Source organism: Nostoc sp. (assembly GCF_036918015.1).
Lineage (GTDB): Bacteria > Cyanobacteriota > Cyanobacteriia > Cyanobacteriales > Nostocaceae > Nostoc.
In genome coordinates, this window is the sequence record NZ_JBALEO010000009.1 from 1 (window position 1) to 57,671 (window position 57,671).

General features: G+C 42.3%; 39 protein-coding genes (1 of these 39 running past the window's edge). 16 read left to right on the forward strand and 23 right to left on the reverse strand.

The features are described from left to right. From V7K61_RS01585 to V7K61_RS01605, 5 genes are all read right to left on the reverse strand, one after another. Positions 1 to 615 (reverse strand): HEAT repeat domain-containing protein (locus V7K61_RS01585; RefSeq protein WP_335050340.1); only part of this gene is annotated, 615 nt, incomplete at its 3' end. A gap of 101 nt (positions 616 to 716) precedes the next feature. Next, a complete protein-coding gene (locus tag V7K61_RS01590) occupies positions 717 to 917 on the reverse strand; it encodes a hypothetical protein (protein WP_335050342.1) in 201 nt (66 codons plus the stop codon). A 249-nt stretch (positions 918 to 1,166) separates the two neighbouring features. After that, positions 1,167 to 1,643, reverse strand: a complete 477-nt coding sequence (locus V7K61_RS01595) for a hypothetical protein (protein WP_334954601.1) — start codon at positions 1,641 to 1,643, stop codon at positions 1,167 to 1,169. Between the two features lie 352 nt (positions 1,644 to 1,995). Beyond that, positions 1,996 to 5,190 (reverse strand): efflux RND transporter permease subunit, encoded by a 3,195-nt coding sequence (locus V7K61_RS01600; protein ID WP_335050344.1) that lies wholly within the window; start codon positions 5,188 to 5,190, stop codon positions 1,996 to 1,998. 115 nt (positions 5,191 to 5,305) lie between these two features. Next, positions 5,306 to 6,763 (reverse strand): efflux RND transporter periplasmic adaptor subunit, encoded by a 1,458-nt coding sequence (locus V7K61_RS01605; protein WP_335050346.1) that lies wholly within the window; start codon positions 6,761 to 6,763, stop codon positions 5,306 to 5,308. Between the two features lie 604 nt (positions 6,764 to 7,367). Here V7K61_RS01605 and V7K61_RS01610 point away from each other — a divergent pair. Beyond that, the gene (locus tag V7K61_RS01610; RefSeq protein ID WP_335050348.1) at positions 7,368 to 8,249 is read left to right on the forward strand and encodes an Npun_R2479 family HD domain-containing metalloprotein; all 882 of its coding nucleotides are present in this window, start codon (positions 7,368 to 7,370) and stop codon (positions 8,247 to 8,249) included. Between the two features lie 121 nt (positions 8,250 to 8,370). Then, the gene (locus V7K61_RS01615; RefSeq protein ID WP_335050350.1) at positions 8,371 to 9,486 is read left to right on the forward strand and encodes an ABC transporter permease; all 1,116 of its coding nucleotides are present in this window, start codon (positions 8,371 to 8,373) and stop codon (positions 9,484 to 9,486) included. A gap of 264 nt (positions 9,487 to 9,750) precedes the next feature. Here the strand turns inward: V7K61_RS01615 and V7K61_RS01620 are convergent, their stop codons facing one another. After that, positions 9,751 to 12,432, reverse strand: a complete 2,682-nt coding sequence (locus V7K61_RS01620) for an ATP-binding protein (RefSeq protein WP_335050352.1) — start codon at positions 12,430 to 12,432, stop codon at positions 9,751 to 9,753. Beyond that, positions 12,429 to 13,511: an ATP-binding protein gene (locus V7K61_RS01625; RefSeq protein WP_335050354.1), complete on the reverse strand. Its 1,083-nt coding sequence runs from the start codon at positions 13,509 to 13,511 to the stop codon at positions 12,429 to 12,431. Before V7K61_RS01625 ends, V7K61_RS01620 begins: the two co-directional genes overlap by 4 nt. Before the next feature lie 228 nt (positions 13,512 to 13,739). Between V7K61_RS01625 and V7K61_RS01630 the strand changes: the two genes are divergently transcribed. After that, the gene (locus V7K61_RS01630) at positions 13,740 to 14,279 is read left to right on the forward strand and encodes a hypothetical protein (protein WP_335050356.1); all 540 of its coding nucleotides are present in this window, start codon (positions 13,740 to 13,742) and stop codon (positions 14,277 to 14,279) included. Between the two features lie 15 nt (positions 14,280 to 14,294). Here the strand turns inward: V7K61_RS01630 and V7K61_RS01635 are convergent, their stop codons facing one another. Beyond that, entirely contained in the window at positions 14,295 to 15,320 is a 1,026-nt protein-coding gene (locus tag V7K61_RS01635; RefSeq protein ID WP_099103585.1) for an ABC transporter permease, read from the reverse strand. Positions 15,321 to 15,631: 311 nt separating this feature from the next. After that, positions 15,632 to 17,284 carry an ABC transporter substrate-binding protein gene (locus V7K61_RS01640; RefSeq protein ID WP_335050359.1) on the reverse strand — a complete coding sequence of 551 codons (1,653 nt, stop codon included), beginning with the start codon at positions 17,282 to 17,284 and terminating at the stop codon, positions 15,632 to 15,634. A gap of 854 nt (positions 17,285 to 18,138) precedes the next feature. Here V7K61_RS01640 and V7K61_RS01645 point away from each other — a divergent pair. The 5 genes from V7K61_RS01645 to V7K61_RS01665 all read left to right on the forward strand — a co-directional run bounded on the left by V7K61_RS01645 (position 18,139) and on the right by V7K61_RS01665 (position 23,007). Further along, complete coding sequence (locus V7K61_RS01645; protein ID WP_289795423.1) at positions 18,139 to 18,465, forward strand: hypothetical protein; 327 nt, start codon at positions 18,139 to 18,141, stop codon at positions 18,463 to 18,465. A 495-nt stretch (positions 18,466 to 18,960) separates the two neighbouring features. Continuing rightward, the gene (gene psbB / locus V7K61_RS01650; RefSeq protein ID WP_335050362.1) at positions 18,961 to 20,490 is read left to right on the forward strand and encodes a photosystem II chlorophyll-binding protein CP47; all 1,530 of its coding nucleotides are present in this window, start codon (positions 18,961 to 18,963) and stop codon (positions 20,488 to 20,490) included. Positions 20,491 to 20,606: 116 nt separating this feature from the next. Next, positions 20,607 to 20,714 (forward strand): photosystem II reaction center protein T, encoded by a 108-nt coding sequence (locus V7K61_RS01655; RefSeq protein ID WP_084227385.1) that lies wholly within the window; start codon positions 20,607 to 20,609, stop codon positions 20,712 to 20,714. A 294-nt stretch (positions 20,715 to 21,008) separates the two neighbouring features. Then, on the forward strand, positions 21,009 to 22,142 hold the full coding sequence (locus V7K61_RS01660; RefSeq protein WP_335050364.1) for a 30S ribosomal protein S1: 1,134 nt from the start codon (positions 21,009 to 21,011) through the stop codon (positions 22,140 to 22,142). 130 nt (positions 22,143 to 22,272) lie between these two features. Beyond that, on the forward strand, positions 22,273 to 23,007 hold the full coding sequence (locus tag V7K61_RS01665) for an HAD family hydrolase (RefSeq protein WP_335050366.1): 735 nt from the start codon (positions 22,273 to 22,275) through the stop codon (positions 23,005 to 23,007). 525 nt (positions 23,008 to 23,532) lie between these two features. Here the strand turns inward: V7K61_RS01665 and V7K61_RS01670 are convergent. The 3 genes from V7K61_RS01670 to V7K61_RS01680 form a co-directional block, all read right to left on the reverse strand. Next, complete coding sequence (locus V7K61_RS01670) at positions 23,533 to 24,636, reverse strand: AI-2E family transporter (RefSeq protein ID WP_335050368.1); 1,104 nt, start codon at positions 24,634 to 24,636, stop codon at positions 23,533 to 23,535. Positions 24,637 to 24,789: 153 nt separating this feature from the next. Further along, positions 24,790 to 25,224, reverse strand: a complete 435-nt coding sequence (locus tag V7K61_RS01675) for an NUDIX hydrolase (protein ID WP_335050370.1) — start codon at positions 25,222 to 25,224, stop codon at positions 24,790 to 24,792. Positions 25,225 to 25,241: 17 nt separating this feature from the next. After that, positions 25,242 to 25,658: a hypothetical protein gene (locus V7K61_RS01680; protein WP_335050372.1), complete on the reverse strand. Its 417-nt coding sequence runs from the start codon at positions 25,656 to 25,658 to the stop codon at positions 25,242 to 25,244. 413 nt (positions 25,659 to 26,071) lie between these two features. Here V7K61_RS01680 and folD point away from each other — a divergent pair, with 413 nt between their 5' ends. The 3 genes from folD (at position 26,072) to V7K61_RS01695 (ending at position 28,737) form a co-directional block, all read left to right on the forward strand. Then, entirely contained in the window at positions 26,072 to 26,959 is an 888-nt protein-coding gene (folD, locus tag V7K61_RS01685) for a bifunctional methylenetetrahydrofolate dehydrogenase/methenyltetrahydrofolate cyclohydrolase FolD (RefSeq protein WP_335050374.1), read from the forward strand. Between the two features lie 156 nt (positions 26,960 to 27,115). Next, positions 27,116 to 28,048: a geranylgeranyl diphosphate synthase CrtE gene (crtE, locus tag V7K61_RS01690; protein WP_335050376.1), complete on the forward strand. Its 933-nt coding sequence runs from the start codon at positions 27,116 to 27,118 to the stop codon at positions 28,046 to 28,048. 233 nt (positions 28,049 to 28,281) lie between these two features. Beyond that, on the forward strand, positions 28,282 to 28,737 hold the full coding sequence (locus V7K61_RS01695; protein ID WP_335050378.1) for a divergent PAP2 family protein: 456 nt from the start codon (positions 28,282 to 28,284) through the stop codon (positions 28,735 to 28,737). Positions 28,738 to 29,007: 270 nt separating this feature from the next. Here V7K61_RS01695 and V7K61_RS01700 read toward each other — a convergent pair whose 3' ends face one another. From V7K61_RS01700 to V7K61_RS01715, 4 genes are all read right to left on the reverse strand, one after another. Beyond that, positions 29,008 to 29,673, reverse strand: coding sequence for a hypothetical protein (locus V7K61_RS01700; RefSeq protein ID WP_335050380.1), 666 nt, complete (start codon positions 29,671 to 29,673; stop codon positions 29,008 to 29,010). 281 nt (positions 29,674 to 29,954) lie between these two features. Further along, positions 29,955 to 30,284 (reverse strand): MgPME-cyclase complex family protein, encoded by a 330-nt coding sequence (locus V7K61_RS01705; RefSeq protein WP_334938244.1) that lies wholly within the window; start codon positions 30,282 to 30,284, stop codon positions 29,955 to 29,957. A gap of 64 nt (positions 30,285 to 30,348) precedes the next feature. Beyond that, positions 30,349 to 31,068, reverse strand: coding sequence for a SnoaL-like polyketide cyclase (locus tag V7K61_RS01710; protein WP_335050383.1), 720 nt, complete (start codon positions 31,066 to 31,068; stop codon positions 30,349 to 30,351). Positions 31,069 to 31,257: 189 nt separating this feature from the next. Next, positions 31,258 to 31,983: a pyridoxine 5'-phosphate synthase gene (locus tag V7K61_RS01715; protein ID WP_335050385.1), complete on the reverse strand. Its 726-nt coding sequence runs from the start codon at positions 31,981 to 31,983 to the stop codon at positions 31,258 to 31,260. 191 nt (positions 31,984 to 32,174) lie between these two features. Here V7K61_RS01715 and V7K61_RS01720 point away from each other — a divergent pair, with 191 nt between their 5' ends. The 4 genes from V7K61_RS01720 (at position 32,175) to V7K61_RS01735 (ending at position 41,655) form a co-directional block, all read left to right on the forward strand. Further along, positions 32,175 to 38,081, forward strand: a complete 5,907-nt coding sequence (locus tag V7K61_RS01720; protein ID WP_335050387.1) for a trifunctional serine/threonine-protein kinase/ATP-binding protein/sensor histidine kinase — start codon at positions 32,175 to 32,177, stop codon at positions 38,079 to 38,081. A 133-nt stretch (positions 38,082 to 38,214) separates the two neighbouring features. Then, complete coding sequence (locus V7K61_RS01725; protein WP_335050389.1) at positions 38,215 to 40,107, forward strand: sensor histidine kinase; 1,893 nt, start codon at positions 38,215 to 38,217, stop codon at positions 40,105 to 40,107. A 153-nt stretch (positions 40,108 to 40,260) separates the two neighbouring features. Continuing rightward, the gene (locus V7K61_RS01730; RefSeq protein WP_335050391.1) at positions 40,261 to 40,899 is read left to right on the forward strand and encodes a Uma2 family endonuclease; all 639 of its coding nucleotides are present in this window, start codon (positions 40,261 to 40,263) and stop codon (positions 40,897 to 40,899) included. A 36-nt stretch (positions 40,900 to 40,935) separates the two neighbouring features. Continuing rightward, positions 40,936 to 41,655, forward strand: coding sequence for a Uma2 family endonuclease (locus V7K61_RS01735; protein ID WP_335050393.1), 720 nt, complete (start codon positions 40,936 to 40,938; stop codon positions 41,653 to 41,655). A 220-nt stretch (positions 41,656 to 41,875) separates the two neighbouring features. On the opposite strand, the gene V7K61_RS01740 is transcribed toward V7K61_RS01735, so the two are convergent. The 7 genes from V7K61_RS01740 to V7K61_RS01770 all read right to left on the reverse strand — a co-directional run bounded on the left by V7K61_RS01740 (position 41,876) and on the right by V7K61_RS01770 (position 56,142). Next, complete coding sequence (locus V7K61_RS01740; RefSeq protein WP_335050395.1) at positions 41,876 to 44,401, reverse strand: caspase, EACC1-associated type; 2,526 nt, start codon at positions 44,399 to 44,401, stop codon at positions 41,876 to 41,878. Positions 44,402 to 44,431: 30 nt separating this feature from the next. Next, positions 44,432 to 44,809 (reverse strand): hypothetical protein, encoded by a 378-nt coding sequence (locus V7K61_RS01745; RefSeq protein ID WP_335050397.1) that lies wholly within the window; start codon positions 44,807 to 44,809, stop codon positions 44,432 to 44,434. A gap of 416 nt (positions 44,810 to 45,225) precedes the next feature. After that, positions 45,226 to 46,911, reverse strand: coding sequence for a dihydroxy-acid dehydratase (gene ilvD, locus V7K61_RS01750; protein ID WP_335050399.1), 1,686 nt, complete (start codon positions 46,909 to 46,911; stop codon positions 45,226 to 45,228). Between the two features lie 518 nt (positions 46,912 to 47,429). Beyond that, positions 47,430 to 48,098, reverse strand: coding sequence for a calcium-binding protein (locus V7K61_RS01755; RefSeq protein WP_335050401.1), 669 nt, complete (start codon positions 48,096 to 48,098; stop codon positions 47,430 to 47,432). A 1,248-nt stretch (positions 48,099 to 49,346) separates the two neighbouring features. Continuing rightward, on the reverse strand, positions 49,347 to 50,045 hold the full coding sequence (locus V7K61_RS01760) for a calcium-binding protein (protein WP_335050404.1): 699 nt from the start codon (positions 50,043 to 50,045) through the stop codon (positions 49,347 to 49,349). An 893-nt stretch (positions 50,046 to 50,938) separates the two neighbouring features. Continuing rightward, positions 50,939 to 52,420: a calcium-binding protein gene (locus V7K61_RS01765; protein ID WP_335050406.1), complete on the reverse strand. Its 1,482-nt coding sequence runs from the start codon at positions 52,418 to 52,420 to the stop codon at positions 50,939 to 50,941. Between the two features lie 599 nt (positions 52,421 to 53,019). Continuing rightward, positions 53,020 to 56,142, reverse strand: coding sequence for an MFS transporter (locus tag V7K61_RS01770; RefSeq protein ID WP_335050408.1), 3,123 nt, complete (start codon positions 56,140 to 56,142; stop codon positions 53,020 to 53,022). Between the two features lie 543 nt (positions 56,143 to 56,685). On the opposite strand from V7K61_RS01770, the gene V7K61_RS01775 reads away from it, so the two are divergent. After that, positions 56,686 to 57,671, forward strand: the 5' portion of a protein-coding gene (locus V7K61_RS01775) for a general stress protein (protein WP_335050411.1). Its footprint extends 295 nt past the window's final position; 986 of the gene's 1,281 nt are visible here — the first part of the coding sequence; it begins with the start codon at positions 56,686 to 56,688; its stop codon lies beyond the right edge, outside the window.

The window sequence follows — 57,671 nt, forward strand, 5'->3', positions numbered from 1 at the left end:
AACCTTTTCATCCTTGAGGATGTTAACGATGTCAGGGATATACTTGGTAGCCGCCTCTCCCAGGTTGCCCAATGCCAATGCCGCACTGCCACGAACATTTGAGTCAACCTTTTCATCCTTGAGGATGTTAACGATGTCAGGGATATACTTGGTAGCCGCCTCTCCCAGGTTGCCCAATGCCAATGCCGCACTGCCACGAATATTTGAATCTACCTTTTCATCCTTGAGGATGTTAACGATGTCAGGGATATACTTGGTAGCCGCCTCTCCCAGGTTGCCCAATGCCGATGCCGCACTGCCACGAATATTTGAATCTACCTTTTCATCCTTGAGGATGTTGGCGGCTTTCTGGGCAATTTTCTCCGGTTTTTTAAGCAGAATTTTTAAATCTTGCGGCTTATATTTAGCTAATTGCTCAAAAGCATATTGCTTGACTTTGGGGTAGCTGTCGTCAAGGGCTGCTACTATGCCGTCAATCTGCCACTGTTGCGGTTTGGGTTTGGGGGTTTCTTTGGCGCTTACCCAAGGTAGACAGAGGAGAAAGGAGAAGATAAAGGCTAAAGCATAAAGGATAAAGGGAGAAGGCTTGTTGCTGTGGCGGGGTGTGGTGAGCATAATTTGGGGCAAGGCGGCAGACTATACGCGGTTATGGGTATAATATCAGCCTTGCAATTCCTAATTCCTGATTTAGAGCCTTTAATGTTCGTGGGCGAGTATTAAATATTCATCGCCGAATCTTTGATATTCATCGCCGAATCTTTGATATTCATCGCTGAATCTTTGATATTCATCACTGAATCTTTGATATTCATCGCTGAATCTTTGATATTCATCGACGAATCTTTGATATTCATTAACGAAGCTCTGAGGTTCATCGACGAAGCTCTGATATTCATCGACGAATCTTTGATATTCATCGACGAGTATCAAAGACTCATTTAACGTAAATTTGACAAACCTCTCGCTGCCGTGAACTAAAATTCAAGTCTGTCTCTCTTCGAGTTGGAGCTACAGTGTATACACAAGTCAAAAATAGTAGTCTGTCAAGGAATAATTGACGAGTACATTCTTTGTAGAGACGGCGATTTATCGCGTTTTTTTAATGTGTCAGTCTTTTAGACGCGATAAATCGCGTCTCTACATGAGGAACTGGGAATGTTTACAGGCTATGAATCAGATGCAGCTTTGGCAGGTTTATTTTTTATAGCTTTAAAGCGATCGCCTAATTGTTCAGCTATAGTTTTTAACCCTGGAGTTTTCTTAGCAGCTGTCTTGACGTAATCATAAACTGTCAAGCTGCTACCCATTGCTTCGCTACCGACTGCCATTAGGGTATCATCTACTTGCTCTGTCAGTTGTCGCAGTCCAATCAACAGTTCGGTGAGGTTAGCGGCTAGTTGATAATCCCGGATAAACTCATCTAAATCAAAGCTGGCTGGTAAGATTTCTTTGTTAGACTGGGCAGCAATCAGGCTAGTGTTGACAAAAGCGAGTCTTTTATCGCCCATCTTAAATAACTTGCGTCGTTCTTCTACACTCAGGGTTACGAGAAAAGGCATCTTTGCTTGGATAGTCGCAAAGGCTGCTTTAATTTCTTGGATATCTGCTGGAGAAAGGGAAGCGGTGATGTTTTGGTATGCCATTGGTTATTTACTGTGGTAAATCTGTTTGTTATGATTCCCACTGAGAAATGCGATCGCACAGTATTTAAGGAAGGGGGAGTAGGGAAATTAACCTCTCTGGTGTACACACAAGTCGAATTACCCCCCTTAATCCCCCCTTGGAAAGGGGGGAAATAAGAGCATCTAGTTCCCTCCCCTTTACAAGGGGAGGGTTAGGGTGGGGTAAAACCTTGGTTACTCAGCTATTTCAGACTTGTGTATACACCGTAGCCTTTACAAGGGGAGGGTTAGGGTGGGGTAAAACTTACGCTGTAAGGAAGCAATACGATTTGGTTAAGAAGACGCGATAAATCGCCGTCTCTACAATTAATTATTAACGCGATGATTTCTTACCAGAGCCATCGCGCAGTGTATGCATAATCCAAGTTTGAAAGTTGTCAATGTAACTAAATATCACTGGCACTACCACCAGTGTCAACAGAGTAGAAGTTGTGAAACCGCCCATAATGGCAATTCCCATCGGTTGGCGAACTTCAGAACCCGCGCCAATTCCCAATGCTAAGGGCAGAATCCCGGCGATCGTTGCAAAAGAAGTCATTAAAATTGGGCGCAGACGTGACACACCTGATTCAATAAGTGCCTGACGTTGGGTTTTGCCTTCTTGCATATTGATGATGGTATAGTCAACCAACAAAATTGAGTTTTTAGTGACAATCCCCAACAGCAACACAATCCCAATCAGGGCATATATTCCCAAGGGTTTTTGAGCAACCATCAACGCTACCAATGCGCCGCCTAAACAAAAGGGTAAGGCTGCCATAATCGATAATGGATGGAGAAAGTTGTTATACAGCAGCACCAGAATTGCATAGATACACATTAATCCCAGTCCTAATGCACCGCCAAAGCGACCGAAAATCTCTTGCATAATTTTGGCACTGCCTGATGGTTGCTGTACTACTCCTGGCGGTAAGTTTTGCATCGCAGGTAGTTGGTTGATTGTTTCTACTGCCTCTCCTAAAGAAAGCCCTTGCAAATTGGCTTCTACGGCTACTTGACGGGCGCGATCGTAACGGTTGATGGTAGCAGGGCCGCTACCAAAACGGATATCTGCCACTGCTATGAGGGGAACCAATCTACCATTTTGACTGGGGACTTGCAGATTTGTGATTGTGTTAATGTCAGCCCGCGCTTGCGGATCGATTTGCACGCGAATGGGGATTTGGCGATCGCTTAAATTAAATTTTGCCAAGTTGGCTTCATTATCACCGATGGTGGCAAGGGAAGCAGTCCGAGCGATCGCTTGCACTGTTACACCCAAATCTGCTGCCCGTTGCGGGTTGGGAATTACCAAAATCTCTGGTTTGACTAAACTTGCCGTCGAAGCCACTTCTACCAATCCAGCTAGCGATCGCATCTGCTTTTCTAGGGCATCAGCCGCTTGATTTAATGCTTCGGGATTTTCACTTCTGAGGACAATTGATAAAGCTTTCCGACTGTCACCCGGTGACTGACTTTGAAAACTAATTCTAGCTCCTGGTATTTGCTCGAAGGAAGGACGCACTTGTTCCTCAAACTGTTTTTGGGAAATATTTCGTTCCTCTCTGGGTTTGAGATTAATCGCAAGGCTGGCAGAATTGATCTCTTCTGTTGCTAGTACACGTTCAACTACTGGATTTTGCCGGATGATATCAGTTGCTTGTGTGACTACCTTGTTAACGTCTTCTAACGTGGAACCAGGAGGAAGTTCTATAGATACATTAGAAATTCCAAAATCACCATCATCAACAAAACCCTTGGGAATTAAGGGAACCAGCATCGCACTGGCAATGAAGAAAGCTAATGCGATCGCCATTGTTGTCAATCTATGGCGTAACGCCCACTGTAAAAGCGATCTATAAGGTTGAAAGCCTTGACGCTTTTCATCTCCAAGTTTTCTACTTCCGTTCCCACCACCTGGAAGTGTAAATTTAAAATTAAAAATTTTTATGACTCCCCTCTGCCCCTCTGCCCCCCGGTCACTGAGCGTAGCCGAAGTGTGCCCCTCTGCCCTTCGGTCACTGAGCGTAGTCGAAGTGTGCCCCTGTGCCTCCTTTAAAAGATACGCCCCCATCATCGGCGTAACCATCCGCGCCACAAGAGTTGAGAAAATTGTGGAAACGGCAACGGTAACGCCAAATGGTTGAAAAAATTGCCCCGGAATCCCACCCATAAAGGCAACGGGCAGAAACACTGCAATAATTGTCGCTGAACTTGCGATTACCGCTAATCCTACTTCGTCGGAAGACTCAAAAGCCGCTTCCCAAGCAGACTTACCCATAGCGATATGCCGTTCCATATTTTCAATTTCCACAACGGCATCATCTACCAAGTTGCCCACCGCTAGCGCTAATGCCAACAAAGTCATGTTGTTGAGCGTGTAACCAAGGGCTTGCTGCACTGCGAAGGTGGGAATTATTGATAGGGGCAAAGCAACAGCGGTAATCAATGTTGCTCGCCAGTCCCGCAAAAACACTAAAATAACGATGACCGCCAGCACCGAAGCTTGAATCAATTCATCAATGGTGCTTTGGTAAGATTGGCGGACAATATCGGCTCTAGTAAAAATTAAATCCAGTTTGACATCTGGAGGAAGGGTTTTTTCCAGTTGTTTGACTGCTGCTTTCACTCCTTCTTCCACTGTCACCAGAACGCTGCCAGTACTACGTAAGACTTGAAAAGCTACCACGGGTTGATTATTTAAACGGGCGGCTTGGCGTACATCACCAAATTTATCTTCTACAGTTCCCAGACTAGATAACGGTACAGAACCACCTTGTGGTAAAACGATTTCGTAGGTTTTCAAAATATCCACACTGGTGGCACTTCCTAATGTGCGGATACTTTGTTCGCTACCACCAACTTCGGCACGTCCGCCAGGTAAGTTAATGTTCAAAGCGCGGATTTGGTCGTTTACCTGAGTGGCGGTGATCGCTAGAGATTGTAAGCGATCGGGATTAAGATTAATGCGAATTTCTCGGTCAACACCACCCACGCGCTGAATTTGTGCTACACCACGAACTCCCAATAAGGCGCGGCTAATAGTTTGGTCTACGATATTGCTTAATTCTTCTACAGAACGCCGATCTGATTTAACTGCGTAGGTAATCACCGGACCGCCGGAAAATTCTAGGCGTTCCACAATGGGGTCGTTGATATCTTGGGGTAAATCTTGACGAATTTGAGCGATCGCATTTCTAACATCATTGGTGGCGCGATCGCTATCTGTACCCAAAACAAAATTGATTGTCGTCTTAGAATTCCCATCGCTGACGGTGGAAATCATGTAATCGATATTGCCCAACCCTGCCACAGCATCTTCAATTTTTTTCGTCACTTGGGATTCTAGTTCTGCTGGGCCTGCACCTGGTTGGGTGACTTTGATCAAAACTGTTGGCACATCAATATTTGGGTTAGTATCAATCCCCAAGGACATGAAGGAAAACCAACCGACAACCGTCAAAATTAAAAATAAAACTATCGTGGGAACAGGTTTTTTTATCGACCAGGCTGAGATATTAAAAGACATTGGGAAATTTTAGATTTTGGATTTGTCATTTGTCATTGGTCATTAGTCATTTGTCACTTGTACTGAGCGTAGTCGAAGTATTGGTTATTTTTCCCATTCCCCATTCCCATTCCTTTCAACTTGCAACTCGAACCTTATCGCCATCTTTGAGATAGCCTGCACCATCAACGACAACGCGATCGCCTAACTGTAACCCACTCTTGATTTCTACTGTGTCGTTATTACCAGGATCTCCTAACTCTACTTTCTGGCTACGGACGGTATTTTCACCCGATAAGATGAATACAATTACACTTGCGTCAGCTTGGGACTGCACTGCTTTTTGTGGGACTACCATTTTCATCCCTGAGTCAGTAGTAATTGCAGCACTAGCAAACATTCCTGGTTTAAGTAAAGTTGTTGGCGGCAAGTCAATTTTTACTGTCGCTTCCCGTCTTTGATCGTTCAGTTGTGGTTGTATATCTCTAACTCGTCCCTGCGATCGCACCCGCCGATCGACATCAGAAGTAATTTGCACCGATGCGCCAATTTTCACCTGATTTAATTGAGTTTCGGGCACCTTCGCCTGAAGTTCTAACTTTTCATCTCGGATAATCGAAAATAGTTTTTGTGTGCCACCAATCACAGTTCCCACCTGGGTTTGCGGCGGTACACCAGTCACATCACCGACTCTAGCCAGTTTCTCCGCAATTACTCCCGCAACCGGCGCACGTACCACAGTTTGTCCTAACTGAGTTTGCAGTTGTTGCACCTTAGCAGCACTGCTTTTGACATCGGCTTTGGCTTTGTTGACGATCGCTTGGGCGTTATTAATATTGGCTTGGGCGCTGCCGATATTAGCCTGGGCACTGCGTATATTTTCTTGGGACAGGTTCACAACTTCTATGGCAGTTTTCACATTGTAGGAACGAGTATCAAGTTCTTGTTTGCTAATCGTCCCAGAGTCAGCGAGTTGTTGATAGCGCTGATAATTCTTGCCTGCTTCCTCCAACCTTGCCTTAGCTTGAGCTAAATCGGCTTGTCTTTGCTGGACTATTGCTTTATTTGATGCCAAATCTGCTTGTTTCGATACCACATCTGCCTGCTTGGATGCCACATCTGCTTCTTTCGATTCCACATCTGCTTTTGCTTGGCTAATTTGGCTTTGCAGTATGGAACCATCTAACACCGCCAACACTTGACCTTGTTTGACAAAAGCTCCTTCTTTGACATTTGCGGGGATGCTTTTAATTTGTAAACCGTTTGTTTGCGGTAGCACCGGAATTAAATCACTCGCGGCTACAGTCCCAGTCGTTTTAAGGGTACGGACAACGCGGGCGGTTTCTACTGTGGCGGTAGTAACTGTCATCGCCGGGTTAACTTTTTTATCCGCTACTCCACTTTGTTGACGGGATGGAGAACGATTTAATACACTCATCCCAACCAAGGCAATCGCGATTCCTAAACCAGTACCCAAGAATAATGGCTTCAACCATGCCCTGGTTTGTTTTTGATCTGATTTGCTTAAAAAACTCCTATCTTCAGAGGTTATAGCTTCTTCCACCTCGACTTCTGAAAGACTTTCATCGCTCACAGTTTCACCTCTACTTGCTGTCTATGCATACCAAAGCTTGGTATTTTCTTAAGAAAACTTGAAGTTTATTTACTTCGATAATCAACTATGACGCATTTCATAGTAAATGTCTTTGATCTGCAATTGTATATAATACAACTTTGCTACCGAGAGAAATTACTATCAAAAAGCGATCGTAAATTTTATGTAGATTATGATACAAAAAATTCTCTCATCTCATAGAGCTACTCTATGTCACACACCATCTGTATTTAGATCACTGTCAACCATGCTTAAATATGAAAAACTAATATAGCTCATTTAGATTTATCTAAGTTAGAATTGAAAGTATTTATGTTCCTTGCTATACTAAGAAATTATTTTTATACGTAAGCAATCATTTCTCTAAAGCCTTTGTGTTGCCAGGAAGTCATGTATCCAGGCATAAATAAAGCTAGCGTCTACAGCTACACGTGAGTTACAAAGGAGCAAACTCCATTGCCTAGCTACACGTGAGTTACAAAGGAGCAAACTCCATTGCCTTACATTCCAGCAAGGGTGGCCTTGATTCTGGAATTTTGAAATCAAATCAATAAAAAATTGGTATTTACCAGAGAAAGCAGATATGTTCAATGCCACTGAAATTTTAATTGATGCCTTTGTAAATGAAATTCGAGACGGCTACCGTCGCACTTATGGCTGCTTTAAAAATGATTATCAGGACATTATCGCCTGGGCGGGTAACATGGCTTTGGAAAACATTGCCAATAGCGATGCTCTTTACCACAATGTTGAACACACTGTCTTAGTCACCCTAGTGGGACAAGAAATTTTACGTGGCAAACACATCAGGGAAGGCGGTGTTTCTAGTGAAGACTGGTTGCATTGTATTATTTCTTTAGTCAGTCATGATATTGGCTATGTTAAGGGAGTTTGCCGACAAGACCGAGAAACAGCAAACTTATATTCCACAGGTAAAAATGGCAGAATGATTTCTGTGGCGGCTGGCGCTTCTGATGCCAGTCTGACGCCGTATCATGTTGATAGAGCCAAACTGTTTATTGATGAGCGTTTTGGAGGTCACAAGTTAATCGATGCTGAGGCAATTAAGAGCAATATTGAATTGACTCGATTTCCCGTGCCGGCGGCAGAAGATCATCAAGATACAAAGTGCTTTGCAGGATTAGTGCGTGCTGCTGATTTGATTGGTCAACTAAGCGATCCACGTTACCTGAAGAAAATTACTTCTTTATTTTACGAATTTGAAGAAACTGGTGTAAATAAAGTTTTGGGCTATAAAACCCCTGCCGATTTGCGTAACAACTACGCTAAGTTTTACTGGAATGGCGTATATCCTTATATCCAAGAAGGACTGCATTATTTATCATTGACACAACAGGGAAAACAAATTCTCGCCAATCTCTACTCAAACGTGTTTGTTGTGGAACATGAAAAACAACAGGAAGAACAGCAGCGGTATTTAGAGCAGTTAGCAGTTAAGAGCTAAGAGTTAGGAGTTGGGAGTTAGGAGTTTAGGAGTTTAGGAGTTGAAAATTATTAATCATGAGTTATGAATTAAGATAAAAACTTAATAACTCATAACTCCTAACTTATAACTCCTAACTACTATGGATTGGTGGCGACGACTTAAGAAAAATCCTTTGGCACGATTTGGGGCCATTTTGCTGTTAATTTTCTATATAGGAGTAATTGCAGCTGATTTCGTAGCTCCTTATGACCCCTATGCTTCACAGCCTAATGGTTCACTGCTGCCACCAACGAAGATACGCTGGGTTTCTCAATCAGGGCAGTTTGTCGGGCCTTATGTTTATCCGACAACTCAGGGAGATACAAATTTAGATACAGGCGATCGCCAACTCATTGTAGACTCGACAAAGCCTTCACCCCTGCGTCTATTTGTCTCCGGGCCAGAATACCGATTGTTGCAGATGAGTTTGCCATTACCCCCGAAGTGGGATGAAGTCACAATCTTTGGTGGTATCCCCTTAAATTGGCATTTATTTGGCACAACAACTGGCGTCAAAGTCAATATTTTGGGCACTGATGACCAAGGCCGCGACCAATTTAGTCGCTTGCTGCACGGCGGTCGCATCAGTATGTTTATCGGGATTTTTGGCATTATCATTACCTATCCCCTCGGTTTGCTCATCGGGGGAATTTCTGGCTATTTCGGCGGTGTGACTGATAGTGTCATTATGCGTTTGGCAGAAGTGTTAATGACTTTCCCTAGTATTTATCTTTTGGTAACATTGGGCGCAGTCTTACCAGCGGGTTTGAGTAGTACCCAGCGCTTTTTGCTGATTGTGGTCATTACTTCGGTGATTAGCTGGGCTGGTTTAGCACGGGTCATTCGGGGACAGGTGCTATCACTTAAAGAGCGAGAATTTGTCCAAGCAGCGCGGGCAATGGGCGCGAACCCACTTTATATCATCCTCCGCCACGTTTTGCCGCAAACGGCTAGTTATGTAGTTATCTCTGCGACTCTTGCAATTCCCAGCTTTATTGGTTCTGAGGCAATACTGAGTCTCATCGGCTTGGGAATTCAACAACCAGACCCTTCTTGGGGCAATATGCTTTCTCTGGCTAGCAATGCTTCAATTTTGGTACTGCAACCTTGGTTAATTTGGCCGCCGGCTGTGCTGATTATCCTCACAGTGTTGGCATTTAATTTACTCGGTGATGGACTGAGAGATGCACTTGATCCTCGTAGTTTAAGAAGATAAGCCCTCAATAATAGCAAATGCGATCGCTAAAATAACAAATGCGTACTCCGAAATAACAAATGCGTACTCCGAAATAACAAATGCGTACTCTGAAATAACAAATGCGTACTCCGAAATAGCAAATGCGTACTCCGAAATAGCAAATGCGTACTCCGAAATAACAAATGCGTACTCCGAAATAGCAAATGCGTACTCCGAAATAACAAATGCGAACGCCGAAATAGCAAATGCGTACTCCGAAATAGCAAATGCGATCGCTCTAATCTACTGTTGCAAAACCCAACGGCGGAACAGTTCTACCATAATCCGCCAGTTTCCCTGAGTTTCCTCAACTACATCATGACGCTTCAGAGTATTCAGCGCTTCCTGTAAATCGGCATCGTTCATACCTGTAGATTGAGCTAAGGCATCCAGACTTAGCCCTTCTGGGTGAGGTGCAAGCACTTGTACAATTGCTTGTTGACCCTCAGCACCCCGCGCCGCCTGACCCCAAACTCCATCAAAATAGTAGCGTCCCCGCTTGAAAAACTCAGGGTCATTGATAACTGCTTCCACATCTTCCACTGTGAAAACTGGCTCACGCGATCGCCCTTGCTCAAAAACAAAGTCATTGTAGCGGCGCACTAGCTGAAAACCCAGCAGTTGCACTAAATATGGTTGACCATGTGTCAAAGCATAAATTTCATCTAAGGCTTCCGGGATGTAGTCGAGGGGGAAGTCTTCATTTCTTGGGTTAGCGAGAATTTGGCGAGTAGCTGCACGTTCTTGAAAGCCTACATGAATAGGAATGACGCTGGCAAAGAAGGGTTGAAAATAATCTGCTGTCATTTCTTCTAAAGTGTGCAAACCAGCAAAGGCAAAAGCGATTTTAGAACTCATTTGCACTAAACCGCGCAGAAAACCCATAAAGTCGATAGGGATTTTTTTCGCTTCTATTAAATCTTCAATTTTCTCGAATTCGTCTAAGGCGATGATTAACCCACCGTCTAGGTTTGCTTCCACCTGTTTTAAATAACGTTCAACAGTCCGATAGGGGAGATTTAGTAAATCAGCGTCAGTTGGTGGTGGAAGTTTTACAGTTTGAGAAATTTCATCACAAATTGCCATTAGTACTTCACCCACACCTTGGGGGCTATCTCCCAAACGTAGCAAGTTGACATAAGCTAGCTGGATTTGTGAACCTAGACAGTTAGCAGCGTTAAGCAGAATAGAGGTTTTTCCCATCCGCCTGTGACCGTAGAGAACTACAGACTGGAGTTGATTACCCATCACCCAGAGTTCTTCTAATTGTCTGATGATATCTTCTTGCCCAATAAAGAGATGACCTTGAACCGGATCGCCTACAACATAAGGATTAACCACAGGCTTGGTGATGGAAATTTCTCCCACTTCACCAGTGATTTGTAAAAGGCTTTCTTTCCAAGTTTGAGCGATATCTATGATTAACCCTTGCTCTGCTTGTGGCAGGGTGTCGGCTTGATTTAGGGTTTTGATGAGTTCGCCTAATGCTCGATTGAGAGCTAAAGACCTGGCTGAACGTGAGACGCTGCGGTTAATAAACTGCACATCCTCAACAACTCGACGCAAATTAGCAAGCACTTTCCAGGTGACTGGACGTAAAAGCGGTTCCTGTGGAAAAGGAGGAACTTGGATAGCAGCAATAGAGGCAAACTTTTGAGCTTTGTTAAACGCTGCTAGAGTTTCAGCAAGGGTATATATTTCCTCACCGTAAAGTAGAGAACGCACTACTTTAAAAGCCTTTACTGCTCTAACCGATTCTTTTTCATGTAGATGCCAAAAACCAGCCGCAGCAGCACGAGCAGGAGTATCTAAGCGAGTATCTGTGTTAAGACGAGCCTGTAAACTTTCTTGCCAAGAATGAGGAAAGAAAAAAAACCAGGAGAAGGAAAAGAAGTCTTTGATAAACGTTGACTTTAGGGTTTCATCTAGAGAAGCTGAAGCAAAGCGTACTATCTTCCAATCAAAAGGATTTGCCGCCAGTCGAGAGACAGTCCAAATAAGTCGGTCTGAGGGGATTTTGGCAAGTACTCTATTGACTGCTTGGACAACAGGAATGAATTGTAGGGTATATGCCAGCAGTTCATTAGCATTATGTAAACCTGTTTCCCAATCATTTTGCAACCAATTTTGCAAGCGCCAAACAAGATTAGGAAGAGGAAGCGGAGTGATGCGGGGGAGTAGCCAACTACTGTTTTGAATTGTCCACAAGTTTAAAGGTGAGCCAATAAGCCAGGTTTCTAGACGCAGTACCGCCACGCCTTCCGTCGCGGCAAATGCCACGCCGAACACCATGCCGAATGCCACGCTGAACGCCACGCCGAACATCACGCCGAACATCACGTCTATCGTCACATCTACCACCACGCCTCCCACCACGCCTCTCACTACGCCTACAGCCACGGTGAACGCTACAGTGAACGCCACGCCGAGCGCCACGCCGAGCGCCACGCCGAACGCCACGCCGAACGCCACGCTGAACGCCACACCGAACGCCACACCGAACGCCACACCGAACGCCACGCCGAACGCCACGCCGAACGCCACGGTAAACGCCACGCCGAACGCCACGGTGAACGCCACGCCGAACGCCACGCCGAACGCCACGCCGAACCAGTTAATGTAAACATTTGCAGTCTGAAAAATTAGACCTATAGCTACAGGTGTAATTACTGTTAAAACTAATCCTTGAAAAAGTAACTGACGTTGGACAGCATTTTGACGGAATAACTCCCATCCCTTCCGCCAATTCATTTCCCCTTCAGGAATATACCCACCCCCGAATCTGTCCACATACCACCGCAAAGCTTGCGGAAAGAAAAATACCCAGTACAGCAGGTGTAGATAATCCAAAGGATTCCACAGAGAGAGGGGACGCCTCAACTTGGGCGCTAAGTTTAAACGCGGTACAGGAGGTTGTTGGATCATAATTGAGTTTTCATCGTCTGTATGTACCGTGAATAGATTTGATGACACGAATACATAAGTCGCTGGGGGTGTCCGCAACTTTCTTTGATTAGTTGAATGATTTCCTCTTCTGTAAAACTAACCTGAGTATTCATTAAACGACTGCGAATAAATCCACGGACTATATTTTCGTCCCAAGGCTGGATAATTTCTTCAATGCAAACGCCTTGGAAGGGTGAAGGATTATCTCGACTATCAGGAAATAAAATGTCTAGGTGTTCGCTGGCTGTAATCACCAAGCGCAGAGGTGGGTTAGCCTGTCCGTCAGCTAAACCACGCAGTTGTTGGCGCAAGTCTCTGGTAAAACCCTTCCAAGTCATTTGTTCTACTTCATCTAATAACAGCAATAGTTGCTGTTGTTGTAAATTACGAATTAATTGCCGACCCCTCTCGACAGGCATCTGAACTTTCTCGCAGAGTTCATCATAAAAGTCATCGTCGTTAAAAATTAGGCTTAAGTTAAGATAAATTGCTTTGCGGGGTTTGAGCAATCGATGTTGTGCTTGTTGATAAATAGCTTGGAGTAGAGAAGACTTACCGATTTTTTTCTCTCCAATCAGTGCTACACTACTGCCGCTGTTTAGGGTTTCAAATATCCTTGTAATGTCTCTTTCCCGACCGTACAGTAGATGCTGGTCAGTGATGATGTCATTCAGGGGAGTAAATGGGTTATCTGTGTAAGTAGGGACAGAATCAACAATCTTATAATTTTGTGTTTCCAGCCATTGCGAATACTTATTTTTTAACCAAGCTAGAAATTTTATATCTTTGCTTCTACTACTTTTATGATTAAATTCCAGAAATCCTTCGCGGTCTTGCTGGGGAGCAAATCGTCGGTTATATATCGTCCACATTTGCCTCCTCACAGTCTCTGCTGTGTCGGGAAGTTGCTTATTTTTTAATGATTGGTCTGCAACCTGATTATTGTTGTTAACAGTGTTCTCATCAGGAAACTTTGCCAGAAAAATCTCTTGTTCTGTAGGGCTTAAACCATACTGACGAAATACATCCATTACGAGAAAGGTTTGCCAAGAACTCATATTTTTGCCATTATCCTCAACACCTTGGCAAGCTAATTTGCACTTCTAGACTTTAAGCAAACAGAATTTAAATATACCATTTTCCAGATATCTAAAAATGCGGAAGAATTTTTCCGGTAATTTTTTTGTTAACCGGAAAGGCTTTTCTGGGACTTTATTCCAAGCAAAATATATGCTGTTGTCAATGGTTATTTATTAATAAAACTGATTTTGAGGAGGTAAATTACTATGAGAGTCTCAACTGACAACGTAATTGTGCCATTGACAGTGGCTATCATAGGCTTGATTGGCGTTTTGGGTGCTGCTTGGATTGCGGTAAACGGAAAGACTAATACTGAAGCTCATATTTCTCCTACTTCTGATTCAGAATGCAATCAAACTTCTGCAACGAAAGTATGCATTTCTCACCTCACTGTACAGTTTAATAGCAACGAACCTCAGCAACTTAAAAATCGCGATCGCATATCTCTAAAAGCTGGAGATACTCTAAGATTATCAAATCTAACCTATTGCATACCATCTAAAGCTCTAGTCAATCGACTAGAAGTCAAAAGTTATCTGTTTCCAAATGGAGTTGAGAATTATAAAAATGGTCTTTTCACTCCTAGTACCTTCCCGATTAATGCTGGTTGTAATAATATTGGCAACTTCCAAAAAACCTGGAAGATTCAAGCAGGACAGCATCGAGTCATCATACCTATCGTCAAATATGTTGGCAGCATCAGAATTGCTGACGATAGTTTCTACTTTATCTTGGATGTCGGATAGTAATATAACCTTTTACTAATACCGAATCCGCGGATCTACATAAGCATTTAAAATATCAATTAAAATGCTGGCACTCACAACGATCGCACCAAAAAAGACTAGCACTCCCTGGACTGTGGGATAATCGCGATCGGCGATCGCTTGATACAATCGATTTGCTAACCCAGGCCAAGAAAATGTTACCTCTGTCAAAATCGCCCCACCCAACAGAGATGCAAAAGTTAATCCCAAGACTGTAATAACTGGTATTAGCGCATTTTTTAAAGCGTGGGAAGCTAAAATCTTATTTTCACCAATACCTCTGGCTCTAGCAGCTTCTACATAATCTGCTTGCAAGGTTTGCTTTAAATTCACTCGCACAATTCGCTCAAAAATTCCACTGAGCAAAATTCCTAGTGTGAGACTTGGTAGAGCCAGATGGTGCAAAGATGCAAAAAACTGGGTGAAATTTCCACCGAGTAAGCTATCAATTGTATACAATCCAGTGACAGGAGTGGGAGCCGGGAGATTGGGCGGAAAGCGGTTGGAATTGGGAAACCAACCCAATTGGACTGAGAAAATCAACTGCAAAAGCATTCCCGCCCAAAACATCGGAAGTGCGTATGTGATGATACCAAATAAGCGCCCGCCGACATCAAAATATGTCCCAGGACGAGAAGCCGAAAGAGTCCCAACCGCAATTCCGACGATGAGTGCAACCGCCATACTACATACTGCTAACTCCACCGTCGCCGGGAAATATTGCCCAATTATGTCCCAAACATTTTGTCCGCGACTCATTAAAGAAGTTCCCAAGTCAAAGCGCAGTATGCTTCCCAAATAATTTAGGTACTGTAGCCACAGAGGAAGATTTAAACCGAGTTGTTTTCGCAATTCTTCTTTGGCTGCTTCTGGCGCACGTCCACCAAGAATTGCATCTGCTGGATCTCCTGGTGTTGCTCTTAGTAAGAGAAATACAATGGTGATGATAGTTAATAGCTGAAGTGGCGCAAGAAGCAACCGAGAAACAATGTAATATTGTAATGCTTTAGAACGAGACATAAGTAATTTAAAGTTTAAGATTCAAAATCCACTTTTGGAAACTATAGCGGTTCTCGTTTGTATGCAATACATTTTGACCTCTCTCCAAACCTCTCTCCTTTTAGGAGAGAGGCTTTGAATCTTACTCCCCTTCCCTTGAAGGGAAGGGGCTGGGGGTTAGGTCTGTATTCCATGCAATTGAGAACTGCTATATTTTAGCTATCAACCAGATATATATTGAACAATAAGTTTTTATCGAATAGTCAAAAGTCAATAGTCAAAAGTCAATAGTCAACAGTGATTACTAATGACCAATGACTAATGACCAATGACTACTTTTGAAGTGTCTGGTAAACCAAAATTTGGGTAGGGTTAAGTTTTACGCCATTAACACCATTTCGGGCAAATACATAGTCTTTGTTTTGCCATAAGGGAACGTAAGGTACATCAGTAGTAACTTGCGTTTGAATTTCTGCAAAAATTTTCTGACGTGCTTCGGGGTTTTGTTCTTTGCGTTGCCCATCAATCAGTTTATTTATGGCTTCGTTATAGTAGAACGAACCCTGAGTTTGACTGCCTCCATCTTCGCATCCTTTAGCAATTGAGCCTTTGTCGCAAGATAAAAACGGCTGGACGTAATTATCTGGATCTAAAAAGTCTGGATACCAATCAAGTAAAGCTGCCGGATACAAACCTTTGGCAATGTCTTTAAAGAAGGCAGGCCCTTCCGCTTGAGTAACTTCAAATTGCAGTATTCCATCCATTTTGACATCCACAAGAGATTTGAGTGTCTGTGCTGCCAAACTCCGAGTAGGCGAACTAGAAGGATACCAAACTTGCACTTTTGCAGGATTTTCTTTGGAAAAGCCAGCAGTAGTTAATAATTTTTTAGCTTGATCGAAGTTAGCATCGCCATATTTATCTTTGAATAATGGCACAGAAACTTTAAATGTTGTGGGAATCATGCTATAAAGCGGATCTGCTTGACCAAGTAATACTCGCTCATTTAAAAGCGGACGGTCAATTATGGATGCGATCGCTTGTCTTACCTCTAATTTATCTAAAGGCTTTTGATTCCGGTTTAATACCAGATAACTTACTACACTACCTTCAGCTGCGATCGCTTGCCAATCCCCTTTTTTCCCACCTTCTTCTAAACTGCGATTTTGATCTGGTTGCAGCGACAGATAAGCTACATCCACTGCACCTGTACGGAAAGCATTAAACAAATTAACTGGACTAGTTTGAATTTGGAGATTAACACCCTTGTTAGCTGGTTTTTCTCCCCAATATTTATCAAACACATCAAATCGGATGGAATCAGTACCATACTGTCCTAATTTGTAAGGGCCAGTTCCTACAAAAATATTCGGTTTGAATTTACCAGCGCCGACTTCATAAGCTTTTGGCGAAACTGCACAAATTCCAGGAAATGCCAGCAGTGAAGGAAATGCTGCAAAGGGCTTTTTCAACTTGATGGTTAACTCATACTCGCTTGTAGGTTTTATCGAATCTACTATATCAGCTAGTAAGAATGAGGGTTTTCCTTTATTTTGAATAAAGCGGTTGATGGTAAAGGCCATTGCTTGAGCGTTAAAGGGAGTCCCATCGTGAAAAACGACTCCCTGACGTAAGGGGATGGTATAAGTTAAGCCGTCTTGACTGACTTTGGGTAATGCTGTGGCTAATTGGGGTTTAATTTCGGTGCTTCCTGGTTCGTAGTTATAGAGGCGATCGCTCATATTAAACACCAAACCTAAAGATGCTAACTCATAAGCATCAGCCGGATCAAGAGTTCTGGGCTTGGCTGTTGTACCGATAGTAATACGACCATCACCTGTAGGGGTATTTACAGAACCGGATGGCGGCGTAGTTTGCTGCGAACGAGGAGCGCAACTAACAACTAAAAATAAACATAGACAAAACAAAGATAGGAATTGTGTAATCCGACCCCACCGTTTCACGGACAAGGAAAACCAGGACATAGCAATAATATATTTGATATCAGCGGTCAGTAATCTTACTACATTTGTGACTATTGTGCTAAATCTTCATAAATATAGAAGATAGTGATTATATTGGTTCTTTTAGGATGCAGCACGCGCTTTGGTTAGCAATATCTACGCCTAAGGTTAAGTTTATTGCTACTGTGACGATATATACGACGAGCTACATTTACACACTATATTAATTTGTTACAAAAATAGATTAAGAGACTGACAAATAAAAAAATATCCAATTAACTCCTGTGGGGTGGGCATCTTGCCATTGGTGTCAACTTAACGCGAAACCGCTTGTCCGCCGGGAATTGAAATTCCCGTCTCATAGCTAAAGTCATCTGAAGATGACTAAATAGCGCCAAAAATCTCCAGTCTACTTCAGTAGACTTAAGCTATTAGCCCGAAAATTTATTTCCGGGCGGGCATGGAAGCCAACAGATAAGCTATTTCCAGCTTAAGTTGACACCAATGGCATCTTGCCCGCCCTATGTACTGGGCGGGCAAGATGCTCACCCCACAATATTGATTGGATAATTTATTTCTTGGAGTTCCCTAAAGTGGGTTTCTTGCGTACTGAAAAATTTTTATTTAATTAAGATTTTCAACATAGGCTGAATTTGTCGTAGATTCATAGTTACGAGGAACTTAAGCTTTGACCTTAGCCTAAGTAGTGTATATAAAGACTTTGCCTGTTGCTGCTTGGGCACAGACACCGATAAAGCGTTTTATCGTCAACATTAGCTGTATTGTCAAAAAGAAGAGTGTTTGAACATCAGCGACTAAAGCGATCGCGATATCGTTAACAGCAGATTGAAAGTCGAAATAGTGAGACTAAGACCGTGAAGTATTTCTTTCTATCTGAGGGATGGGCAGTTGCTAGAGTCTGGGCATCTGATGGACTCTGGCAAATAACTGCATGGCGACGCCAACCAGATATTCAGCGAATGAATATTTGTTTAGTCGAAGAAAATGAATTGCTCTGGCTTTATCGAGTTGAAGAAGCCGTTTTAACCGTGGAAGTCAAGCCAACAACACCAGTAATTGGTAGTCAGACCATCGGTCAAGTAGTACTCAAGCGTCTGATGAGCGCCGAACAGGTAATCGAACGCCTGGGTACAGCCGAGGCGAAGTGTCAACTGCAAAATATCCACTTGGTGGTTCAGTAGATAGTGGGCATGGGGAGCAGAGGGGCAGAGGGGATAAAACTTATTACAACTTCTCTTCTCCCCTGCTCCTCTGCTCCCCTGCTCCCCTGCTCCCTTGCTCCCCTGCTCCCCTGCTCCCCTGCCTCCCCAGTCCACGTAAAGAAAAGATAAGAAAATTTAATCCCCGACGGGTATTGGTAGCGAAAAAACTTGGAGATGCTACGCGATCGCATCAATTTACACGCTTGCAAACAATTCCATCAATAGTTACACTTTTTAAAACATTCTCATTTTTGCTTGGCGATGGCTACCCTAACATAGGTAAACCTCCCGAAGCGAGTAAGCATTGCCAAAGCACCCACTCTGTCTGAATTATTAAGACTAAGCGGTGGTGATACTCTGGCTCTGGCAATAACAAAAAACAAGAGAGAGTTTTATGAGTGGCGATTTTCGTCTCTCATAACCTCAGTAAGAAAATTGCTTTGTAAACTAACTCATCGAGGAGGAGCGTAGTCGATGGGACTACCCTGGTACCGAGTACATACAGTCGTTCTGAATGATCCAGGGCGACTGATTTCTGTACACCTAATGCACACAGCCTTAGTAGCAGGCTGGGCTGGTTCGATGGCACTCTACGAACTAGCTGTTTTTGACCCTAGCGATGCAGTTCTCAATCCGATGTGGCGTCAAGGGATGTTCGTCTTGCCGTTCATGTCACGTTTGGGCGTCACTCAATCTTGGGGTGGTTGGAACGTTACTGGTGGGCCATCAACCGATCCTGGCTTTTGGTCATTTGAAGGCGTTGCTGCCGCTCATATTGTTCTTTCCGGTCTGCTGTTCCTAGCCGCCGTATGGCACTGGGTTTACTGGGATTTGGAACTTTTTAGAGATCCCCGCACTGGTGAACCTGCCCTAGATTTGCCAAAAATGTTTGGCATTCACCTGTTCTTATCTGGTCTACTTTGTTTTGGATTTGGTGCTTTTCACGTCACCGGACTATTTGGGCCGGGGATATGGGTTTCTGACGCCTATGGTATAACTGGCGCAGCCCAGGCAGTAGCACCAGAATGGGGGCCAGATGGCTTTAACCCCTATAACCCTGGTGGCATTGCGGCTCACCACATTGCCGCTGGTGTTGTTGGTATTATTGCAGGCTTATTCCACCTGACAGTTAGACCCCCCGAACGGCTCTACAAAGCCTTGCGGATGGGGAACATTGAAACAGTACTTTCTAGCAGTATTGCAGCAGTCTTCTTCGCTGCTTTCGTGGTTGCTGGTACTATGTGGTACGGTAACGCCGCCACTCCCATCGAATTGTTTGGCCCTACCCGCTATCAATGGGATCAGAACTACTTCCGTCAAGAAATTCAGCGCCGCGTCCAAACAAATGTTGCCCAAGGTGCAAGCCTTGAGCAAGCTTGGTCGCAGATTCCTGAAAAATTGGCTTTCTACGATTACGTCGGTAATAGCCCCGCGAAAGGTGGTTTATTCCGTACAGGGCCAATGGTGAAGGGTGATGGCATTGCCCAATCTTGGCAAGGTCACGCCGTATTCAAAGATTCTGAAGGACGAGAATTGACTGTACGTCGTCTCCCCAACTTCTTTGAAACCTTCCCAGTGATTTTGACTGATGCAGATGGAATTGTCCGCGCTGACATTCCCTTCCGTCGGGCAGAATCTAAATATAGCTTCGAGCAGTCTGGTGTTACCGTTAGTTTCTACGGTGGCAATCTGAATGGTAAGACCTTTACAGAACCAGCTGATGTGAAGAAGTATGCCCGTAAGGCTCAAGGCGGTGAAATCTTTGAATTTGACCGGGAAACCTTGAACTCTGATGGTGTATTCCGCACCAGTCCTAGAGGTTGGTTTACCTTTGGACACGCCGTATTTGCTCTGCTGTTCTTCTTTGGTCATCTCTGGCATGGCGCTCGGACAATCTACCGAGACGTATTTGCTGGTGTTGACGCGGATCTTGAAGAGCAAGTTGAGTGGGGTCTATTCCAGAAAGTGGGTGACAAGTCAACCCGCCGGAAAGAAGCCCTTTAATTTCAGTGCTGAGTAAAGAAGTGCTGAGTTCCGAGTTAAGGCTCTGACTCAGCACTTAGCACTCAGCACTCAGAACTTTCTTTAATTACTGGCTGGATAAAGAGGAAATCGTAATAATGGAAAGCGTTGCGTACATCTTGATTTTTACTCTGTGTATAGGTACTCTCTTCTTTGCGATCGCATTTCGCGAACCCCCTCGCTTTGAGAAACCAAAAGATAAGTAGATCCTATCCACAGACTTTTAAGCGGATTTAATCTTAATATCCGTTGCTACTAAGTATGGTGGCAACGGATATTATTGTGTTCGTCCTTTGTTGGTTTTTACTACTAAGTAAATGACAAATCATTTTTATATTGTGATATAATTTCCAATCTTGGGAGTAGATATGTGTTAATGCTAGCTTTTCTGCGCTAGGATGAAAAAGGATGTTTTATGTAAACTGCCATAGTACTGCTTACATAACGCATCGCGCCTGTCGCACCACCTTTACGGAGACTAGAACCAGGAACAAATCAGCATGGTCAATCAGAATTTAACCGCTACAGAAATTGGATTCACTCACGAAGATTTCGCTGCTCTACTTGACAAATACGATTATCATTTTAGCCCTGGTGATGTTGTCCCAGGAACAGTTTTCAGTATAGAGCCGCGCGGCGCTCTGATTGACATTGGTGCTAAAACCGCAGCATATATTCCTATACAAGAAATGTCTATTAACCGGGTGGATAGCCCGGAAGAAGTATTACAGTCAAACGAAACGCGCGAATTTTTTATCCTTACCGATGAAAACGAAGATGGTCAATTAACTCTTTCCATTCGCCGTATTGAATATATGCGGGCTTGGGAACGCGTGCGGCAGTTGCAAGCAGAAGATGCTACTGTCCGTTCTGGCGTATTTGCAACCAATCGCGGTGGAGCATTGGTACGGATTGAGGGATTACGTGGCTTTATCCCAGGTTCTCACATCAGTACCCGCAAACCTAAAGAAGAATTGGTAGGCGAGGATCTGCCGTTGAAATTCCTAGAGGTAGACGAAGAACGTAATCGCCTCGTTCTATCTCATCGTCGGGCGCTGGTTGAGCGTAAGATGAACCGCCTAGAAGTCGGCGAAGTAGTAATTGGTACTGTTCGTGGTATCAAACCCTACGGTGCTTTCATCGACATTGGCGGCGTCAGTGGTCTACTGCACATTTCTGAGATTTCCCACGAACATATTGATACACCTCATAGCGTGTTCAATGTCAATGATGAAGTGAAAGTTATGATCATTGACTTGGATGCAGAAAGGGGTCGCATTTCCCTATCTACCAAGCAGCTAGAACCCGAACCTGGCGACATGATTAAAAACCGGGATTTGGTCTACGATAAGGCAGAAGAAATGGCTGCTAAGTATCGCGAACAGCTATTAGCCAAGCAGCAAGGTGCTACTGCGGCGGCTGCACCTGCGGAAGTTGTTGCAGACGAAGATATTCCACCAGCAACGGAACTTGACGAAGATATTCCACCAGCAGCAGAACTTGAAGAAGATATTCCAGTAGTTGCGGAAATTGAAGCAGAGATTCCAGCAGCGACGGAAAATGAAGAAGAAATTCCAGCAGCGACAGAAACTGAAGAGGAAATTCCACCAGTTCCAGCAGCTATTGAAGAGTAATAAATTTTTTATAGTTTTACTTGTCTTTAAGTAAGAGTATTAAATCATTTTATAAAGAGGGTTTTTCCCTCTTTTTTTATGTGGAGAATCGGTAAAGTGAAGAGTTGGGAGTAGTTAGAAGTTAAATATTATGGCAACCATTAAATGTAGAAATATCACTTTTGATAATATCCAAGCAATTTTGTTTGACAAAAACGGTACTCTAGAAGATTCAGAAACGTATTTGCGATCGCTAGCACAAAAAGCAACGAGGTTAATAGATGCTCAAATCCCTGGAACTGGGGAACCCCTATTAATGGCATTTGGCATCAATGGCAATCTTCTAGATCCCGCAGGTTTAATATCAGTAGCAAGCCGCCGCGAAACAGAAGTTGCGGCTGCGGCATATATTGCCGAAACAGGAAGAGGATGGTTTGAGTGCTTAAAAATAGCCCGTCAAGCTTTGGATGAAGCAGAAAAATACATTGGACAAACTCCTTCACCATTGTTTGTAGGTAGCCTAGAAATTTTGAAATACCTGCGAGATGGTGGGCTAAAACTTGGCATTCTCTCAGCTGCGACAACTGAAGAAGTACGTAATTTTGTAGCCAATCACGAATTAAGTGATTATATCCAGTTAGAAATGGGCGTAGATGAAGGGCCAAGTAAACCAGATCCGGTGCTATTTTTGCAAGCTTGCCAAGCTTTGGGAGTTGAACCAGGCGCTACATTGATGGTGGGTGATGCAGTTGGTGATATGCAAATGGCGCGTAATGCTAAAGCCGCAGGTTGTATTGGGATCACTTGGATAGGTAAGTCAGATCATGTCCGAGGTGCAGATGTGGTGATTAATAAACTTGATGAAATCCAGATTTTAGAGGATTAATTTATACGATTTTATAAGAAGAATTCTGACTCCTGTTTTATTCTTCTTTCTTCTCTTCTAAATTGGTTATCTTTGTATTTGGCAGAAGGATATGGTCTTCCTGATTGTGTCTTTCTTCTTTATTTTCTTGTACAACTTTAGTGGCATATATTTATACATCTCGCTGAATAATATCTTCTATAGGAATCCGGTTTGATTTCTGAAAAAAATTAAGTATTTGTAGGGTGCGTTATGACTTTAGTCTAACGCACCAAACCCTTTAAAATGGTGCGTTACGCTTCGCCATAACACACCCTACGTGTTGTTCAAAAATCAAATAGTAATCCTATACATGACTTGCAAATAGATTAAATGCCTGTTCGTGGCTTGGATAAATACGATAATGTTATTATTTTGACGAAGCTTTCTATCAAACTATTGATCGCAAAATAATAGCTTCTTGTTTGTTGACATCTTAAATTAATATTTTGCAGTTTATTTATCGACTATCGCACCAGTTTTTCAGTTAATCTGAATGATGAAACTTTAGCTATAAGTTCCTGCTCTCTCAATTTTTACCGCCACGGGTTCTGACTCTATATCCTCTATCTTATTAAACTCTCCAGCCCGCCAGCTATCTGTTATATCCTTGATAAAACTGGCAATCGGGATCGCAATTAATAAACCCAGTACTCCTCCCAACTTTGCGCCCAGCAATAAAGAAATCACCACCCACACAGGATTTAAGCCAGTCAAATTGCTGAGAATTCGAGGTGCAATAATATTAGAATTAATTTGATCGATCGCAACAGCTACACCTAAGACTTCCACCCCTAACCAAAAATTTTGCAGCGCTACCAACAAACTTACTATGGCGATACCGACTCCTGTACCAAAGGGGAAGAGTGAAAATAAGCCAATACCAATGCCAAAAAGTAAAGCTAGGGGAACTTGCAGCGCTAAAAACACCAGAGTAATTGTCACTCCTAACACAGCTCCCAATGTTGCTTGACCGATGAAATAATTGTGGAAATCCTCTCGCAGTAATTCCCGTACTCTTGACCCAATATTAGGGGGAAACCACTGAAAAATCCCGTCCCAAAGACGTTCACCATTCAATATTAGGTAGATAGTCAACACTACTGCCAGCAGCACATTCAGGACAATACCAATGGTATCGACAGCAAAACCAAGAATTCTACCAGTGAAAGACTGAAGTTGGTTAGATAATCGTTCCAGAACTTGGGTAAATAAACCACTTAAATTAATCGGAAGTTGCTGTTGACTTAACGCCCAATCCTGAAAAGCTTGCAGCTGCTGAGTACCAGAATCAATCCAACTGGGCAAAATATTAGCCAGTTCAACGAGTTGTTGAATAATCAGGGGAACCAAGGTGATGCCTAAAGCTACTAAAACCACCAGAGTCAAAAGCAACACTCCCCCGATCGCTAAGTTGGGTTTCACCCCTTGTTCCTGAAGAAACTGGATTGGATAGTTCAAGACAAAAGCCAGTAGGATGGCGGCGGCAATAATGCTAACTAAGGGTTGAAAATACTGTATAACCTGGAGCAATAGCCAGCCGTTGAGAATGGCAATGGGAAATGCCAATCCTATAGTTAACCATCGCGGCAGTTTGTTTGCTGATTGCATTAGTGATGACCTCATAAGAGTTCGTTCTAACTTTATTTTGGCTTCTAGGGACGTGGGGAGTGGGAGATCAGGGAGTAGGGGAAGAAGAATTAATAATCAATACTTCGACTACGCTCAGTACAAGTGCCCAATGACAAATGACTAATCCCCAAATTATGTTGGATTTTTCTCAATAAAATCCAACATAATTTTCTGATGCATTGTTCCTAAAGGTCGCACTTCGCCAGCATTTTGTGAATAACAGTTACCTTGGCGAATATCTTCTGGCGTAAATAACGCCATATCCCAGCCTTCATTCAGAACCAGTTGATTTAATTCCACCAAGAGTGGTGCATGAAAGACATGACGGACAACTTTTTCGTTGGGATAACAGCCAAATTCAAGAAAGGGTGGTAGATCGTAGCCGATTTCTTCTAAAATTTCTCGTTTTACTGCTACATCTGGCGTTTCACCAGGTTCGATGTGTCCGCCAAACAGCGCCCAGTAACCAGGGTAGAGAATACCGGGGATGTTGTCACGCAGTTGCATGAGAAACTTGTTTTTCTGGTAGAGAATTGCGATCGCTACGTGCACCTGTTGATTGTTCATATCTTTTTAATTGTTGATTATTCTTCTTCTAGATAAACTTCCCCCAATTCTTTGCCAGCTAAGGGAATACTTCGGTAGCGAACTTTACCCTTAATTACAACTTCTGAACCTTCACCCAGATTCTTTTGATTGGTGACTACCCAAATTTTGCCCGTTGAGTCCTTAATTTTGTAAGCCCACTGTTTGATCAGGGGAGCTTGCTTTTCTACCTGACCTTGGATGTAAACTATAGCCTGATTGTCTTGTTTTGCTTTAATCTCTCCAATTGGAGTGACATTTTTACCAATTTTTAAGCCAGCACCACGCAAACCAGGCGATATCAAGTTACCACAACTACAAAGTCCTGCTATCAGGAAAAAAGTTAACCCCAAGCGATAAGGAACACTACTGTGCCCGTACAAGAACGAAAGAGATAAATTTCTTATTTGTCGCATAAAAGCCACCGATTTATTTATTTTGGGAATTGGGCGAAACAGTTCCGAGTTCCGAGTTCTGAGTTCCGAGTAAATAAGTGAGATTTACAACTCAGCACTCAGCACTCCTCAAGGGGATTGGGCATTGGGAATTGATCAATATTAATAATTTTCTTCCTCTGTCCTCTGCTCCCCTACTCCTCTGCCCCTCTGCTCCCCTACTCCTCTGCTCCTCTGCTCCCCCACTCCCACTCTCCCAATTCTTTATTCTTCAGATGATGCCGTTGATCTGAGAAAATAAACATTATGGATTTACTGTGAGAGAAACGCTACGACATCAAACAGCAACACAATAATAGTCGAAAGTCAAGAGTTAAGAATCAATATTTTCATTTTGGACTTTGGACAACAAGCGAACATAGCTGGGAATTTTCATGGAAACAAAAACTGCCAAACTCCTTGATGGGAAAGCATTAGCTGCAAAAATTCAGCAAGAACTTGCTGTTGCGATTACACAATTACAACCAAAAATTGGACGACCTCCTGGTTTAGCAGTGTTGATGGTTGGTGATAACCCAGCATCAGCAGCTTATGTACGCAATAAAGAAAAAGCCTGCGCTAAAGTTGGGATCGTTTCTTTTGGTAAGCATTTTCCTGCCGAAACTACCCTTGGAGAGTTAGAAGAGGTAATTGCTGCACTTAACCACGATAAAAGAGTGGATGGCATTCTTGTGCAATTGCCCTTACCTAACCACCTGGATGCTGTAACTCTGCTACATCAAATTGATCCCGATAAAGATGCTGATGGACTGCACCCAGTTAACTTGGGGCGACTAGTACGGGGAGAAAGCGGTTTACGTAGCTGCACCCCGGCTGGTGTGATGCGGCTTTTACAAGAATATGAGATTCCTTTGCAGGGAAAACAGGCAGTAGTCGTGGGGCGCAGTATTTTGGTGGGTAAACCGATGGCGCTGATGCTATTAGAAGCTGATGCCACAGTCACGATCGCTCACTCGCGATCGCATGACCTCAAAACCATCACCCAAAATGCTGATATTCTAATTGCAGCAGTCGGTCGTCCCGGATTGATCTCTGCTGATATGGTGAAACCAGGCGCTGTTGTGGTAGATGTGGGGATGAATCGCGTCACCGATGCTAATGGCAAAAGTCGTCTCATTGGCGATGTCGATTTTGAATCAACCGCTGATGTCGCAGGATTTATCACCCCAGTTCCTGGTGGTGTTGGCCCGATGACTGTTGCCATATTGTTGGAAAATACATTTGCTAGCTATTCCAGAGCGGCAAAAGAAGAAAGAGAGTGAAAGTTAAAAGTTATTCTTAATAACTCTTAACTCCTAAATCCTGTACAGACGCGATTAATCGCGTCTCTGCTCCTAACTCTTCATTTTTTTCAGCCCCACAGCACCTTAAAATTGTGACGTATAAGGCAAAAATCGCAAAATGTCAGGAATTAAAGAATGGTAGCAACTGATAACGTTCAAAAAACACCACCAGAGGAAGCCACATTTAACTTAGCAGGCTATCTAAAAGAGCGACAAAAGCTTTGTGATAATGCTTTGGATCGCTCTATCCCGGTCATTTATCCAGAAAAGATTTATGAGGCGATGCGCTACTCGTTATTAGCTGGAGGTAAGCGTGTACGTCCAATTCTTTGCCTTGCCACCTGTGAAATGATGGGTGGAACCATTGAGATGGCCATGCCAACGGCTTGTGCTGTGGAGATGATCCACACAATGTCGTTGATTCATGACGACCTGCCAGCAATGGATAACGACGATTACCGTCGTGGCAAACTGACAAATCATAAAGTCTATGGTGAAGATGTAGCGATTTTGGCTGGGGATGGCTTGTTAGCTCTTGCTTTTGAGTCTGTTGCCATTCAAACCCCCCAAAGCGTTAAGAGAGAGGTAGTCTTGCAGGTTATTGCCCGTCTTGGTCGAGCATTAGGGGCAGGTGGTTTGGTCGGCGGTCAAGTTGTCGATTTAGAGTCGGAAGGTAAATCTGATATTTCCTTAGAAACCTTAAATTTTATTCATAAACACAAAACAGCCGCACTTTTGGAAGCTTGCGTAGTTTGTGGCGGACTGATTGCTAATGCATCGCCTGAAGATGTGCAGCGACTAACCCGTTATGCTCAAAATATTGGGCTAGCATTCCAAATCATCGATGATATTTTGGATATCACTTCTACCCAAGAGCAATTAGGTAAAACAGCTGGCAAAGACCAAAAAGCTCAGAAAGTTACCTATCCCAGCCTTTGGGGACTTGAGGAATCGCGCTCAAAAGCTCAAGAGCTAGTTAAAGAAGCTTGTGTAGAATTAGAACCATTTGGAGACAGAGCTAAACCACTCCAAGCGATCGCTCATTTTATTACCAGCCGTAATAACTAGTAACGCGGAAATAGCTAGTTTCTTTACACCATACTGTACTACTACTGCCCAGCGGAATTCAAAATTCACTCATTCAAAATTAAAAAAGCTTATTAAGTAAGCTTTTAGGTAATTTTGAATAGTTGGTCTGTTTCCACCGTGATGTACTAGATTAATTTGGGATTTTGGGTTGAATCTAAATGTTTCCTCAACCAACAACTGCTGCTAATATTTACTAACCTAACCAAAATAACATGCAGGACATAGGCAACATTTTAGACAACCGGGTGCTGCTGGTTGCTCTGGTAGCTTGTTTAATTGCTCAAGCATTAAAGCTCGTAATTGAGATCGTCAAACATCGCAAATTGAATGTGCGTGTTTTAGTGACAACCGGAGGTATGCCCAGTGCCCATTCGGCTCTGGTGACAGCCCTAGCCGCTGGTGTAGGGCAAACACTGGGTTGGGCATCTCCTGATTTTGCCGTTGCGATCGTTTTTGCCATCATTGTCATGTATGATGCAGCCGGAGTTCGCCAAGCGGCTGGTAAGCAAGCTCGTATTCTCAATCAAATGATTGATGAATTATTCCATGAAAAACCAGACTTTAGCCAAGACCGTCTGAAAGAATTACTCGGACATACACCAGTTCAGGTAATCGCTGGATCGGCTTTGGGTATAACCATCTATTGGTTAGCTAGGTATGCTTATTAAACTAGGGCAATAAATCTTTGTTTGAGGGGATATTGATAATTAGTAACTGGTAATTTGTCAATCAATTTTGGATTTTAGATTTACCCCGTAAATAAATTCAGGGGATTAAGGATGAAAGGATTTGTTCCAAATAACTTGCTTCTCGCAGAACGAGTATAAATATATTCGCTGAAAACCCTTTGAAATTTTGAATTTAAAATCCCAAATTAGGTCAATTGACAAATTACCACTCTGGTAGATCCCATCAGTATGCCAGTGAACTTAAGATCGCTAAAACCGCACAGTTGAGCGCAGCAGAATTACTTTACGACTATCTACTAGGCTGGCAACGAAACCACCATTGTTTAGCTTTTGCAATGTATTATACGCTTCAGTTTGGTTAGTGGTATAAACTGCCAGCAAGTAAGGGCGTTGTCCATAAGAAACAAAACCGACGTTACCTCCCACCACTTGCTGCACACTATTTACTAGTTCTGGACGGTTGTAATAATCTACCAGCACTGCATAACCTTCTCCTAATGCTTGAGGATTATAGCTGACTGTCTGCTGAGGTGGTTTTGGCTGTGACTGTGGCTGTGACTGCGGCTGCACATCTGCCGTTGTCGTTGGTCGAGTGGTAATTATGGCAGACAAGCCAACAATATTGCTGACATATCTTGCCCAACGATTGGCATCGTCAATTTTGTTAAAGCCCCCGACTCGCGTCACGGTTTCGTTGAGATATTTGCAGGTGATAGTTTTAAGTTCGGGTGGTAAGGCGCTACGTAACTGCTTTTGATTATTTGCTGTGGGACTGACTACTAATAAAAGATACTCACCCGCATTTGGTGGTTGACAAGAGGGAATGGTTTTTTGAGCAAGTACAGAACTCATGCCACCAATCAACCCTACAATCGCTAATCCTAAAACACTTGGTAAATTCTGAAATCTATGCACAAAAGTTAGATTATGTAAATTAAGGTGTCCTAGAAGATTTTATAAGAAAAAAGCTGAAAACCTAGCTACTTCAGTATGGTGATGAAATATGTGTCAAAAAATATATTTTGTTACTCAAAAATAAAATTAGGGAGTGGGGAAGAGGCAGAGGGGCAGGGGAGCAGGGGGCAAGGGGAGTGTGGGGAGTGTGGGGAGTGTGGGGGGTAAGACTTCTTCCCCATCCTCCCACACCTCCCACACCCCTTGTCTTTTCTCCATGCCCAATGTCCAATGCCCTATGCTTAAGATACGGTAACTAACGATGCTAAAGCATCTGGTATTGCCTCAGAAGGAGCCTGGAATTCTCCAGTGATGACGTACTCTAAACGCAGTTTTAACCAAGTAATAAATTGAGGATTTGTAGAAATAATTGCGACTGCTGGTTGAGGACACTTTGCCTTCAACTCTTTAAACTGCGGTGTTTCCAAGAAAGCTGGTTGTTCAACCAACCAAAAATCTATTTGTTTTTCTTGTTCGTGGTAGTTACGGTTGCGTTCTTTGAGAACTTCGTGTATCGGTTCTTCTTCGAGAAGAAAGCGGTGACTTGCCAAAACGTAATGGTATGTTTGCATTTTCATCCTTTGGTTGCTATGTGAATAATTTCAGGGCACAGTGACTCTGTACCCTGACAAACTACTAACTTTTCTGGGATTTCTTGAACCAAGAACTGAACGGACAAGCACTTTTTTGGTTTTCAGATTTTGTCTGTTTGCCACCAGATGTTAGCTTTTCCAAGAACAGATTATTGTCGAAGTAGTGTTCTAAGGAAATAACCTTCAAGTCATCGGTAACTTTTGCAATGCTCATGCCGATAATTTCTATTGTCTCTCCAGTAGGTGCATGGCCTTTATATTCTCCGTTAAAATGTCCCCAATGCCGCCATTTAAATGTGACATTCGGGGGCCCTGAGAAAACTTCCAGAACTTCCCAAGGAAATCCTTGGGGGAATGTTGTGTGGAAGAGTTTTGCGGATGATTCAAAGCTTTCTTCTGAAGCTTTGTAATGCTCTGAATCAGCCATAAATAGATTGTAAGTACCTTGGGCTGATAAATCTGCTGAGGTATACTCTACTCCGCCGTTGGTACTGACGCGAAACTTGTCATTCACAATAGATAACCACTCTTGTGGGTTAGATTTGAAGGATACCTCCATCTCTAAGGTTCGCACTAAGTTTTGCACGATCGCTTCCAGTGTACCTTCAAGGTGATTGTAGATACTTTCTTTAGCGAGGTTCTCTTTTGAACGGGAATAATCAGGTGGTGTCTGATAGCGCCACTCGACATCAGTGCTTTCTGCTATCACCTTATCCCGATCCTGTACCCAAAGTGGCGGGTTGTTAGATTCTGTTGCGCTCATAGAAGTTTTTGCTGAAGATTTGATCCCAATTTCTAGATTTCGCAGTGAGAATCCCTCTTTTTAAAGCAGGGGAGCAGGGGAACAGGGGAGCAGGGGAGCAGGGGAGCAGGGGAGCAGGGGAGAAGTTGCAGTAAGTTTCCCCTCTGCCCCTCTGCCCCTCTGCCCCTCTGCCCCTCTGCCTCTTGTGCCCTATGCCCCATTCCCTCTTATAACTTGTTTCATCTCCCGGACTGCCCTTTCTATACCTACTAATGCTGCCCGACTGATGATGGTATGACCAATGTTCAGTTCTTCCATGCCTGGAAGCGCAGCCACTGGATAGACGTTCCAGTAGGTGAGTCCATGACCAGCGTTAACTCGCAATCCGGCTTGAATCGCTTGTTCACACCCTTTAGCTAATATGGCTAATTCTCGGTGGCGATTTGTTTCATCTTTAGCCTCAGCATATTGTCCGGTGTGCAATTCAATAAACTGCGCTTGTATCTTGACAGATGCTTCAATTTGTGCTGGTTCGGCATCGATAAATAAACTAACTGGAATGCTAGCGCTTTGCAACTTATCGACTATCTCACCTATTCTAGCAATTTGCCCGACAATATTTAGTCCGCCTTCTGTTGTTACTTCTTCGCGCTTTTCGGGGACTAAAGTCACGTAATCTGGTTTGATATCGAGAGCGATCGCTAGCATTTCGTCTGTAGCGGCCATTTCTAAATTAAGATGCGATCGCACTGTTTGCCGCAATATCCGCACATCCCGATCTTGGATATGCCGCCGATCTTCGCGCAGATGCACCGTAATTCCATCTGCACCCGCTAATTCTGCCAGTACCGCCGCCGCTACTGGATCTGGTTCCACCGTCCGCCGCGCTTGCCGGATAGTGGCGATGTGGTCAATGTTAACGCCAAGTGTAGGCACCCCAAGTTTCTCCCAAATCCACAGTCCTTAGAACTTGATTTTACCGGAAATAGCGGTAGTTTTGCTGAAGGAGCTACAAACAGATTACACGCGTAAAATGCGATTCTTTAAAAGAAAACTGAGTTAGCAAAAGCTTATTCTTGGGCAAACTACTTTAAATAAGTAGCTGATTTCACAAGAGTTGATGAAGTATGAATACAGCAGTTGAGCCGATGGACAAGCTTTTGAACTATCAAATTAGCGAGCAACTTTATGCAGGCTCTAGAACCTTAGTTTACCGTGCTATTCGAGAGGCGGATCGACTTCCGGTTGTGATTAAACTGCTCCAGCAAGAGTATCCTACCTTCAATGAACTGCTGCTGTTCCGTAATCAGTACACGATTGCTAAAAATCTTGATCTACCCGGTATTGTTCGTCCCTACAGCCTGGAACCTTACCGCAACAGCTATGCTTTGGTGATGGAGGATTTTGGCGGCATTTCCCTTAGAGATTGGCTCAACCAAAAAATAGGGGGTAATCAATATACTCTCACAGAGTTCTTGGATATTGCGATCGCTCTGAGCAATATTCTTGACGGACTTTATCGCCATCGGATTATCCACAAAGATATCAAGCCAGCCAACATCCTCATCAACCCAGAAACTAAGCAAGTCAAGTTGATTGACTTTAGTATTGCCTCTCTTTTACCGAGAGAAACCCAGGAAATTTACAGTCCCAATGTCTTAGAAGGTACTCTCGCCTACCTTTCCCCCGAACAAACCGGACGGATGAATCGCGGAATTGACTATCGCAGTGATTACTATTCCCTCGGCGTTACCTTCTATGAATTGCTGGCTGGACACCTACCCTTTGAGTCTAACGATCCGATGGAGTTGGTTCACTGTCATATTGCCAAGCAACCAGAACAATTAGGGGGCAGGGGGGAAGAAGAAATTCCTGAAGTTCTTTGTGAGATTGTGATGAAGTTGATGGCGAAAAATGCTGAAGACCGCTATCAGAGTGCATTAGGGCTGAAATTTGATTTAGAAAAATGTTTGTCTCAATTGCAGGAAATTGGCAGGGTTAAATCTTTTGAATTAGGTCAGTGGGATATTTGCGATCGCTTCATCATCCCAGAAAAGCTCTACGGTCGCCAAACTGAAGTTGAAAGCTTACTGGATGCCTTTGAGAGAGTCAGTCAGGGAAGCACTGAAATTATCTTGGTAGCAGGCTTCTCTGGCATTGGCAAAACTGCTGTGGTGAACGAAGTCCACAAGCCAATTGTGCGACAACGGGGTTATTTCATTAAAGGTAAATTTGACCAGTTCCAGCGCAACATTCCTTTCTCTGCTTTTGTGCAAGCTTTTCGAGATTTAATCGGGCAACTGCTGAGTGAAACTGATGCCCAATTTGAGCAATGGAAATCCAAAATTCTCTCTGCTTTGGGTGAGAATGGACAAGTGATGATTGAGGTGATTCCAGAACTGGAAAGTATAATTGGTAAACAGCCACCTGCGCCGGAACTCTCTGGAAGTGCGGCACAAAATCGCTTCAATTCGCTGTTTTTGAAATTCACTCAAGTCTTTACTGCATTAGAACATCCATTAGCAATCTTTATTGATGATTTGCAATGGGCAGATTCTGCTTCTCTAAAGTTAATACACTTGTTAATGAGCGAAGCTGACATCGGCTATCTACTATTAATTGGTGCTTATCGGGATAATGAAGTCAACCCAGTACATCCGCTGATGCTGACTTTAGAAGAGATTCAGAAGTTAGGTGCTACAGTCAATACAATTACCTTAGCTCCCCTAGATCAAATATCTGTCAATCATTTGGTTGCAGATACATTAAGTTGCACACTAGCATTAGCCGCACCGTTAACAGAGTTGATATTAAGCAAAACTAAAGGTAATCCTTTCTTTAGTACCCAGTTTCTCAAAGCGCTACACCAAGATCGACTAATTACATTTACCCCTCCTTTTAGTCAGGAAGGAAGTCAAGGAGGATGGGAATGTGATATTGCTCAAGTACGAGCGATCGCTCTTACCGATGATGTTGTAGAGTTTATGGCGATTCAACTGCAAAAGTTGTCAACCGAAACTCAAGAAGTTTTGAAATTAGCAGCTTGCGTGGGAAACCAATTCGATCTAGGGACATTAGCGATCGTCTACGAAAAATCTCAGGTGGAAACAGCCGCAGATTTTTGGAAGGCTGTGCAAGATGGGTTGATTATTCCTACCAATGAGGTTTACAAGTTCTACCATGATGAGTCTGAATTTATAATTCAGAATTCAGAATTTCAGCAATATAATTCTCCTGGTTCTTGCTCTTACAGATTTCTTCATGACCGTGTTCAGCAAGCAGCCTATTCGCTTATCCCTGAATCTCAACGAAAAGCTACTCATTTCAAAATTGGGCAATTACTATTAAACAATACATTACCTGAAGCGCTTGAAGCCAGAATTTTTGACATTGTTAATCAGCTAAATGAGGGAATTGACATAATTGATGAACAATCCCAAAAAGATGAACTTGCTCAACTGAATCTAATTGCTGGTAAAAAAGCAAAAGCTTCTACTGCTTATAGAGCAGCCCTAAAATATTTCACTTTAGGCAGAGGATTGTTAATAGAAAAAAGTTGGTTGGTTAATTATAAAATTACATTTGAGTTACATCGAGAATCCGCAGAATGTGAATATCTTACTGGCAGCTTTGACCAAGCAGGAAATTTATTTGATACAGCGTTAGGTCAAAGCAAAGATAGGTTTGAAAAAGTAGATATTTATAGGATTCAGATGTACCTAAAAATGACTCAGGGTGAAAATATAGCAGCTAGCATTGAAGCTGGAGTAAAAGGTTTGAGCATTATGGGAATGCATTTGCCAGACACTTCTGAAGAACAGCAGGCTGCTATCGAAATTGAACTTCAAGAATTAAAAGCTAAACTGCAAACGGTTCGTATACCAGATTTATTCGATCTGCCTGAGATGACAGATCGAGATCAGAAGGTTTGTATGGGTATTTTAGCTGACCTTTGGGCAGCAGCTTATATGGGAGGAGATCAACACCTCAGTTGCTTGGCTCCTCTATTAATGATCGGTTTATCGTTGAGATATGGCAATGCAGAAAGCTCTGGTTTTGCTTACTGTTTATATGGAATGAATCTGGCAAATCAAGGAAATTATCAAACGGCTTATGAGTTCGGTACATTAGCACTAAAACTCGATCGTCACTTCAACAGTACCAAATTTATTTTTAAAACCAATAATATCTTTGCACACACCACTAATCCCTATAATCAGCATTTGAAAACGAATTTGCCACTTTCTCAGCAATCATTCCAAATATGTCAAGAAACTGGAAATTTGGTGTTTGGTGTTTGGGCGGTTTCATTTCTGATTTGGGCGATGTTAATTAAAGGCGATCGCCTCTCAGATGTTTACGCGGAAACTGAAAAATATCTGAGCTATGTCCAACAGGTTAATGATGCCAATATGCTGTATGCCTTTACTTTACAGCGGCAGTTCTTATTAAACCTGCAAGATATATCTAAAAGCACCGATTTATTAGAAGATCGCAATGACGAAGATATTCCCTATATCGAAGTGTGGAGACAAAAGAACAACTTTGAACATGGAATTAATTGGTACTGCTTTCTCAAAATCCAATTGTCGTACCTTTATGGGCGCTACGCAGATGCTGTGGAAGCAGCAGAAGAAGCTGAGAAAACTCTTGGTTGTAACTCTGGTTTCTTCCCAATTATTCAGTATCATTTCTATTATCCACTCAGTTTGATAGCTCTCTATCCCAATGTGACATTAGAAAAGAAAAAGCAGTATTGGGACATTATTCGAGAGCATCAACAAATTCAGAAAATCTGGGCTAATAGTTGTCCAGACAACTTTCTACATCGATATCTCTTGTTATCTGCGGAAATAGCAAGAATTTCTGGCAAGTATATGGATGCAATCGAATCATACGATCGCGCCATTGCTAAAGCTAAAGAAAACGAATACCTCAACGAAGAAGCTCTCGCCAACGAACTTGCAGCCAAGTTCTATTTAGAATGGGGTAAAGAACGCATTGCTCAAGAGTATTTGATTAATGCTTACTATTGCTACACCCGCTGGGATGCTAAAGCCAAAGTCAATGACCTAGAACAGCGTTATCCACAACTGCTAGCCCCGATTTTACAACAGAAGCGATCGCTATTCACAGCCAATGAGACGTTCGCAAATATTGACAGCATTACTACCTTCCACCCAAGCATTCATAAATCAGTAACTTCTAGCAGTAACACATCAATAATGCTAGATTTGGCAACAGTTTTAAAAGCCTCTCAAACTCTTTCGAGTGAAATTGAACTGGATAAATTACTTACAAAACTGCTGCAAGTGGTAATGGAAAATGCTGGAGCAGATAAGTGTGCGTTACTACTGCTTAAAGAAAATAGATTGGTAGTTGAGGCGACAGCTCAAGCTGGGCAAAAATCAACGGTGTTACAGTCCATTTTTGTGGAAGATAGTGCAGAGGTTCCCCATAGCCTAATTTACGCCATCAAACGTAACCTGCAATCTACCGTTATCTTTGATACAGCATTGCATCCGGCGCTAATAGCCGATCCCTATATTATTCGTCAGCAACCCAAAAGCTTGCTATGTACACCGATTCTCTATCAAGGGAAACTCTTAGGGATTTTATATTTAGAAAACAATTTGATGACTGGAGCGTTTACTAGCGATCGCGTCGAAATTCTCAATCTATTATGTACTCAAGCTGCAATCTCCCTAGAAAATGCCCGACTTTATCAGCAAGCACAAAATACTCTAGAAAACCTGGGACAGACTGAACAATTTTTGCGGTTAATTATTGACAATATCCCACAATCTGTTTTCTGGAAAGACTGCAATAGTGTTTATTTAGGCTGTAACCATAACTTTACTCAAACTTGGGGCCTAGGAGCGCCAGAAAATGTTATTGGTAAAACAGATTACGACCTTTCCTGGACTAGTGAGCAATCAGATTTTTTTGTCACGCGCGATCGCCGCCTCATTGAGTCTGGGGAAGCGGAACTCAATATTATCGAAACTGTGCAGCAAGTAGATGGAAAACAAAAGTGGTCTAATACAAATAAAATTCCTCTAAAAGATAGAGAAGGAAACGTTTTTGGCATCCTTAGCACATCTGAAGACATTACCGAACGCCAGCAAGCACAACAATTGCTGCAACAGCAAAAGCAACAATTAGAACAAGCACTGCAAGAACTCCAAACGATGCAATTGCAATTAGTCCAAGGTGAAAAAATGTCTGCCCTTGGTAATTTGGTAGCAGGTGTTGCCCATGAAATCAACAATCCTGTCGGCTTCATTGCTGGCAACTTAGAACCAGCCAAAGATTATGTCAAAGATTTGTTGGGACTAATTAATCTTTATCAAGAAAAGTTTCCCAATCCCGGCTTAGATATTCAAGATGAAATTGATGCCATCGACCTGAATTATTTACGCGAAGATTTACCGAAATTGCTGGACTCGATGAAATTGGGTGTTAGCCGTATCCGCAGTATTAGTACCAGTTTGCGAACCTTCTCCAGAGCAGATAAGGATTATAAAGTTCCTTTTGATATTCACGAAGGCATTGACAGTACTATTCTGATTCTCAGACACCGTTTAAAAGCTAACGAAAACCGTCCAGCAATTGACGTGGTGAAGAATTATGGCAAACTCCCTCTGGTGGAATGCTTTGCAGGACAACTAAATCAGGTGTTTATGAACTTGTTAGCAAATGCCATTGATGCGCTTGAACAATACAATACAGAACGCAGTTTGGAAGCGATTCTTGCCAACCCCAATTGCATCACTATTCAAACTCGTGTAGCAGACTCAGGTAAAGATATTTTGATTAAGATTGCTGATAATGGCGTGGGAATGTCACCGGAGGTTAAACAAAAAGTATTTGACCATTTGTTCACCACCAAACCTGTAGGAAAAGGCACTGGATTAGGATTAGCGATCGCTCGTCAAATTATTGTAGAAGCACATGGCGGTTCACTCTCTTGCACTTCCGAACTTAGAAAGGGAACAGAGTTTGTCATTCAAATCTCTACTCAACAACAATAATTAGTGCTGAGTGCTGAGTGCTGAGTGCTGAGTGCTGAGTGCTGAGTTATGAGTTATGAGTGCTGAGTAATTTCTACTTTACTCAGCACTTTTCATTTTTGCTTTTTAAATTTTAACTTGGAGTAAAGCTACGATGATGCTTAAATTGCGGAAAGTATGGTTGAAAATTAATCCCCGATGGAGTGCCAAAATCAACAAAAACTACTATTTTTTGAAAAGGCGATCGCGGAACTTACTATTGTTATCAATTGTGGTGATTCTGTCTATTAGCATTAGCGCCACAGCTATCACTAGTTACAAGATTGTTAAGGGGTTGCTGCTCGATAGTCTTAAGGAACAAGCACTGTTAAAAACACGGCAAGGTGAGGATGATATCGATAACTGGCTAGCCATTCGGAAGACAGAAATTAAGACTTTGGCAAATTCTGTTGTGGTGCGATCGCTAGATTGGCCTGTGATGGAACCTTACTTGCAATCTGAGGTAAAGCGGCTGCAAACGTTTTTGCTCATCGCGTTCGCCATACCGGATGGTTCATTAATTAATACTCAAGGAGGCGCTCCAAATGTTAAAGACCGAGAATTTTTTCAGCGGAGTATGGCGGGTGACACGGTAGCTGCCGATCCAATTATTGGACGTACAAGCAATCAGTTACAAATTCAGATTAGTTCGCCGATTCCTGCCGAAAGAGGTACAAAGCCAGCAGGTGTTTTAATGGGAGGAATTCCGATTAATCGGGTCGTTGAGGTCATCAGCAATTTACATCAAGGTAAAGGCAGCTATGCCTTTGCGCTTAATTCTCAAGGAATTCCCATCGCCCATCCCAACACGGAACTAATTGGTACACCCGAAAAAGCTGCCAAGAGTTTTCTGAACTCGCGCAATCCCAGATTAGTTGAAATTAGCCAAAAAATGGTAGCTAAACACACAAATATTGAATTGGTTCAACTGGATGGTAAGTGGAGTTATGTTGCTTACACTCCCCTGAGAGAGGCAAATTGGTCAGTAGCGTTAATTGTGCCAAAAGAAAATATTGAATCGCCATTACAGGCGTTGAACCTGTTGGCTACAGTTTTGGGAGGATTGCTACTGATTGGGTTGATTAGTGCATGGCGACAAGTGCAACTATATGAACAGATTCGCGATCGCGCCTTGATTTCTAGCCAGCAAGCGCAGGAACTCAGCAAAACCCTGAAAGAATTGCAAAATACCCAAGCTCAACTCATCCACACCGAAAAAATGTCTAGCCTGGGACAATTAGTAGCTGGAGTGGCACATGAAATCAATAATCCCGCCAATTTTATTCATGCCAACCTCAACCATGCCAGCGTTTACAGCCAAGACATCCTCGATTTGCTCAAGCTTTATCAACAAACCTACCCAAATCCTACACCCGAAATTAGCGATCGCGTCCAAGAACTTGATATTGAGTTTCTGGCAGAAGATTTACCTAAGTTAATGGCATCGATGCAAGTGGGAACCAAGCGCATTCGTCAGATTGTACTGTCGTTGCGTAATTTCTCACGGCTTGATGAAGCAGAAATGAAATTTGTAGACATTAATGAAGGATTAGACAACACTCTGATGATTCTGAATCATCGCTTAACAGCCACGCCTAATCAACCAGAAATTCAGATCGTTAAGAAATATGGTGATTTACCTTTAGTAGAATGTTATGCAGGGCAACTCAATCAGGTGTTTATGAATGTTCTAGTGAATGCAATTGATGCTATAGAAGAGTCATTAGTAAAGAATGAAGGACAAATTCGCATTCAGACTGAACTCACTGATGAAAAACAAGTGATTATTCAGATTTCCGATAATGGTATTGGGATGTCAGAAGAGGTAAAACAACGAGTATTTGACTATATGTTCACTACAAAACCTGTGGGTAAAGGAATCGGATTAGGAATGGCGATCGCTTATCAAATTGTCGTAGATAAACATCGTGGAACTATTGAAGTTGATTCTACTCCAGGATATGGAACAGAGTTTACCATCGGTATTCCTTTAACAAGTAACAAGTAAAAATTACTGATAACATTGAAATAGCCAAAGTTTATATCGATGATTTATTTTAGCTAATTTATACACTTATAGCCAGAGGCGATATACTTTAAGAAAGTTGATTTGTAAATTCTATCGACTACATAAATTACTACATCAACTCTCTGAGGTGATATGCTTTTAAAACTGCAACAAATTATTGTTAAACCTGGGCAACAAATGTTGCTCAAAGATATTAGTTGGCAGCAGTTAGAAAATATTTTAGCAGAAATGGGAGAAAGACGTGCTGCACGTATTTCTTATAGTAATGGCTGGTTAGAAATTATGGTTCCCCTACCAGAACACGAAAAAGATAAAGAATATATTGGTGAGTTAGTAAGAGTTTTATTAGATAAACTCCAAATTGATTTTGAGCCTTTTGGTTCCACAACACTTAAAAATGAGCGAATGCTGCAAGCAGTAGAACCAGATACCAGCTTTTATATTCAAAATCAAGCTGCTGTAATTGGGAAAAATCGCATTGATTTAAATATAGACCCACCACCAGATTTAGCAATCGAAATTGATATTACTTCTCGCACTCGATTTGATAATTATGAAATTTTGGGAGTTCCTGAACTTTGGCGACATACACAACAAGGTTTAGAAATTTCTTTGCTAAAAGAAGGTAAATATATAAAATCTGAATCTAGTCCTAATTTTCCTAATATCCCAATTGTTGAATTAGTTAATGAATATGTTCAGCAGTGTTTAACAATTGGTAGAAGTCAAGCTATGCGTAATTTTCGAGATTGGGTGAAGAATAATTTATGATAGAAATCTAAGGCTTTCTGAGAAAGGCGATCGCTCATGACTACCGAAAACAACCCAAGAGCCATTCTAGACTGGGAACACCCTACACCGCCTACAGATTTAATTTTTGATGACGGAGAACCCTTAGAATCAAATCGCCACCGCATTGCCATGAATGTGTTGATTCGGTCATTGCAGCAAGCTTGGGCTGACCGGAATGATTTTTTTACTGGTGGCAATATGTTTATTTATTACAGCAGCGCCCAAGTACGTAACCAGGATTTCCGTGGCCCCGATTTCTTTGCTGTCCTGAATGTGGACGGGACTAATTCTCGTCAAGGTTGGGTAGTGTGGGAAGAAAACGGTCGTTATCCTGATGTGATTGTAGAATTAATGTCACCATCTACAGCCAAAATAGATAAGACTGTTAAGAAAGACCTTTACGAACAAACTTTTCATACTTCAGATTATTTTGTCTATGACCCCTTTGACCCGACTTCTTTGCAAGGGTGGCATTTAGATAATAATCAGCAATATCAATCTTTGACACCAAATGAGCGTAGTTGGTTGTGGTGTCAAAAGTTAGGTTTATGGTTGGGAACGTATGAAGGAACAATAGACAGAGAAACGGCGGTATGGTTGCGATTTTACGATGTAGCTGGCAATTTGGTTTTGTTACCAGAGGAGGCTGCAACTGCACAAGCAGAAGTCGCAGTTGCAAAAGCGGCTCGTCTAGCAGCTAGATTGAGAGAATTGGGTGAAAATCCAGATATGTGAGAAATTTTAGCTTTTTTGATTTGTTTGGACTACAGTTTTGATTTGTAGGAGTTAAGGAACTTTGCGAGCAATTATTAGACAAGTTGGGCTGAGTGAGTGTTGATGAGTTTATCGATTTGCTGTAAGTAAGAGATTGGATGCGATCGCTATTTTGAAATGTCAGAATAAGCAAGTGCGTAGTTTACCGCCGTAGGCATTGCTATTGAGTAAAGCTGCAAAACTAAGGTTTAATCGGCACAAATTCGTATTTATCAGTGCCAGGTATTTGTTGAACTTTGACTAAGAACATGGAGCTGTTGATGCGATCGCCTGATTGTGCAAACTGAATCTTTCCTGTAGCACCATCAACTGAAAAATCTGGACTATGCAACACCTGTTTTAGTCCCTCACGAGTGTTATTTTGCTGCAAACCTTTACTAATCGCTAGAGTTGCATCATAAGCTGTAGCTGTTCGCCAGTTCACAGTAGCTTTCCATAATTTATCCGAATTTTTAACAAAGTTTGAGTTGGAAGCATTACCAATATGCCAGGGAATTGCTACTACCATTCCATCAGCTTGTTTCCCCAAAGACTTTAAAGTACTTTGTCCGAAAATATTATCTCCTCCCAATATATATAACTTACGATTATTAGCCCGAATTACTCTGTAAGCTTTGTCTAGTGTTTCTGAATCCGAGGCTAACATCAATACTTCTACACCTTGACTAATCGCCTGTTTTACAGAAGTCTCTGCATTAAAATTACTCTTAGACAAATTAAATTCTGCTTCTTTGAATACCTTAGTCTCTTTTGGAAGATTTTTAATAAACTCATCTGTTAGCGACTTACTATAAGAACTCCCAAAAACAAAAAAAACTGCTACTTTCTGTTTCTGCAAATTTTTCACCATGTAATTAGCTAATATTTTTGCTGCTACTTCATCACTAGAAATTGTGCGAAAAACATAAGAACTAAAATTAGAAATATTAACAGAAGTGCTAGTAGGAGAAATAGCTATAAGTCCTTCAGTGTTATAGACGTTGCCTGCTTCTAGGGTAGCATTGCTAGAAGCAGGGCCTACTACACCTAAGATTTCCTGATCTGCAACTAAAGCTTTTGCAATTTTTGTAGCAGTTCCTGGTTTCTCGTCATCATTGGCGATCCCTACCTGTAATAGCTTGTTATTAATGCCGTTATTGTTGTTTACCTCGTCTTGAGCTTGAGCTACACCGCGTAATATCTCTTCTGCTAAATCTGGGTCGCTAGCAATAGGTACGCTCACAGCAATTTTAAGCCAATTCCCTTTTTGACGAGCTTTAGCATTGTTCAAATAAATTAATGTTTCTGGGTCTCTAAAATTAGTTCTCCTATAAGAAGTGAAGCTATCAATGGCAGTTTTACAATTACTATTAGCAAATGCTTTAACTCCAGTTTCTTTATCTAAGTTTGTATATTGTTTTAATAAAACTTCTTCACCCAAGCTAATGCTGTCATTCAAGCTATGTTCCTCTTTATTAGCACAGGAATCTCCTATATTTGAGACTATCTTTATAGGTCGTTGAAAAACGTATACTAAAGTACCACCAAAAACTACTCCGATTCCTAATCCAATAATGCAAGCTCCTACATAGTATTTAAAATTCTTCTTTTGGGAATCCGAAGTATTGACAACTACCGGAGTTGCGGTCAGTGGCTGTTGGGCAATTATGGGAGCTTCGATTAAAGCTATATCTTCATCTCTAAGTCCTAATGCTTGCTGAAGACGTTTCAAATTAGCGCGAGTTTTATCACTGGGAGGAAACTCAAGTTTAATTTCATTGCGAAATGCCTGCTCATATCGCTGCAATTTTTTCTTGTAGACTTCGATAGGCGCTAAAACTTTAGTTTCAATTGCAGCAGCTTCTATCGGTGCTAGTTCTAGTTCCTCTTGTAACCCTTCCAATGCAACACGACCAGTCGCAGAAATTTCACCATTACCACTTTCTACCCAATAATCAACTTCCCGACGATATTTTAGGTTGGGATCATCAATAGGTGCTCTTGCAAGATTTATTTTATAGCCTTCTTTGATAGCATATATCTCCGGTTTCATTGCAGGAGCAGCTTCTTGGACTGCCTTGGTAGCATACTCATGCAATTCATCAACGGAAATCCAACCATCTTCATCACGGTCTGCTGCACCAGTCTCTAGCCCCTCAACTATGTAGCGGGTGTAGGTCGAGGTATCTGCCCCTTGCTGTTCAAAAGAATATTGGGTAGAAGTTGAAGATGTGAGAACTGCTCGCCCCTCTCCACCCAATTGGTTTCTGATATCCACAAAACCATTATCTTTTGCTGACAGACCCTCAGCAAATGCGCCACTAAAGCAACAATCAAGAATTACTACCTCGCGCCTGGAACGACTATTACTCATAACCTCATGCACAAAACTAGCTGGTACTGTTGTTGCTTTAACCAGCACTCCTTTGTCAGTTTTGCGGGTGTTACAAGCTGCGAAGTAAAGCTTACCACTCTCATCTTTTATGCCATGTCCAGAGAAGAACAGCAGCAAGAGATCATCTTTTTGACGATTATCAAACAAGGTTTCGATGGCTACGGCCATCTCATGTTGTTGAGGATTTATCAGCAGTGTTACATCATCAAAACCACCAATCTTTAAGTGCAACAAAACTCGCTGCATTGCCTCGACATCTTTTGTCGCTGCTGGCAATGGAGTAAGACCAGATTCATACTCACTGACTCCGATTAGCAGTGCTACTTTTGCCATCTCCCTATTCTTCCTTGCTAATGGAATTTATCAGTTGCCTGCGATAAACTTTTGCGCTTGTTCGATGGCGGCGTTTAACTCTTCCTGACTGCTAGCTTTCACCTTGAGTTTTTTACCGTTAGCCTCAACTTCCAATTCAATAGTTTTGTTGCCCAAGCGATCGCCCAAAAATCCCAGCAATTTCTTAAAATTGGCAAGGCTCACCTCTGCCTGCAACACCCCCACTAGAAAACCACCAACAGATTTGGCTCCTTGAGGTATTTCTGTAGCTGCTACTAGTTCAGCACTTTCAACATCTAAGTCTTTGATTTCTCGCAGCAGATTCCGTGCTTCTCGTTCTTGCTCCTCTGCATCTAAATCTGGATTACTAAGAGCGATCGTCAGTTTGACATTAGATTCAGAACTCATTTTGTGCCCTTTTAGGTTTTTCAGCAGTTGATGGTCAATAGTATTTCTGTAGTATATCGATTGACATCACTTCTTCTATGTAAATTTCCTGAAACTTTTTCAAGATTTTTCCAAAAACTCATAAAATTCAGGCAAAAATCTGGTATAAACACAGAACATCCCTCTTCAATAGTTTCAAAACTTAGAGGCAATCAACAGTATTTCATCTGACAGTCGTTTCGATACAGCAATTTGTTTTACTACGCTTGCGATCGCAAACTAAATTACGAGTTTGTCCTTGCAACTTCTTTAGAAGCGATCGCAAGATATAACTATTACAAAACGACGTAAATCCAGCGACTATCTCAAATAACCAGACAAGGGGCTGAAGCCCCTTGCTAAAGGTAGGCAAACTTGCGCCACAGTTGTCAGGTTAACTAAAACAAGTCTAAATCTGTCACAGCACCAATACTGCTAGAAGATACCAATTTGGCATATTTCGCCAACACGCCTTTAGTGTAACGCGGAGCCGGAGGTTGCCAGTTTGCACGACGACGGGCCAGTTCTTCTTCAGATATATTCAACTGCAATAAACGAGCCGGTGCATCAATAGTAATACTATCGCCTTCTTCTACAAGCGCGATCGCCCCACCAACTGCGGCTTCTGGTGCAACATGACCAACCACCATCCCGTAAGTACCGCCAGAAAAGCGTCCGTCGGTAATTAATCCTACCGCATCACCCAATCCAGCCCCGATAATTGCTGAAGTGGGAGCCAACATTTCTCGCATTCCAGGGCCGCCTTTAGGCCCTTCGTAGCGGATTATGAGAATATCACCAGCTTGAATTTTACCCGCCAAAATTGCATCTAAAGAGGCTTCTTCCGATTCAAACACCCGTGCAGGCCCGGTAATTACTGGTTTTTTCACGCCGGTAATTTTGGCGACAGCCCCTTCCGTTGCCAAATTACCTCTGAGGATGGCTAAATGTCCTTGAGGATACATCGGGTTATTCCAAGGACGAATCACATCTTGATTGGCAGATGGTTCTTCCGGGATGTCTGCTAATATCTCTGCAATGGTTTGACCGCTGATGGTGAGGCTATCACCGTGTAATAAATCATGCACAAGTAACATCTTCATTACTTGCGGAATGCCGCCAGCTTTGTGCAAATCTGTAGCAACATATTTACCACTTGGTTTCAAATCACACAAAACGGGAACGCGGGCGCGGATAGTTTCAAAGTCGTCTATAGTTAAATCTACCTCAGCGGCGCGGGCGATCGCTAAAAAATGCAGCACTGCATTGGTCGAACCACCGACTGCCATAATCACAGAGATGGCATTCTCTATAGATTTGCGGGTGATAATTTGACGAGGCAAAATTTGTTTCCGAATGGCTTCGACTAAGACGAATGCTGATTTTTCCGTGCTGTCGGCTTTTTCGGCATCTTCCGCGGCCATTGTCGAAGAATAGGGTAAACTCATCCCCATCGCTTCAAATGCTGAAGACATGGTGTTAGCTGTGAACATTCCCCCGCAGGAACCAGCACCCGGACAAGCTCGACCTTCAACTTCTAATAATTCCTTTTCGTCAATCTTTCCAGCACTGTATTGACCAACAGCTTCAAAAGAACTGACAACAGTTAAATCGCGTCCGTTGTAGTGACCGGGTTTAATTGTGCCACCATAAACAAAGATAGCCGGGATATTCATCCGAGCCATTGCAATCATTGCCCCTGGCATATTTTTATCACAACCACCAATAGCCAGCACACCATCCATACTTTGTCCAGTACAGGCGGTTTCAATGGAATCGGCAATCACTTCCCGCGACACTAGGGAATATTTCATCCCTTCAGTTCCCATCGAAATCCCATCGCTAATGGTAATCGTACCGAACACTTGCGGCATCGCCCCAGCAGTTTTAATCCCCACCTCTGCCCTTTGCGCCAGTTGATTTATCCCCATATTACAGGGAGTGATCGTACTGTAGCCATTGGCAATGCCCACAATGGCTTTATTGAAATCTTCATCTTTAAAACCAACTGCACGCAGCATAGCTCGATTAGGCGATCGCTGCACTCCTTGCGTCACAATTTGGCTTCTCAAATTCTCCGACATCTTTTTTCCTTCCGTGCCATTATCGCAATAGTTGCGATTGTATTACCTGATGATTTTCTCATGACTGGGCGGCGCGATCGAATATGAGTAATTCTCTATGTTTCACCGTGTCTTTTGGTCAGCCCTAATTAGAATAAATCTTCATCTAAGCGTTTGTATAAAATAGGGATGATTCTTGTGTGTTAGGCAGAGTGCCGGAAATACTAGAGATAGCAATACAAATTTAAATATGAAAAAAAGTCATTGCCCCAAGCTGAGGCTCTGACTTTCCACGTTTATAGCTTAGTATATTGATTCCGGTGCAAAGATGAAGAGACTCTAACTTTGCACTAGAGTTATTCTTCAAAATTATATCTGCCTTGAAAATAGTGACTAGGGACTGAGGACTGGGAAAGAGATGTTTTCTAATCTCTAGTGCCTTCTGCCTTCTCCCTTGGCGCTAGCCTCTCCCTTTGGGAGAATGGGAGATGCTAAAAGCGATCTGCCTCCTGCCTTATTTTCAAGGCAGGAATATTAAATTAAAGAATGAAGTCACTTGATACTACTTGTGGCGCTCCTATAAGGCGAATTTGAAACTCAGCCGACCGATCCCCATCAGTGCTACCTTCGAGAATACCTCCTGAATAACGGATTTGACCGGGTGCGGAGAATTGGGCACTCCCAATGAAAGTGAAAGCTTGGTTGCCCCCAATAGTGGAGTTGGCATCGATATTAAATAGATCGATTCGATCGCCTAGCAAATTACCGTTTCCACGAAAGTCAGTGATTAAGTCGCGTGACGAAAGTGGACTATCAGAAATTGAGTTGTACTTGAAAATATCATTACCCGATCCTCCAGTGAGAATATCATTCCCACTACCGCCAGTTAGGACATCATCCCCATCACCGCCGATGAGAGTATCAGTCCCAGTACCGCCAGTGAGAATATCTTTGCCAGTACCGCCATTGAGCCTATCGTTGCCACCACCACCGTTAAGAGTATCGTTACCAGCATTACCAAAGAGGCTATCATTGCCACCACCAGCGTTAAGGAGACTGTTGCCACTACCACCTACAAGGGTACTGTTGCCACCACTAACATTAATGATATCGCTCTGACCATTATTGCTACTACTGCTACTGCTATGACTACTAGAGCTGGCACTAACACTGCCGCTACCGTAGGAAATTGATATTGAACTTGCCATTGATGAATTTCTCCTAAACTTAGAGGGGAAAAAAATTACGTCTTTACTTCCCCATTATAAAACGGCATTGCTGATTAAGAGTATGAATTTGATTTCCTTCAAATGCATAAAGTAAACAATTTCAAACATGGAATTTGGGAATTTCATACTTTCATTCAGCAATGCCGAAAAAACAAGGTAAAAAGATCAAGAGTGGGAATATATTCTGGAATAAACCTGACAAGAACAGGTCTTTACTATTAAGTTTGAATATTTGAGAATATTTGAGAATATTTAAGAAGTACTAGATGTATTTGATCATGTTTACATCAAAATTGCACAAAAAATCATCTGATATCCTTGTACCTTATGTTTTCAGTTGTTTCAGTTGGAAAATACTAAGGGAATAGGAGATTTTTTCTACGTAATTATATAGACTTGAGTTCATTAGTACTGTATTCATAATAACAATACTATAGTATTACCCTTCAACAGACTTTTTTATAAATAGAAAAAAGAATAATTAACTTTCTTTTATTCTCTGGCCAGAATAAAATCGCAAGCCTTTGTACTGATAGAGTTGGTTTTGCATATTGGTATTTGTTTAGTGGTTTCTGTAGTTATATATAACAAATAATTGCCAATAAGTTAAAAGCTTTGTTAGACGCATGAGACGAAGAAAAGCCTAAAGATTTGTGTAACTTGAATTCGTTTTCAGTCTTAAGACTGGAAATGTGTTTCGAGAGGACTGCTGCTTATGGTAAAGCCACTGGAGGCAGAGCCTTACAGGATCGAGGCTCTATTTGAACATGAGTGCCATTCCCTTCTTAGACCAGTGCGTAGGCGTAGCCCGCACTTCGGCTGCGCTCAGTGACCGTCGTAGACATCCATCGCGCATCCCTAGCGTTACAATTTGACTATTGTGGCATTATCACAACTTTTGCGATTGTATTAACAGATTTTCTCATGCATACGCGGCACGATCGAACCTTGGCAAGCATTGGTAATTTTCTATTTTTTAGATGTGCTTCTGTTAGGTGCTGTTGATATGAGAAACTTTGTTAGTATTTAACTGTGTTTGACTATAGCAATATCATTATTGAGAGGTTAAAGCGTACTGAATTTTCTCACAATTGCAGTATGTTTTGCTTTGCACCTAAATTATTCTTCAATATTAGACTTATTGCATAAATCATAAATAAGACCCCACTCCTAAGCGCTTGCTCTTAGAAGTAGGGTGTTGAGCGCTTTTGCAAGAGGTGTATTAGATTAGAGGATGATGTCGCTTGCTATTAGTGGTGGTGCTCCCGTCAGTCCAATCTCAAACTCAGCCGACAGATCCCCATCAACATTAGCTTGAAGAATACCTCCTGAATAACGAACCTGACGGGCTGCTGAGAATGCGCCAGCACCAATGAAAATGAAGGCTTGGTTGCCTGCTACACTGGAGTTAGCATCAATGGTAGATAGATCGATTTGATCGCCTGCAAAGATACCGTTTCCAACGAAGTCAGCGATAATATCTCGTGATAAACCAGTCGGACTATCTGAAACGAAGTTGAAATCGAAAATATCGTTGCCAGCACCGCCAATGAGAGAATCAGTGCCAGCACCGCCATTTAAAATATCGCTGCCAGCACCGCCATTTAGGGTATCGTTGCCAGCACCGCCATTTAGGATATCACTGCCAGCATTACCGTTAAGGATATCACTGCCAGCATTACCGTTAAGGGTATCGCTGCCGACATTACCGTTGAGGATATCGCTGCCAGCACCCCCATTTAGACTATCGTCACCGGTATTGCCGTTAAGGATATCGCTAGCAGCACCCCCATTTAAGATATCGTCGCCGGCATTGCCGTTAAGGATATCGCTGCCAGCACCCCCATTTAGGGCAGGGCGAAAGATTAGTGGGAAACCGTTAATGGTATTGTTGTCATTAAAAATGGTACCGTTGATAATTGCCATTATTAAGCTTCTCCTGAACTTAGAGGGTAAAAAATAACCTCGTCACTTTCCCATCAGAAAACGGTGTTGCTGATTAAGAGTATGAATTTGGTTTCCCCCAAAGGTGTAAAGGAAACAGTTTCAAATATTGAATTTTTAAATTTCACACTGTCATTCAGCAACGCCGAGAAAACAAGGCAAAGAAATAACGAGTGGGAAGAGAGAACTGAACTACAACTGATTGGAAAAGGTCTTTGCTGTTAAGTTTGAAGATTTGACAAGCACTAGATGTATTGATGATGTTGGCATCAAAATTATGCCAAGAGTGATGTGATATCCTTCTGTTTTTACTGCTGCTTGCAGTAGTAGTTTGCTATGGAACAAGCAAATTTCCTCCTACAGAAGCGCATGGCTTTTTGAAGTTTTGATTCTATTCATAATCACACAAACTATAGTATTACTTTCAAACCTACTTTTACCTATCTATAAGAAAGAGTAATTAGCCATTTTTTATTCCTCTCGCTAAAGTAAAATCGGAAACCTTTGTTCAGATAGGGTTAGTTTTAGTTTTTGAGATTTATTTGGTGATTTATTTGGTGATTTATCTAGTTATGTATAAGGAAGTAATTGCCTATAACTTAAAAGCTTTGTTAACCAGTGCGTAGGCGTAGCCGGTCGTAGACATCGCGACATCCCTTGCGTTACAATACGCCTTCTCAAATTATCTGACATCTTTTTCATTAGGTGGCAGTTCGCAACAGTTGCGATTGAATTACCTGATTTTCTGATGTAGACGCGGCGCAATTTAATAACTATAAACTATCAGAAAGGCAAGCTAAACTTATCTTTATTTGCAACTATTCAATTATCAAAATTCTGCATTCTGCCTTATTTTCAAGGCAGATAATATTAAATTAAAGGATAATATCGCCTTCTACTAGTTGTGGCGCTCTTGTAAGCCGAATTTCAAACTCAGCCGACAGATCAGCATCATTACTACCTTGGAGAATACCTCCTGAATAACGGATTTGACCGATTGCAGAGAATGCACGACTCCCGATGAAAGTGAAGGCTTGGTTGCCCTCTTTGGTGGAGTTGGCGTCGATGGTAGATAGATCGATTTGATCCCCTGCAAGGATGCCGTTTCCCACAAAATCAGCGATCGCATCCTGTAACAAACCAGGTTGACTCTCTGAAATAAAGTTGAAATCGAAAACATCGTTACCCAATCCTCCAGTGAGAACATCAGTTCCACCAACACCAGTGAGGATACCACCGTTACCAAAATCACCGCTAATCGTATCATTGCCAGATCCACCAACTAGGCTATCGTTGCCTAATCCGCCAACAAGGTTGTCGTCGCCAGATCCGCCGTTAATCCTATCGTCGCCAGATCCGCCGTTAATCTTATCGTTGCTAGATCCGCCGTCAATCTTATCGTTGCCAGATCCAGTATTGATGATATCGTCGTCAGATCCGCCGTCAATGGTATTGTTACCATTACCGGCGTTAATCGTATCGTTGCCAAATCCGCCGACAATTGTATCGTCACCAGATCCGGTATTAATGCGATCGTTGCCAGATACACCGCTAATTATATTGTTCCCCGCTCCGGCGTTAATCGTATCGTTGCCAGAACCGCCGTTAATCGTATCGTTGTTAGATCCAGCGTCAATCTTATCGTCGCCAGATCCGCCGTCAATCCTATTGTTCCCAGATCCGCCGTTAATCGTGTCGTTGCCAGATCCGCCTTGAATCCTATCGTTGCCAGATCCGGTGTTAATTATATCGTTTTCATATCCACCATCAATCGTATTATTGCCATCACCAGCGTTAATCGTATCGTTGCCAAATCCACCGCCAATTGTATCGTCGCCAGATCCAGTATTAATGCGATCGTTGCCAGAAACACCGTTAATTATATTGTTCCCCACTCCGGCATTAATCGTATCGTTGCCAGAACCAGCGTTTATCGTATCGTTGCCAGAACCAGCGTCAATCTTATCGTCGCCAGCTCCGCCGTCAATCCGATCGTTGCCAGATATGCCGTTAATCGTATCGTTGCCAGATCCGCTTTGAATCCTATCGTTGCCATTACCACCTTGAATCTGATCGTCACCGTCAAATCCGCCGTCAATCGTATTGTTGCCAGCTCCGCCGTCAATTATATCGTTGCCTCTTCCCCCGTCAATCGTATCGCTGCCAGATCCGCCCAGAAGGCTATCATTACCGTTTCCGCCGTTAATTCTATCGTCGCCAGAACCACCGTTAATCGTATCGTTGCCAGATCCGCCCCTAATCGTATCGTTACCGTCAAATCCGTTGATGATATCAGGCAGGACAGAAAAAGAATTACCAAGATTGTCAGGCTGATTAGTACCATTAATGGTTGGCATAGTGAATTTATCCTGAATTTATAGGGTAAAAAATTACTTCGTCACTTCTCCATTGGAGAAATAACGAGTGGGAAGATATAACAAATTAGACCTGATTAGAACAGGTCTTTGCTGTTAAGTCTAAAGATTTGAGAAACACTGGATCTATTGATGATATTGGCATCAAAATAGATTGTGCCAAGAGTCATGTTATGTCCTTGTACCTGATGACTTCACAGTTTCTAGCAGTAATCTACTAGCAAATAAGCAGATCATCTCCTATGGAATTGCATAGGTTTTAGGACATTTTTACGGGATTCAGAATAATAAGAGTATGATACTACCTCAAGCTTACTTTTTTCTATATTTAAGAAATAATAATTAACTCTTTTTTATTACTCTTGCTATAACGAAATATGAAATATTTTTTCAGATAGAGTTTTTTGATATATCATTCAGGGGGAAAAAGGCTTTTCCGATTTTTGCACAGATGCGGTAATCATAAGTAATTAACGGGACTTGATATCACGATACTTTTTTGATTTATCAAAAAAGTGGCATTCATTTATAAGACTGAATGCCACTTTGTATTTCTCAAAATTTCTGATGACGGAGATATTTTACCCAGGTAGAGTTATCCCAGTCACAGCGATCGCACCAGCGATCGCACTGGCAGCAAGAGAAGTAATCGCTGTGCCAAATATCCACCATGCAGCATTGGCAACGGTTTTCTTGGTTTCTTCGGCTTGCTTTTTAGCTTGCTCTTGAATCGCTTTCAGGCGTTTTTGAGTTTCTTTCTGGATGCGTTCGGCTCGTTGCAATACGCCATCCCGCGCCGATTCTATTTGGTTAATTATGCGGTTGGCATCTGCCTCGGAAATATCTTCACGAGAACTCAATACAGCAACTAAGGTGTCACGATCGAATTCACTGAGGCGATCGCGCAATGCTTCAAATCCAGCTTGGGGATCGTCGAAGACTTTTGCAAAGTCTTGCTTAATGCCTTCATAGTTGAGTTCCGAACGATCCAGGGAGTTGAGGTAGTTGCGAACCTTGGCAAAAACTCCATCTAACACTGATTGTACTCTCTGCTGAATCTGCTGGAATTGTTCGACAATTGAGCTGCGAACAGAATCAATTTGATCCACAATTCGATTAGCTTCCTCTTCTGAAATATCCTCACGTTGAGATAATAGCGCCACAATTGTCGAACGGTCAAATTTCGCGGCGCGATCGCTTAAACTCCCAATTCCAGCACGGGGAGAAGACAGCAGCAATTGTAAATCGCGTTTGATTCCTTCGGGGTTGAGTTCTTCTTTGTTGGTATTACGCAGATATTCTTCGAGATTGGCTTCAAAATCTAAAGCTTGTTGAGTGGTGCGCTTGGCTAAACGTCGTGGCGCTCTCAGAATATCACCAATGGCATCTTGAGCGCGATCGATGATCTGATTAACTTGCTCTTGGCTCAAGTCGCCGCGTTGACTCACGAGTTTAACTAAGGTTTCTCGATCGACATTAGATAAGCGATCGCGCAGTGCTAAGGCTCCAGCTTGAGGATCGTCGAGTAATTTTTCCAAATCGGCTCTGATACCTTCTGGATTAAGTTCTTCCAAGTTGGTATTGCGGAGATATTCAGCGATCGCTTTTGTAGTTTTCTCGTACTGTTCTTTCGCTTGTTGCGGTACTTGCAAAATACTATCTCGGACTGCTTCAAGTTGATCGAGAGTTTCGTTTACCTGTTCTTCGCTCAAATCTTGACGCTGACTGAGCAATTGTACCAAGGTATCGCGGTCAAATTGCGATAAGCGCGATCGTAAAAGGCTAATTCCCGCTTGCGGATCGTCTAGTAAAACTCTAAACTCACGTTTGATCGCTTCGGGATTGAGTTCGTCTTTGTTAGTATTTCGCAGATATTCTTCAACTCTTTGGCGCAGTTCATCGGCTTTCGCCTTTGCTTGCTCTTGCAATTCTCTCGCACCATTCAAGAGATTGTCGCGGTTGCGTTCCAGTTGACTAACAATGTTATTAGCTTCCTCTTCGCTGATATCTTGACGCTGTTGGAGCAATTGTACAAAAGTATCGCGGTCAAATTGCCCGAAGCGGCTACTTAAATCTTCAAAACCAGCTTGTGGATCGTCCAACAACTTGCCAAAGTCTCGTTCAATACCTTCAGGATTGAGTTCCTCTTTACCCGTCGAACGCAGATAATCTTCAATGCGGCTGCGGAAATCTTGTCCTTTTTCGCGAGTTTGAGCCTGTTTGACAGTTTCTAAAACTTCCAGGCGATCGCTTTCCATTTGTTCGGAAATTTCTTTCACCCTAGCTTCGCTAATATCACCGCGCTGCTTCAACAAGTTGCTGAAATATTCTTGATTAATTTCTTCCAACTCTCGTCTCACAGTTGTCGGATCTGCATTTACGTCATAGATGACTTCTTTAAATTCATCTACTAAGGTAATTCGGTTAAAGTGCCAAGGGAACGAATGCAATATGTAGTCTTCTACATCTGCCTTAATTGCATTTTCCAGTGATATGGGTAATTTTGCAGATACTTGCTCAGTTGCCTGTTCTCTAAACTTTTGAAATTGTTCTGTGACTTTCTCAACATCGACATCTTGAACTTTTTCTTTCAGTTTTTGCAACTGAGTTGTAATTTTGTTCACATCGATATTAGAAAGGTTTACTCGTTCCAGAACTGCTGGTGCGGCTGCACTTAAGCCATACCTAATAGCTTGTTTGATTACACCATTGCCATTACCGCCTCCGATTGTAACCAGTTCTTGAAGGCGTTCGCCCAATTGCTCAGAATTAAGTTCTTCAGGAGTAGCGGACTTGAGTAAATTAATTACTTGTTCTGTGGGATTTTTGCGATTTAAAGCTTGTTGCCATGCACCTTCAAATTGGTCAGTAATGTTATTGATATCTTCTTTAGATAAATCGCCACGGCTGCTGATTAAGTCAACAAATGTTTGACGATTAAGGTTTTGCAATAGATCGCTATTAGCAACAGATTGCAAATCTGTATCCTTAAGAAGTTGGTCAAATTGACTCCGAATTTCTTTGATATCCAGCTTTGGCAATTGCAGAGAACCTAAAGAACTTTGGAGGGTATTTTTAATACTTTCAGAATCAAAACCTGAAGTTAATTCCCGCCGGACTGCGGCTGTAATATCTTCAGCAGTAGAAATTAACTGTTTTTTTGCAGTATTAGCACCGATGCCAGCAGTTGCCGTACCCATCAGAGTTTGAAAACCAGAAGTGACAGTATTAGATATAGAACCAATTAAAGAGCCTACCGCTGATGAACCCAACCAAATTACTAGTGAAAAATAGGTAGACCAAATGACTACACCAATAATTGCTCCTAAAAAGGCGCTTTCGATTAGGCTAAGTTTTACTGCTAAAAAACAAGCAATAAATAATGCAATGCTAACGGTTATTAACGCCCAAGCACCAACTTTCGCTTGACCTTTACGAATTGTCTTACCCAAACCTTCAGACTCATCATCAGAATCTGAGCCAATTTCCCAAGATGAAATTCCGACAGCGACTGAAAAGTTTGTCAACAACAATTGAAAGGCAAATGCCATCAAAACCCCAGCTAGCAGTGCTACTAACAATTTAGGCCCAGAAAAAACAACTGACGCTTCTTCTGGAGTTAGTACTTCCTGAGCTAAAGTTATGGGCGCTAATCCAAAAGATAGCCAATTCCATTCAAAAACAGTTAAAACACCTTGAAACATCGGATTTTCTCACTTGTACTCAATTAAATACCCATTCATAGGCTTATTTATCAGCTTAATTATCATTTATGTAAGCCGGCACTTTCTTAGGTAATAGGTTGGTTGTCCAAAAGTCGTATTTAAAAGAAATAAATATTTATCTTGATCTATTAAAAAAAACTTATGATTTAGTCAATATTTTTTCTCAAAGAAAATTTATTAAGCAAAAGTAAATCTCATAAAACTGTATCTACCGATATACCAGGTTATGAGCGAGTGAGTTATGGTAGCAAATGTTAGAAAATAACATCTTTTGGTATCAATTTTCTCAATATCTTAATAAAATTGATACCAGATAATAATTGTTATAGAAACTTTAGAAAATAAAATATATTTTCTACTTAAGATTTAGTTACTAACTTTAGATAAAACCACCTATATCTAATGATAGAGATAAAATTTCTTCCAAGCGATTGATGAAAAATAAATAGAAACATGTATTAATAAGGGTTATTACGAGCTATGAGTTAGTAAATAATTGATTTTTGCTGAGGAGAAAGAATAATGGTAGTAGGTGTACATAAACGTGCTGTAGGTGTATTTTCTCATCGCCGAGATGTTGAACATGCTCTACATGAATTAAAAAAAGTTGGCTTTGACATGAACAGAGTTTCTGTCATTACCCAAGATGGGGACAAAGACGATATTGCTGGTGCAGATGTGAGCGATCGCGTTGGCGATCAGTCTGACGAAGGTGCTAAAGTCGGAGCAGCTACAGGCGGTGCTTTGGGCGGATTGGCTGGTTTATTAGTCGGTCTTGGCACTTTAGCAATTCCTGGAATCGGGCCAATTATGTTGGCTGGAGCCGCAGCAACTACACTAGCTACAACTCTCGCTGGCGCTGGTATTGGTGCAGTGGCTGGTAGTTTGCTTGGTGCATTAATTGGTTTAGGAATTCCTGAAGAACGGGCTAAAGTTTACGACGAACGTGTTAAACGAGGACACTATTTAGTCATTCTCGATGGTACAGAGGCAGAAATACTTAGAGCAGAAGCAATTTTAAATCATCAGGGTGTGGAAGAGTTTGGCATTTACGACCACCCAGATGCGACAAATGCAACCACTGGTTATGTGACTCCAACTCCTACTGCGGGTTATAGTGGTGTTGCGAAACGGGCGATCGGGGTATTTTCTCATCGTCGAGATGCTGAAGTCGCAATTACAGAATTACGAGATGCAGGTTTTTCGTTGAATCAAGTCTCCATTATTGCCAAAGATACAGACGGTCGTGGGATCGGTGGTGTAGATGTAGATAGAAACGTTGGTACTGGTAATAAAGCAGACGATGGTGCAAAAGCTGGAGCTGCTACAGGCGGTGTTCTAGGCGGCTTGACTGGCTTATTAGTTGGACTTGGGAGTTTAGCAATTCCAGGAATTGGCCCCGTGATTGCAGGTGGCGCAGTTGCAACAGCTTTGGCGACAACATTAGCTGGTGGTGCGATCGGTGCAGCAGCAGGGAGTATTGTAGGCGCACTTGTTGGGTTGGGAAT

Excerpts from the sequence above, each read along its gene's own strand:
- V7K61_RS01590 (WP_335050342.1), bottom strand. The coding sequence starts at position 917 with ATGAATATCAAAGATTCGTCGATGAATATCAGAGCTTCGTCGATGAAC.
- V7K61_RS01595 (WP_334954601.1), bottom strand. The coding sequence starts at position 1,643 with ATGGCATACCAAAACATCACCGCTTCCCTTTCTCCAGCAGATATCCAA.
- V7K61_RS01600 (WP_335050344.1), bottom strand. The coding sequence starts at position 5,190 with ATGTCTTTTAATATCTCAGCCTGGTCGATAAAAAAACCTGTTCCCACG.
- V7K61_RS01610 (WP_335050348.1), top strand. The coding sequence starts at position 7,368 with ATGTTCAATGCCACTGAAATTTTAATTGATGCCTTTGTAAATGAAATT.
- V7K61_RS01615 (WP_335050350.1), top strand. The coding sequence starts at position 8,371 with ATGGATTGGTGGCGACGACTTAAGAAAAATCCTTTGGCACGATTTGGG.
- V7K61_RS01620 (WP_335050352.1), bottom strand. The coding sequence starts at position 12,432 with ATGATCCAACAACCTCCTGTACCGCGTTTAAACTTAGCGCCCAAGTTG.
- V7K61_RS01625 (WP_335050354.1), bottom strand. The coding sequence starts at position 13,511 with ATGAGTTCTTGGCAAACCTTTCTCGTAATGGATGTATTTCGTCAGTAT.
- V7K61_RS01630 (WP_335050356.1), top strand. The coding sequence starts at position 13,740 with ATGAGAGTCTCAACTGACAACGTAATTGTGCCATTGACAGTGGCTATC.
- V7K61_RS01635 (WP_099103585.1), bottom strand. The coding sequence starts at position 15,320 with ATGTCTCGTTCTAAAGCATTACAATATTACATTGTTTCTCGGTTGCTT.
- V7K61_RS01640 (WP_335050359.1), bottom strand. The coding sequence starts at position 17,284 with ATGTCCTGGTTTTCCTTGTCCGTGAAACGGTGGGGTCGGATTACACAA.
- psbB (WP_335050362.1), top strand. The coding sequence starts at position 18,961 with ATGGGACTACCCTGGTACCGAGTACATACAGTCGTTCTGAATGATCCA.
- V7K61_RS01655 (WP_084227385.1), top strand. The coding sequence starts at position 20,607 with ATGGAAAGCGTTGCGTACATCTTGATTTTTACTCTGTGTATAGGTACT.
- V7K61_RS01660 (WP_335050364.1), top strand. The coding sequence starts at position 21,009 with ATGGTCAATCAGAATTTAACCGCTACAGAAATTGGATTCACTCACGAA.
- V7K61_RS01665 (WP_335050366.1), top strand. The coding sequence starts at position 22,273 with ATGGCAACCATTAAATGTAGAAATATCACTTTTGATAATATCCAAGCA.
- V7K61_RS01670 (WP_335050368.1), bottom strand. The coding sequence starts at position 24,636 with ATGCAATCAGCAAACAAACTGCCGCGATGGTTAACTATAGGATTGGCA.
- V7K61_RS01675 (WP_335050370.1), bottom strand. The coding sequence starts at position 25,224 with ATGAACAATCAACAGGTGCACGTAGCGATCGCAATTCTCTACCAGAAA.
- V7K61_RS01680 (WP_335050372.1), bottom strand. The coding sequence starts at position 25,658 with ATGCGACAAATAAGAAATTTATCTCTTTCGTTCTTGTACGGGCACAGT.
- folD (WP_335050374.1), top strand. The coding sequence starts at position 26,072 with ATGGAAACAAAAACTGCCAAACTCCTTGATGGGAAAGCATTAGCTGCA.
- crtE (WP_335050376.1), top strand. The coding sequence starts at position 27,116 with ATGGTAGCAACTGATAACGTTCAAAAAACACCACCAGAGGAAGCCACA.
- V7K61_RS01695 (WP_335050378.1), top strand. The coding sequence starts at position 28,282 with ATGCAGGACATAGGCAACATTTTAGACAACCGGGTGCTGCTGGTTGCT.
- V7K61_RS01705 (WP_334938244.1), bottom strand. The coding sequence starts at position 30,284 with ATGCAAACATACCATTACGTTTTGGCAAGTCACCGCTTTCTTCTCGAA.
- V7K61_RS01710 (WP_335050383.1), bottom strand. The coding sequence starts at position 31,068 with ATGAGCGCAACAGAATCTAACAACCCGCCACTTTGGGTACAGGATCGG.
- V7K61_RS01720 (WP_335050387.1), top strand. The coding sequence starts at position 32,175 with ATGAATACAGCAGTTGAGCCGATGGACAAGCTTTTGAACTATCAAATT.
- V7K61_RS01725 (WP_335050389.1), top strand. The coding sequence starts at position 38,215 with ATGATGCTTAAATTGCGGAAAGTATGGTTGAAAATTAATCCCCGATGG.
- V7K61_RS01730 (WP_335050391.1), top strand. The coding sequence starts at position 40,261 with ATGCTTTTAAAACTGCAACAAATTATTGTTAAACCTGGGCAACAAATG.
- V7K61_RS01735 (WP_335050393.1), top strand. The coding sequence starts at position 40,936 with ATGACTACCGAAAACAACCCAAGAGCCATTCTAGACTGGGAACACCCT.
- V7K61_RS01740 (WP_335050395.1), bottom strand. The coding sequence starts at position 44,401 with ATGGCAAAAGTAGCACTGCTAATCGGAGTCAGTGAGTATGAATCTGGT.
- V7K61_RS01745 (WP_335050397.1), bottom strand. The coding sequence starts at position 44,809 with ATGAGTTCTGAATCTAATGTCAAACTGACGATCGCTCTTAGTAATCCA.
- ilvD (WP_335050399.1), bottom strand. The coding sequence starts at position 46,911 with ATGTCGGAGAATTTGAGAAGCCAAATTGTGACGCAAGGAGTGCAGCGA.
- V7K61_RS01755 (WP_335050401.1), bottom strand. The coding sequence starts at position 48,098 with ATGGCAAGTTCAATATCAATTTCCTACGGTAGCGGCAGTGTTAGTGCC.
- V7K61_RS01760 (WP_335050404.1), bottom strand. The coding sequence starts at position 50,045 with ATGGCAATTATCAACGGTACCATTTTTAATGACAACAATACCATTAAC.
- V7K61_RS01765 (WP_335050406.1), bottom strand. The coding sequence starts at position 52,420 with ATGCCAACCATTAATGGTACTAATCAGCCTGACAATCTTGGTAATTCT.
- V7K61_RS01770 (WP_335050408.1), bottom strand. The coding sequence starts at position 56,142 with ATGTTTCAAGGTGTTTTAACTGTTTTTGAATGGAATTGGCTATCTTTT.